This is a genomic window from Acidovorax sp. GW835-FHT14B10, from assembly GCF_058793725.1.
The window spans coordinates 1-56284 of the sequence record NZ_JBXAGC010000027.1 but is presented as its reverse complement, the minus strand read 5'-3'; the positions used below and the strand labels follow the sequence as shown (position 1 = coordinate 56284).

Annotated in this window: 51 protein-coding genes (1 of these 51 cut by a window edge); 27 read left to right on the top strand and 24 right to left on the bottom strand. The window is 62.6% G+C overall.

The window, feature by feature from the left end; translation table 11 throughout:
- Window positions 1-503, top strand: partial view of a molybdenum ABC transporter ATP-binding protein gene (gene modC / locus AC1Q5S_RS17935; RefSeq protein ID WP_303837280.1) — the final stretch only. 565 nt of this gene lie to the left of the window's left edge; only the last 503 of its 1068 coding nucleotides appear in the window; the start codon falls outside the window, past its left edge; the stop codon is at window positions 501-503.
- An 86-nt stretch (window positions 504-589) separates the two neighbouring features.
- On the opposite strand, the gene AC1Q5S_RS17930 is transcribed toward modC, so the two are convergent.
- Window positions 590-1555, bottom strand: coding sequence for a Bug family tripartite tricarboxylate transporter substrate binding protein (locus AC1Q5S_RS17930; RefSeq protein WP_303837296.1), 966 nt, complete (start codon window positions 1553-1555; stop codon window positions 590-592).
- A 232-nt stretch (window positions 1556-1787) separates the two neighbouring features.
- On the bottom strand, window positions 1788-2876 hold the full coding sequence (locus tag AC1Q5S_RS17925; RefSeq protein ID WP_492239138.1) for a tartrate dehydrogenase: 1089 nt from the start codon (window positions 2874-2876) through the stop codon (window positions 1788-1790).
- A 161-nt stretch (window positions 2877-3037) separates the two neighbouring features.
- Between AC1Q5S_RS17925 and AC1Q5S_RS17920 the strand changes: the two genes are divergently transcribed.
- The 4 genes from AC1Q5S_RS17920 to AC1Q5S_RS17905 all read left to right on the top strand — a co-directional run bounded on the left by AC1Q5S_RS17920 (window position 3038) and on the right by AC1Q5S_RS17905 (window position 7142).
- Window positions 3038-4069, top strand: coding sequence for a LysR family transcriptional regulator (locus AC1Q5S_RS17920; protein WP_303836103.1), 1032 nt, complete (start codon window positions 3038-3040; stop codon window positions 4067-4069).
- Window positions 4005-5090: a DUF6817 domain-containing protein gene (locus AC1Q5S_RS17915; RefSeq protein WP_303836105.1), complete on the top strand. Its 1086-nt coding sequence runs from the start codon at window positions 4005-4007 to the stop codon at window positions 5088-5090. Before AC1Q5S_RS17920 ends, AC1Q5S_RS17915 begins: the two co-directional genes overlap by 65 nt.
- Window positions 5091-5205: 115 nt before the next feature.
- On the top strand, window positions 5206-6003 hold the full coding sequence (locus tag AC1Q5S_RS17910; RefSeq protein WP_303836107.1) for a MetQ/NlpA family ABC transporter substrate-binding protein: 798 nt from the start codon (window positions 5206-5208) through the stop codon (window positions 6001-6003).
- A 365-nt stretch (window positions 6004-6368) separates the two neighbouring features.
- Window positions 6369-7142 (top strand): IclR family transcriptional regulator, encoded by a 774-nt coding sequence (locus AC1Q5S_RS17905; RefSeq protein WP_303836109.1) that lies wholly within the window; start codon window positions 6369-6371, stop codon window positions 7140-7142.
- 48 nt (window positions 7143-7190) lie between these two features.
- On the opposite strand, the gene AC1Q5S_RS17900 is transcribed toward AC1Q5S_RS17905, so the two are convergent.
- On the bottom strand, window positions 7191-8618 hold the full coding sequence (locus AC1Q5S_RS17900; RefSeq protein WP_303836111.1) for an FAD-binding oxidoreductase: 1428 nt from the start codon (window positions 8616-8618) through the stop codon (window positions 7191-7193).
- 148 nt (window positions 8619-8766) lie between these two features.
- Here AC1Q5S_RS17900 and AC1Q5S_RS17895 point away from each other — a divergent pair, with 148 nt between their 5' ends.
- The 6 genes from AC1Q5S_RS17895 to AC1Q5S_RS17870 all read left to right on the top strand — a co-directional run bounded on the left by AC1Q5S_RS17895 (window position 8767) and on the right by AC1Q5S_RS17870 (window position 14537).
- Window positions 8767-9783, top strand: a complete 1017-nt coding sequence (locus AC1Q5S_RS17895) for a TRAP transporter substrate-binding protein (RefSeq protein ID WP_303836113.1) — start codon at window positions 8767-8769, stop codon at window positions 9781-9783.
- A 42-nt stretch (window positions 9784-9825) separates the two neighbouring features.
- Entirely contained in the window at window positions 9826-10344 is a 519-nt protein-coding gene (locus tag AC1Q5S_RS17890; protein WP_303836115.1) for a TRAP transporter small permease, read from the top strand.
- Window positions 10341-11624 (top strand): TRAP transporter large permease, encoded by a 1284-nt coding sequence (locus AC1Q5S_RS17885; protein WP_303836117.1) that lies wholly within the window; start codon window positions 10341-10343, stop codon window positions 11622-11624. Before AC1Q5S_RS17890 ends, AC1Q5S_RS17885 begins: the two co-directional genes overlap by 4 nt.
- A 53-nt stretch (window positions 11625-11677) precedes the next feature.
- Window positions 11678-12592 (top strand): acetaldehyde dehydrogenase (acetylating), encoded by a 915-nt coding sequence (locus AC1Q5S_RS17880; protein WP_303836119.1) that lies wholly within the window; start codon window positions 11678-11680, stop codon window positions 12590-12592.
- A 20-nt stretch (window positions 12593-12612) separates the two neighbouring features.
- Window positions 12613-13656, top strand: coding sequence for a 4-hydroxy-2-oxovalerate aldolase (gene dmpG, locus AC1Q5S_RS17875; RefSeq protein WP_303836121.1), 1044 nt, complete (start codon window positions 12613-12615; stop codon window positions 13654-13656).
- A gap of 332 nt (window positions 13657-13988) precedes the next feature.
- Window positions 13989-14537, top strand: a complete 549-nt coding sequence (locus AC1Q5S_RS17870) for an NADPH-dependent FMN reductase (protein ID WP_492239137.1) — start codon at window positions 13989-13991, stop codon at window positions 14535-14537.
- A gap of 147 nt (window positions 14538-14684) precedes the next feature.
- Here AC1Q5S_RS17870 and AC1Q5S_RS17865 read toward each other — a convergent pair whose 3' ends face one another.
- Window positions 14685-15326, bottom strand: coding sequence for an FMN-dependent NADH-azoreductase (locus tag AC1Q5S_RS17865; protein ID WP_303836124.1), 642 nt, complete (start codon window positions 15324-15326; stop codon window positions 14685-14687).
- 128 nt (window positions 15327-15454) lie between these two features.
- Here AC1Q5S_RS17865 and AC1Q5S_RS17860 point away from each other — a divergent pair, with 128 nt between their 5' ends.
- From AC1Q5S_RS17860 to AC1Q5S_RS17825, 8 genes are all read left to right on the top strand, one after another.
- A complete protein-coding gene (locus AC1Q5S_RS17860) occupies window positions 15455-16402 on the top strand; it encodes a LysR family transcriptional regulator (RefSeq protein ID WP_303836126.1) in 948 nt (315 codons plus the stop codon).
- A gap of 89 nt (window positions 16403-16491) precedes the next feature.
- Window positions 16492-17085, top strand: coding sequence for an RBBP9/YdeN family alpha/beta hydrolase (locus AC1Q5S_RS17855; protein ID WP_492239136.1), 594 nt, complete (start codon window positions 16492-16494; stop codon window positions 17083-17085).
- A 210-nt stretch (window positions 17086-17295) separates the two neighbouring features.
- The gene (locus AC1Q5S_RS17850; RefSeq protein ID WP_303836128.1) at window positions 17296-18294 is read left to right on the top strand and encodes a sulfate ABC transporter substrate-binding protein; all 999 of its coding nucleotides are present in this window, start codon (window positions 17296-17298) and stop codon (window positions 18292-18294) included.
- A gap of 157 nt (window positions 18295-18451) precedes the next feature.
- Complete coding sequence (gene cysT, locus AC1Q5S_RS17845) at window positions 18452-19303, top strand: sulfate ABC transporter permease subunit CysT (RefSeq protein ID WP_303836129.1); 852 nt, start codon at window positions 18452-18454, stop codon at window positions 19301-19303.
- Entirely contained in the window at window positions 19300-20208 is a 909-nt protein-coding gene (gene cysW / locus AC1Q5S_RS17840) for a sulfate ABC transporter permease subunit CysW (protein ID WP_303836131.1), read from the top strand. The genes cysT and cysW overlap by 4 nt, the downstream gene beginning before the upstream one ends.
- Window positions 20209-20220: 12 nt before the next feature.
- A complete protein-coding gene (locus tag AC1Q5S_RS17835) occupies window positions 20221-21345 on the top strand; it encodes a sulfate/molybdate ABC transporter ATP-binding protein (RefSeq protein WP_303836133.1) in 1125 nt (374 codons plus the stop codon).
- 143 nt (window positions 21346-21488) lie between these two features.
- Window positions 21489-22019, top strand: coding sequence for a disulfide bond formation protein B (locus AC1Q5S_RS17830; RefSeq protein ID WP_422206092.1), 531 nt, complete (start codon window positions 21489-21491; stop codon window positions 22017-22019).
- Window positions 22020-22466: 447 nt separating this feature from the next.
- Window positions 22467-23225, top strand: a complete 759-nt coding sequence (locus tag AC1Q5S_RS17825) for a response regulator (protein ID WP_492239135.1) — start codon at window positions 22467-22469, stop codon at window positions 23223-23225.
- On the opposite strand, the gene AC1Q5S_RS17820 is transcribed toward AC1Q5S_RS17825, so the two are convergent.
- Window positions 23195-26188 carry an ATP-binding protein gene (locus tag AC1Q5S_RS17820; protein WP_492239134.1) on the bottom strand — a complete coding sequence of 998 codons (2994 nt, stop codon included), beginning with the start codon at window positions 26186-26188 and terminating at the stop codon, window positions 23195-23197. The two genes, AC1Q5S_RS17825 and AC1Q5S_RS17820, sit on opposite strands and share 31 nt — an antisense overlap.
- Window positions 26189-26334: 146 nt before the next feature.
- Between AC1Q5S_RS17820 and torT the strand changes: the two genes are divergently transcribed.
- From torT to AC1Q5S_RS17805, 3 genes are all read left to right on the top strand, one after another.
- Window positions 26335-27363, top strand: a complete 1029-nt coding sequence (torT, locus tag AC1Q5S_RS17815) for a TMAO reductase system periplasmic protein TorT (protein WP_492239133.1) — start codon at window positions 26335-26337, stop codon at window positions 27361-27363.
- A gap of 128 nt (window positions 27364-27491) precedes the next feature.
- On the top strand, window positions 27492-30152 hold the full coding sequence (locus AC1Q5S_RS17810) for a molybdopterin-dependent oxidoreductase (protein ID WP_492239132.1): 2661 nt from the start codon (window positions 27492-27494) through the stop codon (window positions 30150-30152).
- 81 nt (window positions 30153-30233) lie between these two features.
- Window positions 30234-30401 (top strand): molybdopterin-guanine dinucleotide biosynthesis protein B, encoded by a 168-nt coding sequence (locus AC1Q5S_RS17805; protein WP_422206085.1) that lies wholly within the window; start codon window positions 30234-30236, stop codon window positions 30399-30401.
- Between the two features lie 306 nt (window positions 30402-30707).
- Here the strand turns inward: AC1Q5S_RS17805 and AC1Q5S_RS17800 are convergent, their stop codons facing one another.
- The 3 genes from AC1Q5S_RS17800 to argA all read right to left on the bottom strand — a co-directional run bounded on the left by AC1Q5S_RS17800 (window position 30708) and on the right by argA (window position 33813).
- Window positions 30708-31397 carry a glutathione S-transferase gene (locus AC1Q5S_RS17800; RefSeq protein ID WP_422206083.1) on the bottom strand — a complete coding sequence of 230 codons (690 nt, stop codon included), beginning with the start codon at window positions 31395-31397 and terminating at the stop codon, window positions 30708-30710.
- Entirely contained in the window at window positions 31394-32395 is a 1002-nt protein-coding gene (gene trhO / locus AC1Q5S_RS17795; protein ID WP_422206081.1) for an oxygen-dependent tRNA uridine(34) hydroxylase TrhO, read from the bottom strand. The genes AC1Q5S_RS17800 and trhO overlap by 4 nt, the downstream gene beginning before the upstream one ends.
- 71 nt (window positions 32396-32466) lie before the next feature.
- Complete coding sequence (gene argA, locus AC1Q5S_RS17790) at window positions 32467-33813, bottom strand: amino-acid N-acetyltransferase (protein ID WP_303836816.1); 1347 nt, start codon at window positions 33811-33813, stop codon at window positions 32467-32469.
- A 154-nt stretch (window positions 33814-33967) separates the two neighbouring features.
- Between argA and hrpA the strand changes: the two genes are divergently transcribed.
- Complete coding sequence (gene hrpA, locus AC1Q5S_RS17785; protein ID WP_492239142.1) at window positions 33968-37933, top strand: ATP-dependent RNA helicase HrpA; 3966 nt, start codon at window positions 33968-33970, stop codon at window positions 37931-37933.
- A gap of 356 nt (window positions 37934-38289) precedes the next feature.
- Here hrpA and AC1Q5S_RS17780 read toward each other — a convergent pair whose 3' ends face one another.
- Window positions 38290-39345, bottom strand: a complete 1056-nt coding sequence (locus tag AC1Q5S_RS17780; protein WP_492239141.1) for a DMT family transporter — start codon at window positions 39343-39345, stop codon at window positions 38290-38292.
- A gap of 349 nt (window positions 39346-39694) precedes the next feature.
- Between AC1Q5S_RS17780 and AC1Q5S_RS17775 the strand changes: the two genes are divergently transcribed.
- From AC1Q5S_RS17775 to AC1Q5S_RS17760, 4 genes are all read left to right on the top strand, one after another.
- Complete coding sequence (locus tag AC1Q5S_RS17775) at window positions 39695-41401, top strand: long-chain fatty acid--CoA ligase (RefSeq protein WP_303836814.1); 1707 nt, start codon at window positions 39695-39697, stop codon at window positions 41399-41401.
- A gap of 464 nt (window positions 41402-41865) precedes the next feature.
- Window positions 41866-42345 (top strand): hypothetical protein, encoded by a 480-nt coding sequence (locus AC1Q5S_RS17770; RefSeq protein ID WP_422206077.1) that lies wholly within the window; start codon window positions 41866-41868, stop codon window positions 42343-42345.
- 29 nt (window positions 42346-42374) lie between these two features.
- Window positions 42375-43166 (top strand): 2OG-Fe dioxygenase family protein, encoded by a 792-nt coding sequence (locus AC1Q5S_RS17765; RefSeq protein WP_303836811.1) that lies wholly within the window; start codon window positions 42375-42377, stop codon window positions 43164-43166.
- A gap of 96 nt (window positions 43167-43262) precedes the next feature.
- Window positions 43263-43700, top strand: a complete 438-nt coding sequence (locus AC1Q5S_RS17760) for a universal stress protein (RefSeq protein WP_303836809.1) — start codon at window positions 43263-43265, stop codon at window positions 43698-43700.
- Between the two features lie 283 nt (window positions 43701-43983).
- Here the strand turns inward: AC1Q5S_RS17760 and AC1Q5S_RS17755 are convergent, their stop codons facing one another.
- The 15 genes from AC1Q5S_RS17755 to AC1Q5S_RS17685 all read right to left on the bottom strand — a co-directional run bounded on the left by AC1Q5S_RS17755 (window position 43984) and on the right by AC1Q5S_RS17685 (window position 56204).
- Window positions 43984-44967 (bottom strand): Bug family tripartite tricarboxylate transporter substrate binding protein, encoded by a 984-nt coding sequence (locus AC1Q5S_RS17755; RefSeq protein WP_492239131.1) that lies wholly within the window; start codon window positions 44965-44967, stop codon window positions 43984-43986.
- A 40-nt stretch (window positions 44968-45007) separates the two neighbouring features.
- A complete protein-coding gene (gene bktB / locus AC1Q5S_RS17750; protein ID WP_492239130.1) occupies window positions 45008-46192 on the bottom strand; it encodes a beta-ketothiolase BktB in 1185 nt (394 codons plus the stop codon).
- A gap of 201 nt (window positions 46193-46393) precedes the next feature.
- Window positions 46394-47155, bottom strand: a complete 762-nt coding sequence (locus AC1Q5S_RS17745; RefSeq protein ID WP_492239129.1) for an SDR family NAD(P)-dependent oxidoreductase — start codon at window positions 47153-47155, stop codon at window positions 46394-46396.
- A gap of 127 nt (window positions 47156-47282) precedes the next feature.
- Window positions 47283-47954: an RluA family pseudouridine synthase gene (locus tag AC1Q5S_RS17740; protein WP_492239128.1), complete on the bottom strand. Its 672-nt coding sequence runs from the start codon at window positions 47952-47954 to the stop codon at window positions 47283-47285.
- Window positions 47941-48120: a hypothetical protein gene (locus AC1Q5S_RS17735; protein ID WP_492239127.1), complete on the bottom strand. Its 180-nt coding sequence runs from the start codon at window positions 48118-48120 to the stop codon at window positions 47941-47943. Before AC1Q5S_RS17735 ends, AC1Q5S_RS17740 begins: the two co-directional genes overlap by 14 nt.
- A gap of 109 nt (window positions 48121-48229) precedes the next feature.
- The gene (locus AC1Q5S_RS17730) at window positions 48230-48631 is read right to left on the bottom strand and encodes an FKBP-type peptidyl-prolyl cis-trans isomerase (protein ID WP_492239126.1); all 402 of its coding nucleotides are present in this window, start codon (window positions 48629-48631) and stop codon (window positions 48230-48232) included.
- A 154-nt stretch (window positions 48632-48785) separates the two neighbouring features.
- On the bottom strand, window positions 48786-49409 hold the full coding sequence (locus AC1Q5S_RS17725) for an SEC-C metal-binding domain-containing protein (protein ID WP_492239125.1): 624 nt from the start codon (window positions 49407-49409) through the stop codon (window positions 48786-48788).
- 786 nt (window positions 49410-50195) lie between these two features.
- Window positions 50196-50492 (bottom strand): hypothetical protein, encoded by a 297-nt coding sequence (locus AC1Q5S_RS17720; protein WP_492239124.1) that lies wholly within the window; start codon window positions 50490-50492, stop codon window positions 50196-50198.
- A gap of 133 nt (window positions 50493-50625) precedes the next feature.
- Window positions 50626-51567: an SIR2 family protein gene (locus tag AC1Q5S_RS17715; RefSeq protein WP_492239123.1), complete on the bottom strand. Its 942-nt coding sequence runs from the start codon at window positions 51565-51567 to the stop codon at window positions 50626-50628.
- Between the two features lie 311 nt (window positions 51568-51878).
- The gene (locus AC1Q5S_RS17710) at window positions 51879-52769 is read right to left on the bottom strand and encodes a hypothetical protein (RefSeq protein ID WP_492239122.1); all 891 of its coding nucleotides are present in this window, start codon (window positions 52767-52769) and stop codon (window positions 51879-51881) included.
- A gap of 98 nt (window positions 52770-52867) precedes the next feature.
- Complete coding sequence (locus AC1Q5S_RS17705) at window positions 52868-53428, bottom strand: hypothetical protein (protein ID WP_492239121.1); 561 nt, start codon at window positions 53426-53428, stop codon at window positions 52868-52870.
- 532 nt (window positions 53429-53960) lie between these two features.
- Window positions 53961-54176, bottom strand: a complete 216-nt coding sequence (locus AC1Q5S_RS17700) for a hypothetical protein (RefSeq protein WP_492239120.1) — start codon at window positions 54174-54176, stop codon at window positions 53961-53963.
- Window positions 54177-54215: 39 nt separating this feature from the next.
- Window positions 54216-55142 carry a putative phage abortive infection protein gene (locus AC1Q5S_RS17695; protein ID WP_492239119.1) on the bottom strand — a complete coding sequence of 309 codons (927 nt, stop codon included), beginning with the start codon at window positions 55140-55142 and terminating at the stop codon, window positions 54216-54218.
- A 91-nt stretch (window positions 55143-55233) separates the two neighbouring features.
- Window positions 55234-55779 (bottom strand): hypothetical protein, encoded by a 546-nt coding sequence (locus AC1Q5S_RS17690; protein ID WP_492239118.1) that lies wholly within the window; start codon window positions 55777-55779, stop codon window positions 55234-55236.
- 89 nt (window positions 55780-55868) lie between these two features.
- On the bottom strand, window positions 55869-56204 hold the full coding sequence (locus tag AC1Q5S_RS17685) for a hypothetical protein (protein WP_492239117.1): 336 nt from the start codon (window positions 56202-56204) through the stop codon (window positions 55869-55871).
- Between the last annotated feature and the right edge of the window lie 80 nt (window positions 56205-56284).

The window sequence follows — 56284 nt, the reverse complement described above, 5'->3', positions numbered from 1 at the left end:
GCCACTCACCCCATGAAGTGGCGCGGCTGGCCGACACCCTGGTGGTGATGGACGGCGGCCGGGTCGTGGCCAGCGGGCCGCTGGCGCAAACGCTGGCCCGCATCGATCTGCCCATCACGCTGGGGGAAGACGCTGGCGCGGTGCTGGATGCCACGGTGGGCGAGCTCGATCATGAATGGCATCTGGCGCGCGTGGATTTTTCGGGGGGCAGCCTGTGGGTGCGCGACCAGGGTCTGCCCGTGGGGCGCCGCGTTCGGGTGCGGGTGCTGGCGCGGGACGTGAGCCTGGCGCAAGAGCCGGGAAGCAGCAGCATCCAGAACGTGCTGCGCGGCTGTGTCGACGCCGTGGGAGACGACCAGCACCCCGGCCTTGCGCTGGTGCGTGTGCGCGTGGGTGACGCCATGCTGCTGGCCCGGCTGACCAAGCGGTCGGCCGCGTCGCTGGGTGTCGCGCCGGGGCGCATGCTGTGGGTGCAGATGAAATCGGTGGCCTTGATGGAGTGATGCCGGCAGGTGCGGGCCCGCCCGAGGCCGACAACCGCAGTGGACTGCCTGGGTTCTCTGGAGAGGCCTCACCCCGTCGGGCGGGATCACTCGGTCGATATCTTGTTCTCTGCGACCAGTTTGGCAAAACGTGCGGTGTCGGCCGCTATCTGCTCGGCCATTTGTGCGGATGTGTTGCCGATGGGCTCGGCGCCGATGTCCTGCATGCGCTTCTTGAAGTCGGGCGACTGGATCACCTTGACCATCTCGGTGTTCAGCTTTGCCACGATGTCGGCAGGCGTGCGTGCGGGGGCCAGCACACCGAACCAGGTGCCGATGTCAAAGCCCGCAAAACCGCTTTCCTGCAGCGTGGGCACGTCGGGCAGCGAAGACGACTGCTTGGCCGTGGTCACGGCCAGCGCGCGCAGCTTTCCGGCCTTGATGTGCGGCAGCACGGGCGTCACGGTGTCGAACGACATCGACACCTGTCCGCCGAGCAGGTCGGTGGTCAGCGGGCCGCTGCCCTTGTAGGGCACATGCAGCAGCGGGTGGCCAATGGCGGTGGAGAACTGCGTGCCGATCAGGTGCTGCGCGGTGCCCGCGCCATTGGAGCCATACGAAAACCTGTCCGGCGTGGTCTTCACCAGGGCCACCAGTTCCTTCACATCCTTGGCAGGTGTGGTGGCGCTGACCGTCAGCACGTTGGGCACCAGGGCCACGGTGGTGATGGGTGCAAAGCTCTTTTGAAAGTCGTAGCCGAGCTTCTTGTACACGCTGGTGGCAATGGTGTGGTGCACCGCGCCCATCAGCAGCGTGTAGCCGTCGGCAGGGGCCTTGGCCACATAGTCGGCGCCAATGGTGGCGCCCGCGCCGCCCCGGTTTTCCACGATCACCGGCTGGCCCAGGGCGGTGGCCAATTTCTCGCCCAGCGCGCGGGCCAGTACATCCGTGGTGCCGCCGGCTGCAAATGGCACCACGATGGTGACCGGTTTGGCGGGCCAGGCCTGGGCGTGGGCGGCGGTGCCGGGCAGCAGGCAGACCGCTGCCGCTGCAGCAGCAACGGCCAGGGTCATCAGGTGGTGGCGGCGCACGGGCTGGGCGATGGCGCCGGGGCGCAGGGTGGTGTGGTTCATGTGTGTCTCCGAGGTGTGGGTGGCGGTGCGGACGGTCTTTGCGACCTTGTTGTTCTGTCTGCAGGCTCCGGTGGATTGGCCTTCCACCGTATAACGTCCTGGGTTTGCCTTGCCGTGCTGCAGCACTTTCGGCGGCTTCCCGTCTGGTTGTCCGGTGGAATGCAAACCCGTATCAGGCGGCCTGGCGCACGGGTGCGCTGCTGACCAGTGCACACACGGCGTCGGTCACCTGGGCCGTGGTGGCGGTGCCGCCCAGGTCGCGGGTGTGCAGGGCGGGGTTGGCGGTCACCTGTTCGATGGCCTGCATCACGGCGCGGGCCGCATCAGCCTCGCCCAGGTGCTCCAGCAGCATCACCACCGACCAGAAGGTGCCAATCGGGTTGGCCAGGCCCTTGCCCATGATGTCGAACGCCGAGCCGTGGATGGGCTCGAACATGCTGGGGTAGCGGCGCTCGGGGTCGATGTTGCCGGTGGGGGCAATGCCCAGGCTGCCGGCCAGCGCGGCGGCCAGGTCCGAGAGGATGTCGGCGTGCAGGTTGGTGGCGACGATGGTGTCCAGTGTGGCGGGGCGGTTGACCATGCGGGCCGTCGCGGCGTCCACCAGTTCCTTGTCCCACTTCACGCCGGGGAACTCGGCAGACACCTGCGCGGCAATCTCGTCCCACATCACCATCGCATGGCGTTGCGCGTTGCTCTTGGTGATGACGGTGAGCAGCTTGCGGGGGCGCGACTGCGCCAGGCGGAAGGCGTAGCGCAGGATGCGCTCCACGCCCACGCGGGTCATGATGGAGACATCGGTGGCCGCCTCGATGGGGTGGCCCTGGTGCACGCGGCCGCCCACGCCCGAGTATTCACCCTCGGAGTTTTCGCGCACGATGACCCAGTCCAGATCATGGGGGCCGCAGCGCTTCAGGGGCGCATCAATGCCCGGCAGGATGCGCGTGGGCCGCACGTTGGCGTACTGATCGAAGCCCTGGCAGATCTTCAGGCGCAGGCCCCACAGGGTGATGTGGTCGGGGATGTCGGGGTCGCCGGCCGAGCCGAACAGGATGGCGTCCTTGCCGCGCAGGGCGTCCAGCCCATCGGCCGACATCATCACGCCGTGGGCGCGGTACCAGTCGCCGCCCCAGCCGAAATTCTCGAAGTCAAAGCGCAGGTGCGGGTGGTTGGCCGACAGGGCCTGCAGCACGAGCTGGCCAGCGGGAATGACTTCCTTGCCGATGCCGTCTCCGGGGATGGTGGCGATTTGGTAGGTTTTCATGCGGATGTCTTGGGGGAAAGGTTGAGGAAAGCCGTGCTGGGCTGGCGGACCGTGGAAAAAAAGCGGTGAAGCCGAACAGTGAGAAGAACTTTAGGCATGGACGCGTCTTCGGAACGGCGCTAGAGTGAATCCATCGTTAACCTGAGGTTAAGAAAGATTCGATGAGCTCCACCATCCAGCCCGCAGAACTGGGTTTCTTTTCGGCGCTGGCCGCCAGTCCCAGCCTGAGTGCTGCGGGGCGCGAAATGGGCATCTCCACGGCGGCGGTCAGCAAACACCTGGCGCAGATGGAACGCCGCCTGGGCGTGGTGCTCATCAACCGCACCACCCGGCGCATGGGCCTCACACCCGAGGGCGAACTGCTGCTGGAGCACGCGCGCCGCATCCTGCGCGAGATCGATGCGCTGGACGAACTCATCGCCCAGTCCAAGGCCAGCCCCAAGGGCCTGCTGCGGGTGAATGCCACCCTGGGCTTTGGCCGCATGCATGTCGCTCCGGTGATTTCGGATTTTGTGCGCCAGTACCCCGAGGTGGATGTGCAGCTGCAGCTGTCGGTGCACCCGCCGCCCATCACCGACGATGCCTACGACCTGTGCGTGCGCTTTGGCGAGCCGCCCGACGGCCGCGTGATTGCCCGCCGCATCGCGCCCAACCGGCGCGTGTTGTGCGCCGCGCCTGTCTACCTGGACCGCCATGGCAGGCCCCGCGTGCCGCGCGATCTGATGGCGCACCAGTGCATCGGCATCCGCCAGGGCGACGAGGCCTACGGCCTGTGGCGCCTGACCACCGGGCGCGGCAGCAAGGCGCACACCGAATCGATCAAGATCACTGGCAACCTGACCACCAACGACGGCGAGATCGCCGTGCTGTGGGCCTTGCAGGGCCATGGCATCGTGATGCGTGCCGATTGGGATGTGAACCGCCACCTGGCGCAGGGCCTGCTGGAGCCCGTGCTGGCGCAGTACCACACCCCGGCGGCCGATATTTTTGCGGTTTATCCCCAGCGGCACCAGTTCTCTACCCGGGTGCAGACTTTTGTGGGCTTTCTGGCCGAGGCGCTGGCAGCGTCGGGGGCGCCAAGCACCGATACTGTGCGCTTCATCGACCGACCGACGGAGACAACACGCCATGACCCTGCGCTTGCACCCCCTGGACCCGCAGCTTTTGACCCGCGCCCAGGCGCTGCTGGATGACGGGTGGATTTCCCACGACCCCGACCTGGCCCCGGTGCTGCCCACCGTGCTGGCCCGCCATGTGGGGCAGGACTGGCACAAGGCGGGCACCTTCCGCCACCATCTGGTGGGCGTGGCGCGCTCGCTCACGCTGTGGCAGCAGCCGCGTGATGTGCGCCTGCTGGGGTTGCTGCACAGCGTGTACGGCAATGCCTTTGTGGACCTGGTCAAGTTCGACCCGGCCAGCGAGCGCGCCCGCCTGCGCGATCTGGTGGGCGAGCCGGCCGAGCACCTCGTGTACCTGTTTTGCACGCAGTCGCGCACGCAGTTCGTGCAGCGCGTGCTGGGCGGCGGGCTGCAGGCCGATGGCAGCCTGGCGCTCGACAAGGACGGGCAGCGCCATGTGCTCACGCCCTACGAGGTGGCCGCCTTCATTGTCGTGAGCATGGCCGACACCATCGAGCAATGGTTCAGCTGGCAGGACGATATCTACTCGCGCTTTCCCAACGTGCAGCACCGCCCGCAGGCCGTGCACTGGGCGGCATCGCTGTGGCCCGGGCCCATGCGGCCCACGGGGCGCATGCTGCACCAGATCGCAGCCCTGGGGCAGGCGCTGCAGCACCCGGGCCTCGTGGGGCTGCTGCCCGTGCCGCCGGTGTTTGCCGGTTGCACGCAGCACCTGTCGGTGGCGGCCGAGGCGGCGGCTGTGTCGTTGTATTGGTCGGTGATCCAGCAAGACCAGCCGCTGGTGGATGTGGACGTGGCCACCGCCGTGCTGGAGCAGGCCGTGCGCCACAACCCCTGGGTGGGCGAGCCGCAGATGGTGCTGGCGCAGCTGTATCTATCGGCGGGCCGGTGTGACGACGCCAAGCACGCCGCCCAGAGTGCGCTGCAGTGCTTCAGCGCCTGGGGCAATGCGTGGGACAAGCGCGTGCAGTGGGACGCCTGGGTGGCCTGGACGCGCATCCTGCTGCAGTCCGCCACCGATGCCACCTGGCCCGAGCGGCTGGACAAACTCAACAACGTGGCGCTGCGTGGGTGATGGGTGATGGGCTGCTCGTTATGCAGTATTGAGCTAATGAAATAAAGAAACGGTTGTTTGCGTTTTATAGGGTCAACCCTAAGATGCGAAGAATCTCTTAACGAAAGGTGTTTCCGTGAACAAGCGCTCCCTGCTGCAATCCACCCTCGCTCTGGCCCTGGCCGCCGGTTTCTCCACGGGCGCGCTGGCGCAGGACAAGCCGCTCAAGATCGGCGTGACGGCCGGCCCGCACGCCCAGATCTTCGAGCAGGTCAAGAAAGTGGCCGAGAAAGACGGCCTGAAAATCCAGGTGATCGAGTTCAGCGACTACGTGCAACCCAACGCCGCCCTGGCCGCGGGCGACCTGGACGCCAACGCCTACCAGCACAAGCCGTACCTCGATGCCCAGGTGAAAGACCGGGGCTACAAGATCGTCTCCGTGGGCTATACCGTCAACTTCCCCATGGGCCTGTACTCGAAGAAGGTCAAGGGCCTGAGCGAGCTGAAGGACGGTGCGCGTTTTGGCCTGCCCAACGACCCCACCAACGGCGGCCGTGCGCTCCTGCTGCTGCAGGACAAGGGCCTGATCAAGCTCAAGGAGGGTGCCGGCCTCAAGGCCACGCCGCTTGATGTGGTGAGCAACCCCCGAAAGCTCAAGTTTGTCGAACTGGACGCTGCCCAGCTGCCGCGCTCGCTGGACGATCTGGACGCATCGGCCGTCAACACCAACTTTGCGATCTCGGCCGGCCTGAACCCCAAGACCGACGCCATCGCCCTGGAAAGCGCCAAGAGTCCGTATGTGAACCTGATCGCCGTGCGCGAAGCCGACAAGAACAAACCCTGGGTGCCCAAGCTGCTCAAGGCCTACCAATCCGAGGAGATCCGCAAGTTCATCGAAGTGGAGTTCAAGGGGTCGGTGCTGCCCGGGTTCTGATTGTTGCTCCTCAAAAAAGCTGCTGGCGCTTTGCAATCAAGCGCCAGCAGCTTTTTTGCGATACCGTGGTTACCCGTGAGGGTGGGCCCCAGAGATGCCGGCTGCGACACCGCGCCAGGCCGTGCCTCCATGTGCTGCCTTGCAGGCTGTCACCCGGACGCTCCCGTATGCTGAAATTTTTGTCGGTTGATTCCCTCATGTACCAATGCGGGGCCGCCCTCTTGGCACAATGGCGCAGTTGCACAAGGACGCAAAAGTTCGGGAAAAAATAGAATCACCGGGACAGTGATTTGGATGCCTCCAAGGCCATGGGGATGACCCGGCCTGAGTCACGCCGAAGCCGGCCAATGCGGTCAGACAGATCAATGAACACCACAGAAAAAGAAGATGTCAAAAAAGCGCTGACCAGCCAGACCCTGGTACGGGGCTTGGATGTGATCGAGGCGGTGTCGGACGGCCCGTTGAGCATTTCCGATATCGCGCACAAAACGGGCATCACCTACGGCACGGCGCACCGGATTGTGTCGGTATTGGTCCAGCGCAGTTACCTCAAGCACGACAAGACCAAGGGCTACACCCTGGGCCGCAAGGTGCTGGAGCTGGGCTTTCAGGCTTTCCATCAGACGACGCTCATGCACGCCGCCCATCCGTTCCTGGAAAAACTGGCCCTTGACACACTGGATACTGTGCATCTCGCCCGTATCGAGGGCGACTCCGTGGTCTATCTTGACAAGATCTTCAGCCGGCGCTCCGTGGAAATCAGTTCGAGAATCGGCGGACGCAAACCGCTGATCAGCACAGGCGTGGGCAAGGCGCTGATCCTGGATTGGAGCGAGAGCGAGTGGGTGGCGTTGCACAACCGCAATGCGCACCTTTTGCGCAAAAAAATGGCGCAATCCGAATGGCTGGATTTGATGCGCGGCTATGCGCAAGGCGATTATTCCTTTGATTCTGGTGAGGACGAGCAGGCCATCCGGTGCGTCGCAGCCCCAGTGCGTGATGGCAGTCGAAAAATCGTGGCGGCCATCAGTGTCTCCAGTACCCTGGAATACATGGACCCTGAGCGCATGCAGATGCTGATTCCTGTTGTCAAACAGGTGGCCGCGCAAATCAGCGCCGAACTGGGAATGCATGCATGAAACGACCTGCGGTGGCGTGGCCGCAGGACGCGCCGCCGGGTCTCTGGCTTACAGGATTTTTCCTGGATTGAGGATGTTTCCTGGGTCCATGGCGTTTTTCAAGACTTTCATCAGCGCAATCTCTTGCGGACTACGGCTGTGGCCCAGCCACTTTTTCTTGTGCAGGCCAATGCCATGCTCGGCCGAAACGGATCCGCAGAAGTCGCGAACAATGGCATAGAACGCTTCTTCCACCTGGTGTTCGGTGGTGCCATCCGCAGGAATCGGACCCACCACTGCGTGGATGTTGCCGTCCCCCACATGTCCAAAAAAGACGACTTTCAGGTGGGGAAAACGCGTCGCCATGACCTCCATAAGTTGTTCAACGCAGTTTCCAATGGTGGAAATCGGCACCGACAGATCGAAATTGATGGTCGGGGCGTTGATTTTCAGCATCTCTGACACGGAATCGCGCAGCGCCCAGAAATCCTGGGTCTCGGCGTGCGATTGCGCAATGGCTGCATCCACGACCCACCCTTGCGCCATGGCTTCTTCCAGCATGGCCTGAAAACGCCCCGCCTCGCTTTCGGGAGTGGCCCCTTGCATGTCCAGCAGCACATACACCGGATGGTGGGTGGGCAGCGGTGTCCTGACGCCTGGAACGGACGTGGCGGTGCGGTAAAAATCAGGCCACATGACCTCAAAAGCGCTGACCTGGCCCGACAGCGCTTGCCGGGCATGGCGCAGGAATTGCACCACCGCATCAAAACCGGTCAGGGCAACCAAGGCCGTGTTGGCGCCGGAGACTCCCGGATGCAGCCGCAGCACAGCCTGGGTAATGACACCCAGAGTGCCCTCACTGCCGATGAACAGGTGCTTGAGGTCAGGACCCGCATTGTTCTTGACCATCTGGTTCAACATCGACAGCACCGTGCCATCTGCCAGCACGACCTCCAGGCCCAGCACCAGTTCCCGCGCCATGCCGTAGCGGATCACGCGATTGCCGCCGGCATTGGTGGAAAGATTGCCGCCAATCTGGCAAGAGCCGCGTGACCCCAGGTCCAGGGCGTAGAGAAAACCTGCTTGCTGTGCCGCCTCCTGAATGACTTGCAGCGGGGTTCCTGCCAGAACGGTCATGGTTGCCGAGCCGGTGTCGATGGCGGTAATGCCGCTCATTCGTTCCAGGGACAAGATCACGCTGCCGTGGCTGGGCACCGCGCCGCCGGCCAGGCCCGTGAGGCCGCCTTGGGGCGTCACGGCTTGGCCATGGGCGTGGCAGATACGCAAAACCTGCGCGACTTGCTGCGTATTGCGCGGTCGCACCAACGCCAGCGGCGTGCCACCGCTTTCATCGCTCCAGTCGTTCAGGTATTTCACGCCGATCTGGTCGCCGGTCAGGACATCGGCATCTCCCAGTTCCTGCCGCAAAGCGGCCACCACGGCGAGCGCGATGTCAGGGGGCGTCGGGTTGCAGGAGAGGGTCAGAGGGGAGGTCATGAATGCAGCTTTCTCGTTCTAAATTTGCACATGTTGAAAGTCAATTCTAAAAATTGACACAATTCTAAGCTGCCCCCTAGAATCCGCGGCTGCAGATCCCGAGTTGACGAGACTCCTCAACCCCTTACTTCCTCTGGAAAAAATCGACATGATTTTCAAAGCACCCCAACTGCTGTCACGCCGCGTTGCCATGATGCTCGGCCTTTGCGCCTTCTCTTTTGGAATCTCCAGCCCGGTGGTCGCGGCTGAAAATATTGTGCTCAAGGTGGGGCATGCAGCAACGGCCAGCAACACAGGCCATCTCGCTTTGGAGTTTCTGGGCAAGGAGCTGAAAGAAAAGACCAAGGGTCGCGTCAGCATGGAGATTTTTCCCAATGCGCAGTTGGGCAGCGAACGCGAACTGGTTGAAAGCATCCAGCTGGGCAACGTTGACATGGCGTTTGTTTCTTCTGCCTTGCTGGGCAATTTCAACAAGCAATTCTTTGCGCTGGACATTCCCTTCATGTTCAAGGATCGTCCCGGCGTTTATCGCGTGCTGGACGGTGCCATCGGCCAAGGCCTGCTCGACAGCTTGAACAAGGTCGGCATCCAGGGCGTCGGTTACTGGGAAAACGGCTTTCGCCAACTGACGAACAGTAAAAAATTGATCAAGAGCCCCGATGACCTGAAGGGCATGAAGATGCGCACCATGGAAAACGAGGTGCACATTGCCGCCTGGAAAGCCATCGGTTCGAACCCTGCACCACTGGCTTTTGGCGAGCTTTTCACTGCGTTGCAACAGGGGACCTTTGATGCACAAGAAGGCCCGATCAATCTGTTCTACGACATGAAGTTTCAGGAAGTCCAAAAGTTCATCACCAAAACAAATCACGTTTATTCGCCGTTTGTCGTGCTGATGAACCCCAATGTGTACAAACGCTTCAGCGAAGAAGACAAGAAAATTTTCGCCACGGCATTCAGCAATGCCAAGGTGTACCAGCGTGATCTGGCCCAGAAAGCCGATGCCAAGGCAGAAGCCGCCATGCCCAAGGTAACCTTCACCACCCTGACGCCGCAAGAGTTTGCGAAGTTCGCGGACAAGATGGGCCCTATCTACGACCAAGTGAAGAAGAAGGTGGGTCCTGAAATCGTTGACAAGATCCTCGCGGAAGTCAACAAGAAGTAATTGACTTTCCCCCTCTAAGTGGTCAGGTGGGTTGGTGCAGCAATGCTGCCGCAACCCACCGTGCGCCAAGGAAATCAGATGTTCAAAATAATTGACAAGAATCTTGAAGAGGTTCTTTTGGTGTTTCTGCTGTCACTCATGTCCGTGCTCATTGGTGTGCAGATCGTCATGCGGTATGTGGTGGGGGAGTCTCTGACATGGTCAGAGGAATTGGCCCGTTATTGCTTTATCTGGGCTACCTATATCGGCGTGAGTTACGCCGTTAAGGTGGGTGCCCATATTCGCGTCGATGCCGTCACGAACCTGTTGCCGGTATCGACCCGGCGCTACGTGAACCTTTTTTCATATTTCATGTTCATCGTCTTTGCGGCGCTGGTCATGAAAGAGGGCTACGCCCTGACTGAAAAAATCTTCAGTTTTGGCCAGGAGTCGTCTGCCTTGGGCCTGCCCATGGGTTATGTCTATATGGCACCTACGGTAGGTTTTGGTTTGGTGGTTTTTCGAATCCTTCAAAAGATGGTTGAAGAAGTGCAAATGATCCGCAAGGGAGATCCCGCATGATTTCCTTTTTGCTGTTTGGGCTTTTTCTTGCCTTGCTGCTGACAAGCGTACCCATCGCCATCTCCCTGGGACTGGCTGCTACCGGGGCACTGCTGTACAGCGGCAAGGTGAGCAGCAGCTACATCGCGCAAGGGCTGGTCACCTCGATCGACTCGTTTCCCCTGATGGCGGTGCCGTTCTTCATTCTGGCGGGTGATCTGATGGGCCATGGCGGTCTGTCCAAGCGCCTGCTCAATGTGGGCAATGTCTTTTTTGGCCGTTTCACGGGCGGCCTGGCCATCATTGCCGTCGTGACCTGCATGTTTTTTGCGGCCATTTCCGGCTCGGGACCCGCCACCGTGGCAGCTGTCGGCTCGATCTTGCTGCCCGCCATGGCGCGCGACGGTTATCCCAAAGGCTTCTCGATTGGCCTGGTGGCTTCGGCCGGCTGCATGGGCATCATTATCCCGCCCAGTATTCCGATGGTGATCTACGCGACGTCTTCCAACGTATCGATCAGCGCCATGTTTCTGGCCGGTGTCATTCCCGGTCTACTGATTGGTCTTGCTCTGATTGTGGTGGCGTACTACAAATCGAAAAAGAACCACTACCGCGGTGCCGACAGAAAATACTCGGCCAAGGAAATCATGGCAACCATCAATGATGCCAAGTGGGCGTTGCTGGTGCCGGTGATTATCCTGGGGGGTATTTACGGCGGTATTTTCACGCCGACCGAGGCTGCTGCCGTGGGTGTCATCTACGGTTTTATTGTGGGCGTCTTTGTTTACAAGGAACTCAAGTTCAAGGACTTGTACCGGATCATTGCCGGTTCGGCACTGACTTCGGCCTCCGTCATGATCATCGTGGGTACCGCCACCATCTTTGGCCGGGTGCTGGCCATCGAGCGCATTCCGGTCCTGATTGCCGAATTCATCGTGCAACTGACCAGCAGCCCCATGCTCATTTTGATGCTGATCAACGTGCTGTTGCTGTTTGTCGGCATGTTCATGGAAACCCTGGCTGCCATCATCATTTTGACGCCAATCCTGCTGCCGGTGGTAATGGCCGTGGGCGTGGATCCGGTGCACTTTGGCATTGTGATGATTGTGAATCTGGCCATTGGCTTGGTCACACCACCTGTCGGGGTCAATCTGTTTGTGGGGGCCAGAGTCGGTGGTTCGACGCTGGAAGCCGTATCCAAGGGAAGTATTCCATTCTTGATCGCGATGTTTATCGTGCTCATGCTGGTGACCTATATGCCGTCGCTGTCGCTGTTCCTTCCCAAACTCATGGGTATGTAATTCAGGCCGCTACTTCAAATTCGACGTGCAATTTTGTGAAAGCAAGCTCAATCATGACTACCAAAATCAAATGCGCCCTGATCGGGCCCGGTAACATTGGCACCGACCTGCTGGCCAAACTGCAACGCAGCCCGGTGCTGGAACCGGTCTGGATGGTCGGCATCGACCCTGAATCCGACGGCCTCAAACGCGCCCGCGAACTGGGCATCCAAACCACCGCCGAGGGCGTGGATGGCTTGGTGCCGCACATGCAGGCCGACGGTGTGCAGATCGTCTTTGACGCCACCAGCGCCTACGTGCACGCTGAAAACAGCCGCAAGGTGAATGCCCAGGGCGCTTTGATGATCGACCTGACACCCGCCGCCATCGGCCCTTTTTGCGTGCCACCGGTCAATCTGGCCGAGCATGTGGGCAAGGGCGAGATGAATGTCAACATGGTCACCTGCGGTGGCCAGGCCACCATTCCCATGGTGGCCGCCGTGTCACGCGTGCAGCCGGTGGCGTATGGCGAAATCGTGGCAACGGTGTCGAGCAAGTCAGCCGGCCCAGGCACGCGCAAGAACATCGATGAATTCACGCGCACCACAGCGACCGCGGTGGAAAAAGTGGGGGGTGCCAAAAAAGGCAAGGCCATCATCATTTTGAATCCGGCCGAGCCGCCACTCATCATGCGTGACACCGTGCACTGCCTGACCGAGACCGAACCCGACCAGGCCAAGATCACCGAGTCGATCCACGCGATGATCAAGGAAGTTCAAAAGTATGTGCCTGGCTACAAGCTGGTCAACGGGCCGGTGTTTGACGGCAACCGCGTCTCGGTGTTTCTGGAGGTCGAAGGCCTGGGTGACTACCTGCCCAAATACGCCGGCAACCTTGACATCATGACGGCCGCCGCCGCGCGCACCGCAGAGATGTTTGCCGAAGAAATCATTGCTGGGCGGCTCACGCTCAAAGCCACAGCAGCCTGAACCGATAGAAGAACCTCATCATGACAACACAAGGCAAAAAGATCACCCTGCATGACATGACCCTGCGTGATGGCATGCACCCCAAGCGCCACCTGATGTCGCTGGAGCAGATGAAAACCATCGCGTGCGGACTGGATGCGGCGGGCATCCCCCTGATTGAAGTCACGCACGGGGACGGCCTGGGCGGATCTTCCGTGAACTACGGTTTTCCTGCGCACACCGACGAGGAATACCTGGGTACGGTGATCCCGCTCATGAAACAGGCCAAGGTGTCCGCTCTGTTGCTGCCGGGCATTGGCACCGTCGACCACCTGTTGATGGCCAAAGACCTGGGTGTCAACACCATTCGTGTGGCCACCCATTGCACCGAAGCCGACGTGTCCGAACAGCACATCAGCAAGGCCCGCACACTGGGGATGGACACCGTGGGTTTCCTGATGATGGCGCACATGGCCAGCGCAGAAAAACTGGTGAGCCAGGCGCTGTTGATGCAGGGCTATGGCGCCAACTGCATCTACGTCACGGACTCCGCGGGCCACATGCTGCCCAAGGATGTGAAAGAAAAACTCACGGCCGTGCGGCAGGCGCTCAAGCCCGAGACCGAACTGGGTTTCCACGGCCATCACAACCTGGCGATGGGTGTGGCCAATTCCCTGGCCGCGATCGAAGTGGGTGCGAACCGCATTGACGCCGCTGCTGCCGGTCTGGGGGCAGGGGCGGGCAACACACCCATGGAGGTGCTGGTGTCGGTCATGGACCTGATGGGGCTTACCACCGGGGTGGATGTGTACAAGATTCAGGACGTGGCGGAAGACCTGGTGGTGCCGATCATGGATTTCCCGATCCGCATCGACCGCGACGCACTCACGCTGGGTTATGCCGGCGTCTATGGCTCATTCCTGCTGTTTGCCAAGCGCGCCGAGCAGAAATACGGTGTGCCCGCACGCGACATCCTGGTGGAAATGGGCCGCCGCGGCATGGTGGGTGGACAGGAAGACATGATTGAAGACACCGCCATGACGCTGGCCAAGGCACGCACTGCTTCTTCCATAGCGGGGGCCTGAGGGGGTAATCCTCCAGAGGAATACCTGCCGGGTTCACGCAAGGGCGTGAGGCCCCCCGCAGGCATTGCCGAAGTGATTCAGCCGCTGGGACCGGTGGGATTTTTCTCCCACGGCTCACTGCGATCTCGGTCGGCATGAACCCCGGGATTTGGCTACTCGAAAAATAGCTGCTGGCGCTTTGCAATCAAGCGCCAGCAGTTTTTTTCATGCTCCATCCCATTGGGTTGGCAGGCGGTGTGAATGTCATGGTTCGCCGCTGGCATGGGGTGCCCTGAAACGGTACCATGGCCTTCCGGTGCTTTGCCGGGTGTTTTCGCCCTCAGGAGGTTTTCATGAGCCAGTACAAAATTGCCGTCGTCGTCGGCAGTCTTCGCAAGGATTCATTCAACCGCAAGCTGGCCACGGCGCTGGCCCGACTGGCGCCCGCGGATTTCAGCTTCACGCAGCTGCGCCTGGATGATCTGCCGCTCTACAACCAGGACGACGATGGCCAGCAGGCTGCGTCGGTGCTGCGCTTCAAGGGCGAAATCAAGGCCGCGCAGGGCGTGCTGTTTGTCACGGCGGAATACAACCGCTCGATTCCAGGTGTCCTCAAGAACGCCATCGACAACGCTTCGCGCCCCTACGGGCAAAGCGCCTGGGTTGGCAAGCCGGCGGGGGTGATTGGTGCATCGGTGGGCGCCATTGGCACTTCGATGGCGCAGCAGCACCTGCGCAATGTGCTGGCCTACCTGGACATGCCCACGTTGGGCCAGCCCGAGGCCTTCATCCATGCCAAGGAAGGTCTGTTCGACGCCGATGGTGGCATCGGTGCGGGCAGCCGAGAGTTTCTGCAGGACTGGATGAACCAGTACGTGGCCTGGGTCAAAAAGCATGCTTGAATTTTTTGCTATTGAATAAATAGCTGCTCACGCTTATTGAACGAGCGCTAGAGCCGTATTTGAAAATCAAACGCAGAAAGCCCGGCGCAAGGCCGGGCTTCATGGAGGGTGAGACAGAAAAGCAGGGCGCCCGCGGCGCCCTGTGCCTCAGGCGGCTTGCGTTGCCTGGGCTTGGTTGGCGGCAGCCTGGCTGCGGATGGCCTGGGCGGCATCGGCCAACGCCTGGGCCTTGGCGTCATCGCCCATGGCCACGCCTTCAGCGCGCACAAAGCGCACATCGGTCACGCCGAAGAAGCCCAGCACAACCTTGAGATAGCTCTCCTGGTGTTCCATAGCCTGACCGCCTTCGCTGGTGGAATACACGCCGCCACGGGTGGAGGCAATGATCACGGTCTTGCCCTTGGCCAGGCCTTCGGGGCCGTTGGCGGTGTACTGGAACGTGCGGCCGGGCTGGGCAATGCGGTCAATCCAGGCCTTGAGCTGGGTGGGAATGCTGAAGTTGTAGAACGGGGCACCAATCACCACCACATCGGCCGCCAGGAATTGGCTCACCAGTTGCTCGGACACGGCGTTCTCGCGCTTTTGCACTTCGCTCAGGCCATCGGTCTGGCCGGTGCGGGGCGCCATGGCGTCCATGGTGAAGTGGGCCGGGGCGTTGGCCACCAGGTCGAGATAGCTCACCTGGGTGCCGGGGTGGTTGGCCTGGTAGGCTGCCACGATCTGTGCGGTCAACTGGCGCGAAACGGAGTTGGTACCGGTGATGGCGGAATCAATGTGAAGCAGTTGCATGAGGTTCTCCGGAGGTTTGTAGGGCAGCCATTTGGTGTGGCCTGGGTGTCAATTGTCGATGGATCTTGATTTGTTGATAAGTGGGTGAATTTGCGATAGATTGTCCCATTTGTAGAACAATCAGCGCCATGCAAGACCTCAACGACATGCTGTATTTCGCCGAAGTGGTGGAGCGCGGTGGCTTTGCCGCGGCGGGCCGGGCCCTGGGTATCCCCAAATCCCGGCTGTCGCGGCGGGTGTCGGAGTTGGAGACCCAGCTGGGCGTGCGCCTGCTGCAGCGCACCACACGCAAGCTCTCGCTGACCGAAGTGGGCGAGGCCTATCTGCGCCACTGCCAGGCCATGCGCGAGTCAGCCCAGGCCGCTGCCGACACGGTGGCCCAGGTGCAGACCACCCCGCGCGGCACCATCCGCGTGAGTTGTCCCGTCACGCTGGCGCAGACGGTGCTGGCCGAACTGATGCCGCAGTTTCTGGCCACCTATCCCGAAGTGCGGGTCGAAATGCTGGTAAGCAACCGCGCGGTGAATCTGGTGGAGGAGGGCATCGACGTGGCGCTGCGCGTGCGCTCCACGCTGGAGGACAGCGGCAGCATGGTCGTCAAGCGCCTCGACGATGCCCGGCAGATTCTGGTGGCCAGCCCCGACTTGCTGGCGCGCCAGGGCGTGCCGCGCACACTGGAAGACCTGGCCCGGCTGGACAGCATTGCCATGTCTGCCGTGGATGGGCGCTCCACGCTGCACCTCGTCGGCGAAGGCGGCCGTGAGCAGACGGTGCACCACCAGCCGCGCTATGTGGCCGATGACTTGCTCACCCTCCAGTTCGCCGCCCTGGCCGGCACCGGCATGTGCTGGCTGCCCGACTACATGTGCATCGAAGCGCTGCGCGCAGGCCGCCTGGTGCACCTGCTGCCCGACTGGGCGCCACCGCGCGGCATCGTGCATGCGGTGTTTCCTTCGCGCCGGGGGCTGTCGCCCGCTGTGCGGCGGTTTCTGGACTACCTGGGCGAAACCATGCCGGGGCGCAGCAGCCAGGCCACCCGGGTGGCCGGACAGGGGTTGGATGGCGCAGGCATCTAGCCCTTTACGGTTTTTAGATGCTTTGGCGATCAAATAACAAGAATCAAGTTGTTTGGGTTTTAAAGAGTGGGTCGCAGAATGCCAGCGCTGTGAGCACCGTTTCCATCACCATCGTTCCGGGCGGGCGTGATTCCGGCCTCGGCCACTGGCAAAGCCTGTGGGCCGAGCGCCTGCCCCATGCCCGCCGCGTGGTGCAGGACGAATGGATCACGCCCATGCGGCTGGCCTGGGTGGGCCCGCTTGAAAAGACCGTGCTGGCTGCGCCCCATCCCGTGGTCATCGTGGCGCACGGCCTGGGCTGCATTGCCACCACCTCCATGGGCGCGCAGGCCGCAGCCCGCGTGTGCAGCGCGCTGCTGGTGGCCCCGACCGACCCCGAGCGCCGCACCGTCCTGAACAACTGTGCCCTTGTCGCGCTGTCCGTCCGTTCCATCGTGGTGGCCAGCAGCAACGACCCGTATTGCCCCCTCCGCCTGGCGGGTGCCTGCGCGCGGGCCTGGGGCCGTGAATTCGTGCGCATGCAGAACGCCGGGCACCTCCATATCGACTCCGGCCATGGCGAATGGCCGCTGGACGGGGCGCTGCTGCGGTCGCTGCAGGGCGACCCCACCGCGAGCCGCGCCCCGGTGCCCGGCCATGCGCAGGCTTCGCCTGCAGCGCCGGTGTTGCAGGAGTACTCCTGAATAAGTAGCTACCTGTGCTTATGAATAAAGCGCTAGCGGCAGTTTTTGCTTGCTTTTTTTGATGAAGCACACCGCATTTTTCGCCTTCTGGTGTGCAATCTGAGTTTCTATATTATTAAATTCGATTAATTAACAAAAATATATTCTTTTGAGTTTTAAGCGTCACTCCGCACAATGGGCGATCCCCAGCTTTTCATCAGGCGACGCACCATGACGACTTCTCTGAAACTCAAGACCCTTCTGGCCGCACTGGCCCTGGCGAGCAGTGGTTTGGCTGCTGCGCAGAACCAGCTGCTCAATGTGTCGTACGACGTGGCCCGCGAGTTCTACAAGGACTACAACGCCGCTTTTGTCGCGCACTACAAGAAAACCACCGGCCAGGACGTGAAGATCGACCAGTCGCACGCGGGCTCCAGCGCCCAGGCGCGTGCCGTGAACGATGGCCTGGCCGCCGATGTGGTCACCATGAACACCACCACCGATGTGCAGTTCCTGGCCGACAACGGCGTGGTCGCCAAGGATTGGTCCAAGAAGTTCCCCAACGATGCATCGCCCACCACCTCGACCATGTTGTTCCTGGTGCGCAACGGCAACCCCAAGGGCATCAAGGACTGGGACGACCTCATCAAGCCCGGTGTGCAGGTGATCGTGGTCAATCCCAAGACCGGCGGCAACGGCCGCTATGCCTATCTGGCCGCCTGGGGCGCCGTGCGCGAAAAGGGCGGCACCGAGGCGCAGGCCGCCGAGTTCGTGGGCAAGCTCTACAAGAACGTGCCGGTGCTGGCCAAGGGCGGCCGCGACGCCACGGCCACGTTTTTGCAGCGCAACCAGGGCGACGTGCTGATCACGTTCGAGTCCGAAGTGGTGTCGATCGACCGGGAGTTTGGCACGGGCAAGGTCGATGCCATCTACCCGTCGGTGAGCGTGGTGGCCGAGAACCCCGTGGCGGTAGTGGAGCGCACCGTGGCCAAGAAGGGCACGGCGCAGTTGGCCAAGGCCTACCTCGATTACCTGTACTCCGACGAAGCGCAGGAAATCGCTGCCAGGCACGCCATTCGTCCGCGCTCGGAGAAAGTGCTCAAAAAGTATGAAGCCACCTTCAAGCCGCTCAAGCAGTTCACTGTGGCCAAGTATTTCGGCAGCCTGACCGAGGCGCAGAAGGTGCACTTCAACGACGGCGGCCAGTTCGACAAGCTGTATGCGAAGTGAGCACCCCCCTGAGGCGCTGCGCGCCTTCCCCCCGCTCTCGCATTGCTGCGCAACGCGGGCAGGGGGACGCAGCCAGCGCGGCGGGGCGGCCCTTGCGCGGCTGCCCTTGTAGGGGGCGCGCCAGTTTACGTCGGTGGTGTGCAATGGATAACTTGCTATGAATGACAACCAAGGCGCCCGCAAGAGTGCCAAGCGCGTGCTGCCCGGCTTTGGGCTCACGCTGGGCTACACGCTGTTTTACTTGAGCATCATTGTGCTGATCCCGCTGTCGGCGCTGATCTTCAAGACCTTCACCCTGACCTGGGAGCAGTTCTGGGCCGCGATCAGCGCGCCGCGCGTGCTGGCCTCGTACCGGCTGACCTTCGGCGCCTCGTTTCTGGCGGCGCTGGTCAATCTGGTGTTTGGCCTGCTGATCGCCTGGGTGTTGGTGCGCTACAAGTTTCCGGGCAAAAAAATTGTGGACGCGCTGGTGGATCTGCCATTCGCGCTGCCCACCGCCGTGGCGGGTATTTCGCTCACCGCCTTGCTGGCCGGCAACGGCTGGGTCGGGCAAATCCTGGAGCCCATGGGTATCCAGCTGGCGTTCAAGCCCGCCGGCATCGTGATCGCGCTGATTTTCATCGGCCTGCCGTTTGTGGTACGCACCGTGCAGCCTGTGCTCGAAGACGCCGAGAAAGAACTCGAAGAAGCCGCCACCTGCCTGGGCGCCACGCGCTTTCAGACCTTCACCAAGGTCATCCTGCCCTCCATCACGCCCGCGCTGCTCACCGGCTTTGCCATGGCGTTTGCGCGCGCCGTGGGTGAATATGGCTCGGTGATCTTCATCGCCGGCAACATGCCCATGGTGTCCGAGATCACACCGCTCATCATCATCGGCAAGCTGGAGCAGTACGACTACGCGGGCGCTACGGCCGTGGCGGTGGTGATGCTCGTGATTTCGTTCATCTTGCTATTGGTCATCAATGCATTGCAGGCCTGGCAGCGACGCCACGCGGGGGCTCCAGCATGAGCGGCAGCCACTCTCGAACCATTCGCCGCGCGCAAGCCGGTACAACGGAAGCACCCTGGGTCCGCTATGCGTTGATCGCCATCGCGCTGGCCTTCATGCTGCTGTTCCTGGTGCTGCCGCTGGCCGCCGTGTTTGCCGAGGCGCTGCGCAAGGGCTTTGGCGCCTATCTGGAAGGCCTGCGCGAGCCCGATGCCTGGTCGGCCATCAAGCTCACGCTGATCACCGCCGCCATTGCGGTGCCGCTGAACCTGGTGTTTGGCGTGGCGGCCGCCTGGTGCATTGCCAAGTACGAGTTCCGGGGCAAGGCGTTTCTGACCACGCTGGTGGACCTGCCGTTTTCGGTATCGCCCGTGGTGGCGGGGCTGGTTTACGTGCTGATGTTCGGCGCGCAGGGCTGGTTCGGCCCGTGGCTGCAAGCGCACGACATCAAGATCATTTTTGCCGTGCCCGGTATCGTGCTGGCCACCGTGTTCGTGACCTTTCCGTTCATCGCGCGCGAACTGATTCCGCTGATGCAGGCCCAGGGCAATGACGAGGAACAAGCCGCCATCGTGCTGGGTGCCACCGGCTGGCAGACCTTCTGGTATGTGACGCTGCCCAACATCAAGTGGGGCCTGCTCTATGGCGTGATTTTGTGCAATGCGCGCGCCATGGGCGAGTTTGGCGCCGTGTCGGTGGTGTCGGGCCACATCCGCGGGCAGACCAACACCATCCCGCTGCATGTGGAAATTCTCTACAACGAGTACCAGTCGGTCGCCGCGTTTGCCGCCGCCTCGCTGCTGGCCTTGCTGGCCCTGGTCACGCTGGTCATCAAGACCATTGCCGAACACCGCAACGAGCAGGCCCTCAAAGTCGCCGCCGAGTTGCCGCCCGAGCGACCCGCGCCTGCGGCTGTCGCCCGCTGAAGGAAGAACACCATGAGCATTGAAATCCGCAACGTCAGCAAGCAGTTCGGCGACTTCCAGGCCCTGCGCGATGTCAGCCTCGATATCGCATCGGGCGAACTCATCGCGCTGCTGGGCCCCTCGGGCTGCGGCAAGACCACCTTGCTGCGCATCATCGCGGGGCTGGAGACGCCCGACACCGGCAGCATCCACTTCAGCGGTGAAGACACCACCGACGTGCATGTGCGCGAGCGCAACGTGGGCTTTGTGTTCCAGCACTACGCGCTGTTCCGCCACATGACGGTGTTCGAGAACGTGGCCTTTGGCCTGCGCGTCAAGCCGCGCGGCCAGCGGCCCGGCGAAGCACAGATCAAGCAAAAGGTCATGGACCTGCTCAAGCTGGTGCAGCTTGACTGGCTGGCCGAGCGCTTCCCCTCGCAGCTCTCGGGCGGCCAGCGCCAGCGCATCGCCCTGGCCCGTGCGCTGGCCGTGGAGCCCAAGGTGCTGCTGCTCGACGAGCCCTTTGGCGCGCTCGACGCCAAGGTGCGCAAGGAACTGCGCCGCTGGCTGCGCCGCCTGCACGACGAGCTGCATGTGACCAGCATCTTCGTGACGCACGACCAGGAAGAAGCGCTGGAAGTGGCCGACCGTGTGGTCGTGATCAACCAGGGCCGCATCGAGCAAAGCGGCTCGCCCCAGCAGGTGTGGGACCAGCCGGCCAGCCCCTTCGTCTATGGCTTTCTGGGCGATGTGAACCTGTTCCACGGCCGCGCGCACGAGGGGCTGGTGCACCTCGAAGGCATCGAGCTGGATTCACCCGAGCACAGCCAGGCGCAGAACGCCAAGGCCTTCGCCTACGTGCGCCCGCATGACCTGGATGTGGAACGCTACGCGCCCGGTGCCGGGCTGGACGCCGCAGGCCGCCCACGCGGCATCGTCGCGCAACTGAGCCGCGCCATCGTGGTGGGCCCTATTGCGCGGCTGGAACTTATTCCCACCGACGGCCACAAACCAGCGGACAATGCGTCCCCGGACCCCTTGATCGAAGCGCAGATCCCTGCGCAGCAGTTCAGGGAAATGGGTTTCAAAGAGGGCGAAACGCTGGTGGTGACACCGCGCCGCGCCCGGGTTTTTCTGGACGAGGCCGCTGGAATTTGACCCCCTGAGCCGCTGCGCGTCTTCCCCCCAAGGGGATGGCGGCCGTTGCTGCGGGGCGGACCATGCTGGCCGTCCGCTGGCCTGGGCCGAGCCGGTTTCATGGGCAATGCCCTGGGCAGTGGCTATTGGACAAGGGAGAAAGAATGAATTGGTTGACTACGGCCCCGCGCCGTGTGCTCGCGCTCATCAGTGTGGCCTGCGTGGCCCTGCTGGCCTTTGGCATGTATCTGCAGCATGTGGTGGGCCTGGAGCCTTGCCCGATGTGCATCGTGCAACGCTATGCGCTCGTTGCTGTCGCAGTCTTCGCAGGCTTGGCAAGCGCAAGAGGCAACAAGGGCTGGTGGATGACATTCGCTGCGCTGGCCGTGGTCTCGGCCGGTTTTGGCGCCTTCGTGGCGGCCCGCCAGAGCTGGCTGCAATGGTATCCCCCCGAAGTCGCCACCTGCGGCCGGGATTTCTACGGAATGATCGAGAACTACCCCATCAGCCGTTCCATCCCCATGATCTTCCGGGGTTCGGGCGACTGCACGGCGATCGACTGGACGTTTCTGGGGGGCTCGATCGCCAACTGGTCGTTTGTCTGCTTTGTGGGGTTTGCCGTGGTGCTGCTGGTGCTGCTGGGGCGTGGACTCACGAAGGGTAACCGGGGGGGCTCTGGCTATTCGATGGCGTGATGCCTTGATGGCTCAGCATGACTCTCGCCAAAGGCGCTCTTCGGAGCGCCTTTTTTTCGAGTGGGGTGTGGTTGGGGTGTTTACCCGGCGGATCCGGTGGCTTGGAGCGGCAGCAATCAACCCGTTGCGGAAGCTCGCTGGCACACCGCAACTGAACGCTAAACAGCGGTCGGTTGATGCGATCGGCTGAAGTCACGGTATTGGCCGCATTGCGGTCATCCGCGCACGTCAACTCAAAGTCTCGTCCGAAGCGAGTGGCGGACATTCGAGAATCCATCGACAGCACCGAAATTTGACGCACTGCCGTGTGGAACGTGTTTCCACACAGCCTCGGCCATCTGCGGACGGCCCTCGTATTGCAGTAGCAGCCGTTGTGGGCAGCTCGGCTGCCGTTTCGCCGCCATTCACCTCCGGTCAAACTCCGGTTCCATATAATTTTCAGAACCGATGACGACCTCCGATCCGATCAAAACACGGGGAAACCCGAACATCTTGTCTGCCGCACACAGCCTCCTTGTCGTCGACGACGATCCTATGACCTGTACACGGGTCAAGGCCTACTTTGAGCGGGAAGGCTACTGCGTCCGAGTGGCTGCCAATGGCGATGAAATGTGGGACTGCCTGCGCCAGCACCCTGCCGATGTGGTACTGCTGGACATCGGTCTGCCTGGTCGTGACGGTCTCGAACTGGCGCGGGAGCTGCGCACTCACAACGCCAGCATCGGTCTCATCCTGGTGACCGGCCGCAACGATGACATCGACAAGATCGTGGGCCTGGAGTCCGGTGCCGATGATTACGTCACCAAACCCTTCAACGCGCGCGAACTGCTCGCGCGGGTCAAGATCGTCCTGCGGCGCCTGCGCCCGGTGTCGGCAGCAGGCGCGTCCGGGCTGCAACGCAAGCTGGGCACATGGACGCTGGACCTGGCGCAGCGCAAGCTCACCGCGGCGAATGGGCGCCAGGAGATACTGACCCGGGGCGAGTTTGATCTGCTTGCCGCACTGGCACGGCACCTTGGGACTGCGGTGGAGCGCGAGCGCTTGATGCAGCAGGTTTTCCACCGCTCGTGGGACCCGAGCGATCGCACCGTCGATGTGCTGGTGGCCCGCTTGCGCGAGAAGATGGAAAAAGACCCCCGACACCCGGAACTGATCGTTACCGTCCGGGGTGTAGGTTACCTGCTGGCCGACAACGCGGCATCCTGACCCCCTTCGTCGGGCGAGCCAAGCCAGCCTTCGAGCGCCTCGATCCCCTCGGGAATGCTCTCCAACAGCTGGCTGACCAGCAATACACGCTGCGCCGCCGTCAACATTCCTGCACGGACCGCGTCTTCCAGGCGCCGGCAGGCCTGCATGACGCGCAGAAGCCCCAGGTTGCTCGCTGCGCTGCGCAGCTGGTGGGTGGTCCGTCGGATCTGTTCGGCGTCGGCGGCCTGCGCTGCATCGTGCAGGGATGTTGCGGACGCATCGGAGACTTGGCGGAACAGGCTCAGCAACTGCCGCAGGACATCGAGTCCGAGGTCTTCGCGCTCCTGTGTGAGATAGGCCTCGTCCAGCGTTGGTGCATCGCCTGCCGCTGCCACGTCCTTGACCGGTGGGGTGGATGTTGAGGCACCCGTCGGGGGTGAGGAGGCCTGCAGCGCCCGAGCCAGTGCACGCGCAAGCTCGCCGCGCTGGAAAGGTTTGCTGAGAAAGCCCACCATGTTGGCAGCGGCCGGGTGTTCGAGGATGTCCGGCGTGACATGCGCGGACATGCCCAGGATGGGCAGTGCCCGCCACCGGCCGTCGTCGAGGGTGCGCAGCGTCTGGGCGACTTCCAGCCCCGAATCGCCGGGCAGGCTGATGTCCATCAGCACGCAGTCCGTGTGCCCCCCATGGCGCAGCAAATCGATGGCGGTGGGGCCGCTGTCGGCCAGCCGCACCCGATGGCCCAGTGCTTCCAGGTAACGCTGGCAGACGATGCGGTTGATGTCGTCGTCCTCGACCACCAGCACATCCAGCGATGGGATCGGGTCGGCGATATCGGGCAGTGGAGCCGGTGATGTTCCTGCCGCAGCAGGCTCGAACGGCAGTTCGAAGCCGACCTCCGTGCCTTCCCCGACCGTGCTCTTGAGCCACAGGCGCCCCGCCATCAGTTCCACCAAGCGTTGGCAGATGGCCAGGCCAAGTCCGGTCCCGCCATGCCGACGATGCGCCGTGTCCTCCACCTGGACAAACGGTTTGAAAACAGCCTCCTGCTGGTCGGTCGGAATGCCCATACCGGTGTCGAGCACCTGAAACTGCAGACGCACCACGCCCGTCGGGTGGTCCGCTGCACGTACCACCTTCACCGTGACTTCGCCTTCGTCGGTGAACTTGATGGCATTGCCGATGGTGTTGAGCAGGATTTGGTTGAGCTTGCGGCGATCGCCCACGAGCCACTCTGGCACGTCATCGGCGATATCGCGCACAAGTGCCAAGCCCTTGCTGCGCACCGCGACGGACTGCAGTGCCAGCATGTCGTCGATGACATCCCGTACCGCGAAGGGCTCCCGCGTGACTTCCAGCTTGCCGGCCTCCAGGCGGGAAAAACCCAGCATGTCCTCCAGGGTTTCCAGCAGGGTGCCGTTGGCGTACTCGATCATCCGCAGGTACTCGCGTTGACGATCGTCCAGTGCGGTGTCGCGCAGCAGGTGCACGCTGCCGCTGACTCCGCTGAGCGGCGTGCGCAGCTCGTGGCTGAGGCTGCCGAGAAACTCGTTCTTCGCACGGTTGGCCTCCTCGGCCTCGCTCCGTGCCTGCGCGTGCAGCGCGACTTCGCGCTCCAGAAGTTCGTTGCTGCGGCTGAGTGCCGCGGTGCGGTCCTGCACCTGCTGCTCCAGTTGCTGCTGGTGCACGCGCAGCGACTGCTCCAGGCGTTGCCGTTCGATCGCGTGCTCCCGGAACTGCTCCAGCGCCTGCACCAGCGGCGCCAGCGGATCGTGGCGGGCCACCGGATGGGTGATCGCCACGCTGTGATCGCCGGCCATGAGTGCCCGCATGGCGTTTTCCATGCCCTTGAGTCGACCCAGCAACTCGTAACGCAGGATCAACCAGAACGTGGCCAGCAAGGCCAGCAAGAGGACACCGGCGACGGCCAGAAAGCCCACGGCTCCGCGGGCGATCGCGGTACGCGAGCCTGTGCCCACCTGCGCCATGGCCTGTTGACTGGCCTGGAGCAGTGCGGCCCCTTGTTCGTTCAGGTGCAGTGCCAGGGCAGCCCCCGTATCTCGCGCAGCGGCCAGCTGTCCGTCGAGCGCCACGCGCTGAGCCTGCAAGGCAAACAGGCCCTGCGGCGTCAATGCCGCCTTCAGTATGTCGGCATGCCGCTGCGCTGTGGCCTTGCGGGTCGGGTCCCGGAAGTCCTGCAGCCGATGCGACAGGATGGCAAGATCGGCTGAAAAATCTTTGCCCAGATCCCGCAAGGCCGGCGATGTGGGGGCACCCTCCACGCGATCGAGCGTGGTCTTGATCCGGAAGCAAACGAGCTGCAATTCGGACATGCGCTCCATGCGATCGATGTCCACCTCGATCAGGCGGTCCAGTGACTCGAGAATCTCGTCCCGGCTGGCGCCGCGCTCCACCATGGGGTAAAGGCTGGACACGGTGGCCGTGGAATAGGTCGAGGCATTCGCCGCCAGCGCCTCCGCCAGCAGCATCAGCTCGGCCACGGCCCGGTGCAGGGCCTCCTGGGCCTGGCGAATCTCGGCTTGCACCTGCTGTGACTGCCGCGCCTTGCTGGCCTGCAACCCGAGATTGGTGTGCATCTCCTGGACCGTCACCGCCAGGGCCTGTTCCAGCTGGGGCTCGAAGTCCTGCTGTTCCAGACGCCCCAGCAGGTTGCGCACCTGGGCCAGTTGCGCGTCGCCCTGGCGTTGAAAGGCATCGACCTCATCGACGGTTTGCGCGAGCCGCAGCTGATCGACGAGCGCCAGGGTGCGGTTGTTGAGCTGAATAACCGCACCGACCGCTTCCAGTGCCGGCACTGTGTTGTCGATGATGCGGCGCTGCAGCCCGACCACCTGGTTGAAGCTGAGCCAAGCCGTGGCCGCCACCGCCGCCGTCAACAGCGCGCCCACGGTCAACGCCAGCCCGATCTTGCCGATCAAGCCCAGCCGGCGGTCGAGCCGCTTGATCCAGGGGAGCATCATTTCCAGTCCAACGTTCGCGTGCCGACCAAAGTCATCTGTCTTACTATTCTGACCCGGAAACCGGCTTACAGTCCGCGGGCATGACGTCCGCCTTTCTTTCCCTTCACCCGTTGCGACGAGCCGCCGCTTCCTTGTGGGGCCTGTGCATGGCCTGGTCCGTGGTGGTCGCACCCGCTGCAGCCCAACCCATCCTGAGCTGGGAACCGCCATTCAAGGCGGCCGCGCCCGTGCGGGCCAAATACACGCCGGCTGCGCCCGCCCGCCAGCCGTGGGTGCTGTGCGTGGTGGTGCCACACATCAAGGATGCGTATTGGCTGGGCGTCAACTACGGCATGGTGGAGGAAGCGCGCCGCCTGCGCGTAGAGGTGCGATTTGCCGAGGCCGGCGGATATGCCCAGTTGGCGGTCCAGCGTGCCCAGATACAGGCCTGTGCCTCAGACCGCCGCGTGCACGCCCTGATCATCGGTGCCGTCACCCATGATGTCATGACCCCGTACCTGCGCCAGCTGACAACGCGCATGCCCGTCATTGGCACCGTCAATGCCATTGACGACGTCGGCATTTCGGGCAAGGTGGGCGTGGACTGGGACGACATGGGCCGGGCTGCTGGCCGCTTTCTGGTTCGCCAGGCGCGGGGCGACGGCCCTCCAGTGCAGGTGGCCTGGTTCCCGGGGCCGCACAGTGTCAGCGAAGGCGTGGACCGCGCCTTTCGCCAGGCCATCGCCGGCAGTCGCGTCGTCATCCGCACGACCGCATGGGGCGACACCGGCAAGGCCGTGCAGCGCAATCTGCTACAGCAGGTGCTCGACGATCACAAGGACCTGGACTTTGTGGTCGGCAATGCCCTGATGGCGGAGGCCGCCATCAGCGTGCTGCGCGAACGTGGCCTGCAGGACCGGGTAGGCACCATATCGACCTACTTCACGCCGGCGGTGCACCGGGGCATCCTGCGAGGCCGCATTCTCGCCGCCCCTACCGATGCCCCCGTGCTCCAGGGCCGGATGTCGATCGGCCTGGCGGTCGATCTGCTGGAGCGGCGGCCGACCCGTCGGCACATCGGTCCGGTGATTCGCACTGTGGAGCAAGGCAATCTGGGCGAGATCAATATCGACGAATCGCTGCCACCACCCCTGCTGATGCCCCAGTTCCACCACCGGCCCGACATGGCGAACTGACGCACCGCCCGTTAATGCGGTTAACAAAGGCACGGCACAGCACAACAAATCCGAGCGCGCCATTGATCTGTGATTCCTAGCATCAGGACATACCCCATCGGTCTGTTTTATTTGCAAGGAGATCCACCATGACCATGACCCGACGCGGCCTTTTGAAGGCATCGGTTGCCTCGGCAGTGACTGCCAACGGCCTGACCTGGTTCGCAGCTGACGAAGTGTTTGCCGCCGACACCCAGGTGATTCCCAGTGCCAGCCACTGGGGCCCGTTCAAGGCAGTGGTGAAGAATGGCGTTCTGGTCGGCATCCAGCCGCTCAAGGACGTGGACGCCACACCGACCACCATGCTCACGGAGGGCCTGATCGGCCGTGTCTATCACAAGACCCGTGTGAAGTACCCGATGGTGCGCAAGTCCTATTTGGCCAACCCCACGGGTGACACCAAGCCTCACCTGCGCGGCAAGGAACCCTTTGTGCGCGTCAGCTGGGAGCAGGCGCTGGCGCTCACGGCCGATGCCATCGTGCGCACGGCTGAGAAACATGGCAACGAGGCGCTGTTCAGCGCTTCCTACGGCGGCTGGTCGCACGCCGGTCTGCTGCGTCCGCAGGTGCTGCAGGGCCGCCTGTTCGGCCTGATCGGTGGTCATTCGGTCACCACCGGCGACTATTCCGGCGGCGCTTCGCAGGTCAGCCTGCCGCACATCATTGGCGACATGGAGGTCTACTCGCCCCAGACTTCATGGGAAGTGATGGCCGAGCGCACCGAGGTCATGGTCTGGATCGGCTGCGACCCGTTCAAAAACAACCGTATCGAGTTCACGGTCGCCGACCACCAGATGTTCCCGCGCTGGATGAAGATCAAGGAGCGCGGTGTCAAGTTCATCTCCATCAACCCGCAGTACACGCCGACCGACGATGCAGTCGGCTCCGAGTGGATCAAGATCGTTCCGAACACGGACGTGGCGTTGTTCTCGGCCATGGCCTACCATGTCTACACCACCGGCAAGCATGACAAGGCCTATCTGGCCAAGTACACCGTTGGGTTCGACAAGTACCTGGCCTACCTGCTGGGCAAGGACGGTGACGGCACGCCGCCCAAGACCCCTGAGTGGGCCGCCAAGATCACCGGCATTCCAGCCGCCAAGATCGTCGAGCTCGCCGAGCTGTTTGCCTCCAAGCGCACCCAGTTCGCTGGCGCCTGGTCGCTGCAGCGCGCACACCACGGCGAGATGACACACTGGGCGATCATCAACTTCGCAGCCATGCTTGGCAAGATCGGCAAGCCGGGCGAAGGCGTGGGCTTCAGCTGGCATTACGGTGGTGGTGGCATGGCGCAGTCCAACGCCATCATGCCGGTTGGCTTGTCGCAGGGGCGCAACCCGATCAAGGCGCGGTGCCCGGCCTCGCGCATCAGCGAAATGCTGATGAATCCCGGCAAGGAATACACCCGCGACGGCGCGACGCACAAGTATCCGCTGGTCAAGCTGATCTACACCGCTGGCAACAACTTCATGTCGCACCAGCAAAACACCAACGAGTTGCTGCGTGCGATGAATCAGCAGGTCGAAACGGTGATTTGCCAAGACCCCTGGTGGTGTGCCTCCTCGCGCTTTGCCGACATCGTGCTGCCCGCCACCTCGGCCCTCGAGCGCGACGACATGAGCACCGGCGGAACCTACAGCAACGACAAGATCTACGCGATGCGTCAGGTCATCAAGCCTTATGGCGAGAGCCTGGACGATTTTGAGATCTTCCGCCGCCTGGCTGCACTGATGGGCGTCGAGTACGGCTTCACCGAAGGCAAGTCGGTCATGGACATCCTCAAGGCCTCGTACGCAGCGACCGGCCAGAAGGTACCGTTCGACCAGTTCTGGAAAGACGGTATCGTGCGCATTGACGTGCCCGAGAAGATGCGCAAGTGGGTGCGCCACGGCGACTTCTATACCGACCCGGTGAAGAACCCGCTGCACACCAAGTCCGGCAAGATCGAGCTGTTCTGCTCCGAGATTGCGCGATTCAACGTGCCCGACTGCCCGCCGGTTCCGAAGTATCTGGAACCGGTGGAGTTCCTGGGCAATGCCAAGCCCGGACAGGTGCATGTGGTCAGTCCGCACCCCTACAACCGGGTGCACTCGCAGATGGCCAACGCCGACGTGCGCCTGGAGCAGAACGTGAAAGGGCGCCAGCATGTGCTCATCAGTGTCGAAGATGCCGCCGCCAAGGGCATCAAGAGCGGTGACCTGGTCGAGTTGTTCAACGATCGTGGCGCGCTGATTGCCGGTGCGGTGGTCACCAACAAGATCATGAAGGGCGTGGTCAGCCTGGAAGAGGGCAACTGGATCCAGCTCGATTCCAAGGGCCGCTGCAACAGCGGTGCGATCAACATCATCACGACCAGTGTGGCGTCGAGCGGCCTGAGCCAGGCCACCAGCGCCAACACCTGTATTGCCAACCTCAAGCGTTGCGATGATGCCGAGTCGGTCAACCGCGCATACGAGCCGCCAGCGATCGAACGGGTGGCGCAAAGCAAGCTGGATGTCGATGCCCTCAAGCTGAGCGAGCGTGCCACCATCGTCAAGGGCGCGACCATGGGCGCTATGCTGCCGGGCGAGAAGTTGTTCTACGAGCGCTGCACAGTGTGTCACGTGCCGCGCGAGCCGGGTGACTTCACCAAGAGCCAGTGGCACGGCATCACGCAGAGCATGTTCCCGCGGGCAGGACTGGATGATCTCCAGCGCAAGGTGGTGCTGGACTTCCTGGAGAAGAACGCCAAGGACGCCATCGTGCCCTGACGCACCGCGGCGCGTTGCATCGGGAGTGACGGCACTGCGCCGGCACTTCCGTTTCACGAAGCACGAAGCGAGCACAAGGCCATGAAAATCTTCGGCATCACAGGCCACTCGGGCATGGGCAAAACCACCCTGCTCGAAAAGCTGATTCCCGAGCTTCGCTCCCGCGGGCTCACGGTCTCCCTGATCAAGCACCGCCACAAGGACATCGAGGTGGATCGTCCCGGCAAAGATCCGATACCAAAGCGATAGCGGACCTGGTGTTGAGGAAAGGGCGGCCCGCGGCTGAATTCTTGGAGACAAAATTTGCAACCGCAATCTCCGTACCGGAAGCGCGTGTGATCTGCGACACAGAGGACGTTTGAGTTGAAGGATTCAACCTCCGTTGCGGGTCGTTACAACCGCTCACTTCGGGCGCGACGAGTCGTTCTTAAGCGCAACCAGCCTGGAACGGTCAAATTGCCAAATCCATCGAAGGACTGGTCCTGGCCGATAACGCCCGCTGAACCCTGGGCCCCGCTCCGTACTGCGCCCCAACGGAAATCCCTCGGGCCAGCGCTATCTTCCGGCACCGCCAATTGGCACCAACATTCCCTGCGGGTGTGGAAACCGCACCCCCTCCGTTCCATCCACCCACGCGGGCAGCTTGTGCATCACGCTGGCAAAAAGATCGCTGGCTTGCCACTGCGCCAGCCAGGCCTGCAGATGCGGCCAGGGCTGGGCGGCCCACCAGCCTGCATCGATGCCGGCGAATTGGCGCACAAAGGGCGCAATGGCCATGTCTGCCAGGGCAGCGTGGGTGCCGAACAGGTGGGGCTGGGTGGACAGGCGGGCATCCAGTGCGCTCAGCCAGGCCACGGCCTGCGCGCGCGCTGCGTCGATGGGAGCATCGGGGTAGCGGCTGGGGTATTTGCAGCGGTCCAGCGCCCGCTTGAACGGGCCATCGCATTCCGCGATCAGGGCCCGCATGTCTTCCAAGCTGCCGTGGCTTGGCGTGCGCCAGCCGCCGGGGTCGTGCTGCGCCAGCGCCCACAGCATGATGTGCAGGCTTTGGTCCAGCACCTGGCCGCCTGGCAGCACCAGCACTGGTACGGTGGCCTTGGGCGACGCCTGCAGCAGACCCTGGGGTTTGTTCTTGAGCACCACCTCGCGCAGTTCGCAGGTCTGGCCGCTCACCGCCAGCGCCAGCCGGGCGCGCATGGCGTAGGGACAGCGGCGAAAGGAATAGAGGACGGGCAGGGCGTTCAAGCGGGCTCGTCCTCGCTGGCGCCACCCTTGTCCCTGGCGAGGGCCCGCGCCGGGTTGCCTGGCTGCAGTGCACCAATGTGGGCCTGCCCGCGCTGGGCGGCCAGCCGCATCTGTCGCTCGCGTTCGGCCAGTGCGCGCTCCTGCCCGGGGGTGCGGGTGCCGTGGCAATAGGGGCAGCTTACGCCGGCCACGTAGTGGGGTGATGCCAGCTCGCCGGTGCCCAGCGGCATGCGGCACGAGCGGCACAGCTGGTGGTGGCCGGGCGCGAGGCCGTGGCCTACGGACACGCGCTCGTCGAACACAAAACAGTCGCCGTGCCAGCGGCTGGCTTCTTCGGGCACGGTTTCGAGGTATTTGAGGATGCCGCCTTCGAGGTGGTACACCTCGTCGAAGCCCTGCGACTTGAGGAAGGCCGTGGACTTTTCGCAGCGGATGCCGCCCGTGCAGAACATGGCCACGCGCGGCTTGCCGGCCAGCACGCCGCCGGGTTGCGATTGCGTCGCCACCCAGGCCGGAAACTCGGCAAAGCTTCTGGTGTGCGGGTTGATGGCGCGCTCGAACGTGCCGATGCCCACCTCGTAATCGTTGCGCGTGTCCACGACCACCACGGCGGGGTCGCCGATCAGTGCGTTCCAGTCCTCGGGCTTCACATAGGTGCCCGCGTTGCGCGCGGGGTTCAGGCCGGGCACGCCCAGGGTGACGATCTCGCGCTTGAGGCGCACGCGCATGCGGTAGAACGGCTGGCGGTCCGTGGGCGCCTCCTTGTGCTGCAGGGCGGCAAAGCGGGCATCGCTGCGCAGCCAGGCCAGCACGGCCTGCACACCGGTCGGTTCACCCGCAATGGTGCCGTTGATTCCCTCGGGCGCCAGCAGCAGCATGCCGCGCACGCCGCGCTCGTCGCACAGGGCCTGCAGCGGCGCGCGCAAGGCGGCGCAGTCGGGCAGATCGACAAACTGGTACAGGGCGACGGTGAGGAGGCGGGGGGTGACCGGGTGCACGAAAGGGGCGCCGTGAAGTTGCAGGTAAGGTGATGCAGACGCGCTGGCCTGTGGTCAGCGCCTGGGTGTTTTCACAGCTTTTTGACCAGCACCTGGCTGCGCCGGTCCCAGTTGTATTTGCGCTTGCGTGCGTCGGGCAGCCAGTCGGGGTCCACCACCACGAAGCCGCGCTTGATGAACCAGTGCATGGTGCGCGTGGTCAGCACGAAGATGCTGTCCAGCCCCATGGCGCGTGCGCGCTGCTCGATGCGCTTGAGCAGCTTTTCGCCATCGCCCGTGCCCTGGCTTTGCGGCGACACGGTGACGGCGGCCATCTCGGCGGTCTTGGCCTCGGGGTAGGGGTAGAGCGCCGCGCAGCCAAAGATCACGCCATCGTGCTCGATGATGGTGTAGGTGGCGATGTCGCGCTCGATCTCGGTGCGGTCGCGCTTGACCAGCGTGCCGTCCTTCTCGAACGGCTCGATCAGTTGCAGGATGCCGCCCACGTCGTCAATCGTGGCTTCGCGCAGTTCTTCGAGCTTTTCGTCGATGACCATGGTGCCGATACCGTCGTGCACATACACCTCCAGCAGCAGCGAGCCGTCGAGCGCGAAGGGAATGATGTGGCTGCGCTCCACGCCGGCCTTGCAGGCCTTCACGCAGTGCTGCAGGTAAAAACCCGTGTCGGTGGGCTGCTGCGCCGTGGGCAGCGTGGCCAGCAGGGCCTGGGCGGCGGCCAGCGGCAGCTCGGTGTCGATGGGGTTGTCGTCGCTGGCGGGTTCGCCCGGCTGCATGCGGATGCCCGAAACCTCGGTCAGAAAGATCAGCTTGTCGGCGCGCAGCTCGATGGCCACGCTGGTGGCCACTTCTTCCATGGCCAGATTGAAGGCCTCGCCGGTGGGTGAAAAGCCAAACGGCGACAGCAGCACCAGCGCACCCATGTCCAGCGTGCGCTGGATGCCCCCTGCGTCCACCTTGCGCACTACGCCCGAGTGCTGGAAGTCCACGCCATCCACAATGCCCACCGGCCGCGCCGTGAGGAAGTTGCCCGAGATCACGCGCACCGTGGCGCCGGCCATGGGTGTGTTGGGCAAGCCCTGGCTGAAGGCGGCCTCGATCTCGTAGCGCAGCTGGCCGGCGGCCTCCTGTGCGCAGTCGAGCGCCACCGAATCGGTGATGCGGATGCCGTGCGAGTATTTGGCGGCGTGCCCCTTGGCCGCCAGCTGCTCGTTCACCTGGGGGCGAAAGCCATGTACCAGCACGATCTTCACGCCCATGGCTTGGATCATCGCCAGATCCTGCGCAATGTTGTGCAGCTTACCTGCCGCAATGGCTTCACCCGTGAGGCCAATCACAAACGTCTGGTGGCGAAATTTGTGGATGTAGGGCGCCACCGAGCGGAACCAGGGCACGAAGGTGAAGTTGAAGACGGCGGACATGGGCGGCAGTGCGGAGGTCGGAGGGTGAAGCCAAGGGCTGGGATAATTCGCGATTCTCTACGAAGTTTCTGCCTTGACTGCGTCCACCGCCTCCAACTCCCTGCACATCGAGTTTCCCGAATCCCTGCCCGTGTCGGGCAAGCGCGAAGAGATCATGGCCGCCATCAAGAAGCACCAGGTCATCATCGTGTGCGGTGAGACGGGCTCGGGCAAGACCACGCAGCTGCCCAAGATTGCGCTGGCGCTGGGCCGTGGCAAGTGCAACGCCAGGCCCGGTACCAAGGGCCAGCTCATCGGCCACACCCAGCCGCGCCGCATTGCGGCCAGCAGCGTGGCCAAGCGCATTGCCGAGGAGCTGAAGACCCCGCTGGGCGACGTGGTCGGCTTCAAGGTGCGGTTCCAGGACCGGCTCTCGCGTGATGCCTCCGTCAAGCTGATGACCGACGGCATCCTGCTGGCCGAGACGCAGACCGATCCGTTGCTCAAGGCCTACGACACGATCATCATCGACGAGGCGCACGAGCGCAGCCTGAACATCGACTTTCTGCTGGGTTACATCCGGCAAATCCTGCCGCGCCGGCCCGATCTGAAAGTCATCGTCACTTCGGCCACCATTGACGCCGACCGGTTTGCCAGGCATTTCGAATCGGCCAAGGGTCCGGCGCCGGTCATCATGGTGTCGGGCCGCACCTTCCCGGTCGAGCAGCGCTACCGCCCGTTTGAGGACAGCCGCGACTATGGCCTGAACGAAGCGATTGCCGATGGCGTGGACGAGCTGTGGCAGGGCAATGTGGCGGGCGACATCCTGGTTTTTCTGCCCGGCGAGCGCGAGATCCGCGAAGCGGCAGACCACCTGCGCAAGCACCTGGCGCACCAGCCCGTGATGCGCAATGCCGAGGTGCTGCCGTTGTTCGCGCGCCTCTCGCAGGCCGAGCAGGACCGCATCTTTGACGGCCACACGGGCCGGCGCATCGTGCTGGCCACCAATGTGGCCGAGACCTCGCTCACGGTGCCAGGTGTCCGGTATGTCATAGACGCAGGCACAGCGCGCGTCAAGCGCTACAGTTTCAGAAGCAAGGTGGAGCAGTTGCTGGTCGAGCCCATCAGCCAGGCAGCGGCCAACCAGCGCGCAGGCCGCTGCGGGCGCGTGGCCAACGGCATCTGCATCCGCCTGTACGACGAGGCCGGCTTCAACAGCCGCCCGCGCTTCACCGACCCCGAAATCCTGCGCAGCTCGCTGGCCGGCGTCATCCTGCGCATGAAGTCGCTGCACCTGGGTGATGTGGCGCAGTTTCCGTTCATCGAAGCGCCTTCTGGCCGCGCGATTGCCGACGGCTACCAGCTGCTGGGCGAACTGGGCGCGGTGGACGACGCCAACGAACTCACGCCCATGGGTGCTGAGCTGTCGCGCCTGCCGCTGGACCCGCGCGTGGGCCGCATGATCATCGAGGCGCGCGACCGCAAGGCGCTCGATGAAGTGCTGGTGATTGCCAGCGCATTGAGCGTGCAGGACGTGCGCGACCGCCCCCTGGAAGCGCAGCAGCAGGCCGACCAGGCGCATGCCAAGTTCGACGACGACAAGAGCGAATTCAGCGGCTACCTCAAGCTGTGGAAATGGATCAACGAGGCCCGGGGCGGGGCGCCCAGCCTGCCCTCGGCCCGCGCCCAGAAGGCCATGGCGGCGCAGAAGGCGCCTTCGCAGGCCTACTTGCCGGTGGCGCAGCGCAGCGGCGGTGCTCGTCCTGCGGCAGCGCCTGCCGCACCTACTGCCGCCCCAGCCGCCACCCACAAGCTCAGCAACCGCCAATACGAGCAACTGCTGCGCCAGAACTTCATCAGCATCCGCCGCCTGCGCGAGTGGCGTGACATCCACACCCAGCTGCTCACGGTGGTGACCGAGCACAAGTGGCAGATCAACACCCAACCCGCCAGCTACGAGCAGCTGCACCTGTCCATGCTGGCCGGGCTGCTGGGCAACGTGGGCGCCAAGAGCGACGAGGAAGACTGGTACCTTGGCGCGCGAGGCATCAAGTTCTACAAGCACCCCGGCGCGCACCTGAACAAGAAGCCCGGCCGCTGGATCATTGCATCGGAGCTGGTGGAAACCACGCGCCTGTTTGGGCGCGGTATTGCCGCCATCGAGCCGCAGTGGCTGGAGCAGATGGGCGGGCATCTCTTGCGCAAGCAATTGCTCGACCCGCACTGGGAAAAAAAATCCGCCGAGGTGGTGGCGCTGGAGCGCGCCACGCTCTACGGCATCGTGGTCTACAACAACCGCCGCGTGAACTTCGGCAAGGTGGACCCGCACGCCGCGCGCGAGATCTTCATCCGCGAGGCGCTGGTGGGCGGCAACTGGGAAACCAAGCTGCCGTTCCTGGCAGCCAACCAGAAGCTGATTGCCAAGGTGGAGGAGCTGGAACACAAATCCCGCCGCCAGGACGTGCTGGTGGATGACGAACTCATCTACGCCTTCTACGACCAGCAACTGCCGCCCGAGGTGTGCAGCGGCCACAACTTCGAGGCCTGGTACCGTGAGGAATCGAAAAAGCAGCCCGATCTGCTCAAGCTCACCCGCGACGAGCTGATGCGCCACGAGGCCGCAGGGATCACCACCAACGCCTTCCCCAAGACCGTGCGGCTGGGTGGCGTGGACTGCGCCGCCAGCTACCTGCACGAGCCCGGCGACGCGCGCGACGGCATCACCGTGACCATCCCGCTGTTTGTGCTCAACCAGGTGAGCGACGAGCGCTGCGAATGGCTGGTGCCCGGCATGCTCAAGGACAAGATCCAGGCGCTGTTGAAAAGCCTGCCGCAGCGCCCGCGCAGCCGCTTTGTGCCGCTGCCCGACAGCGCCACGCGCCTGGCCGAACTGCTGGGCGCGCCCGAGCGTTTTGGCACGGGAAGCCTGACCGATGTGCTGCTCAAGCAGGTGCGCGACGAGACCTCGCTCGACGTGAAGCGCGCCGACTTCAAGCTCGACATGCTCAGCCCCCACCTGTTCATGAACTTCCGCGTGGTGGACGAACACGGCCGCCAGCTGGGCCACGGCCGCAACCTGGGCGCACTCAAGGCCGAATGGGGCGCCAAGGCACGCGGGGCGTTCCAGGCGCTGGCGGGGCTCAAGCTGGGTGGTGCAGCGGCACAGGGTGCAGGCTCAGGGTCGAAAGTGCCTGCACCGCTTGATGGTAAATCGCAAGCAGCTATCAAATCAGGATTTAAAGGAGGGGCGCAACCTGCCAAGCCGGCGAGTACCACGCCCTCGGCCCCCGCAGGCCAGCGCTACACCACCTGGACGTTTGGCGAGCTGCCTGAACTCATGGAGATCAAAAAGGCCGGCCAGACGCTGATCGGCTTCCCGGCCCTTATCGACGGTGGCGACGCCGTGACCATCGAGGTCTTCGACGAGCCCGAAGTGGCCGCCGCCAAACACCGCGCGGGCCTGCTCCGCCTGTTTGCGCTGCAGATCAAGGACGCGCTCAAGTATCTGGAAAAGAACATTCCCGACCTGCAGAAGATGGCCGTGGCCTACATGCCGCTCGGAACGCAGGAAGAACTGCGCACCCAGATCATCGACGTGGCGCTGGACCGTGCCTTCCTGCTCGACCCACTGCCCACCGATGCGTTCGCCTTCAAGCGCCGCGTGGAAGAGGGCCGTGGCCGCCTCACGCTGATCGCCAACGAGGTGGCGCGCCTGGCCGCCACCATCTTGGTCGAATACGCCGCCGCCGCCCGCAAGATCAAGGACACCAAGAACGCCCCCGAGGCCACGCAGGATGCGCAGCAGCAGCTGCAGCGCCTCATGCCCAAGAACTTCGTGGCGGCAGCGCCCTGGGCGCAACTGGCGCACTACGCCCGCTACCTCAAGGCCATCACCCTGCGCCTCGACAAATACCGCGCCGACCCCGTCCGCGACGCCGCCAGACTGGCCGAGCTGCGCCCGCAGGAGCAGCGCTACTGGCGCCTGGTGGCCGAGCGCAAGGGCGCGGTCGATGCCCGCATGCAGGAGCTGCGCTGGCTGCTGGAGGAACTGCGCGTGAGCTTCTTCGCGCAAGAACTGCGCACGCCGCAGCCGGTGAGCGTGAAGCGGCTGGACAAGCTGTGGGTGCAGGTCAATAGCTGATGGCGGCTGTGCGGCAGACTGGGCTGAGGGGTGAGGGTGGCTTTGCAGCGGTTGCTGTCTGCCGATGCACACCCGACTGAACTCACGGTCATCGCCAGATTGCGGTCATCCACAAGCCGTGGCCACTACGCCCAGTTGGGAGTTCGACTTGAATTCGTCCCCTTCGATTCCCTCTGCGGAACAGGCCACGGCCTTGTCAAGCTACACGCTGTGGCCACTGGTGCGCTACATGCTGCACTTGAGCACACCCGGCCTTGGTGGGCGAACTGCAGTACCGCGATGCAGGGAGCGTGGTGTATGCCGGCACGGTCAAAAAGCGCACCACGGTTGCAGCCTGCCCACCGCGAGAGGTGCCGTTAGTGCCTGTGCTGATGATGCGCGTCAGGCACATGCGGGTGGGCATGGGTCATCGGTTCATGCACATGCGGATGGCTATGGCTTCCGTTGGGCATCACATCGTGAATGTGTAAATGGTGCCCATCGTCGTGCCTGTGGGCATGTTCATGCTCCAAGGCTTCGTGTACGTGTTCGTGCCCGTGGCTCTCAGCCAAATGCAGCACAACTCCGGCGAGCATGAGAGCACTACCCAACAGCATGAACCATCCCGCCGAGCGCTCTCCAAGGCCGAAGGCCACGGCAGCACCGATGAAGGGCGCGAAAGCGAACACCGACCCAGTGCGCGCAGCACCAAACGCACGTTGGGCCAAAAGATAAAAGCGCAGGCTCAGGCCGTAGCCTGTGGCTCCAACGGCCAGAAGTCCCAATGTGGCGGAGAACGAAGGCAGGGGTTCCCCCGTCCCTACTGCCAATGCAGCCGTTGCTGCAGAGCCCAAGATGGCCTTGGTCATCACCACTTGGCTGGGGTCGCGCTCAGCCAGCCCACGGGACAGGGTGTTGTCCACCCCCCAAGCGGCGGTGGCCAGCAGCACAGCCAGCAGCCCCAGCATTTGCATGCCTCCTTGCACGCCCTGGTCCAGAACGAGCGCCACTCCTCCTGCGAGCAGCAAGAGCATGGCGGTCCACACGCGGCGGTCCATGGTTTCGCTGTACATCCACCACGCCAGCGTGGCGGTGAACAAGGCCTCCAAGGTGAGCATGAGCGATGCGCTGGCACCGTTCGTGTGTTGCAGGCCCCACGCCAGGGCTGCCGGCCCCAGCGCAGCCCCAAAGCCAGCCATCGCCAAGAGGCGCGGAATGTCGGATCTCTTCAGCCGCGCTTCGTGCGCAGCAGTCCGCGTCGACAGGGCCCCCACCAGAGCCGCTCCCGTATACAGCAGCGCTGCCGTAGTGAATGCACCGAGTCCAGCCCCCAGTCTCTGTACCACAGGGGTACTGATGCCAAACAGCATCGCCGCCAGCAGGGCGAGCAAGCCACCGCGCAAGGCGGGGAGGTGCGAAGGGTCATGCGTCATAGTGCGCGTGATTTCACCATGATCCATCAGGAGCCATATCCTTTGGCGTGATGCATCCCGGATCCCGCCAAACCCATAGGCGCCAAGACCTGCTAGCGCTCACCCGGGAGTCGCTGGAGGTCCGTTTCCGGAAAGAGATGTCATCGACCTTTACCTCATATCCCTCTTCGCAGCGCGTTCTGGCGCCCATCCCGCTCCATTCCATCCCGCTCCATTCCATCCCGCTCCATTCCATGCCGCTCCATTCCATGCCGCTCCAGGTCACTTTGGCGACGTCAACGCGGGCCAGCCCCATTGCCCGCCTTTCGCGTGGCAACTAGGCTGGAGGGCAAAGGAGACTGTCTGCACCATGCGCCCCCACTTCAAGTTCTGGCCCCGCCGCTTGCCCCATTCCATCACCTTGCCCGCCACCTCGCTGTGGGACAACCTGGCCATCAGCGCACGCCGTTATCCCGACAAGGCGGCGCTGGTCTTTTTTGGGACCACGACCAGCTACCGGCAGCTGATGGAAGGGGCCGAGCGCCTGGCCGCGCGGCTCGTGCAGCTGGGCGTGCAGCGGGGCGACCGCGTGGTGCTGTGCATGCAGAATTGCCCCCAACTGGTGATGGCGCATTTCGCCATCCTGCGGGCCAATGCTGTGGTGGTGCCGGTCAACCCCATGAACCGGGCCGAGGAGCTCAAGCACTACATCACCGATCCTGACACCAAGGTCGCTATCACCACGGCCGATCTGGCCCCCGAGCTCGCCAAGGCCAGCAACGCGCTGGCGCTCGGCGAGCGCCTCGCCCATCTGGTGGTGACCCAGTTCACCGATGCTTTTGATCCCGGTGTGCAGGGCGCCGATGCCCCGCCCGAGGCATGGATGGAATGGCTGAGCACCCGGCATCCCTTGCCTGCATTGGAGGGGGGGCGCACCTACGCCTGGACGGATGCCGTAGCCTGCTCCGACATGTCCCCCGCATTGGCTGTGGGGCCCGACGACCTGGCGCTGCTGCCCTACACCAGTGGCACCACGGGGCTGCCCAAGGGCTGCATGCACCTGCACAAAAGCATCATGCACAACGCGGTGGCGGGCGCCCTGTGGGGCAATGGGTCTGCCGACAACGTGACGCTGGCGGTGGTGCCCATGTTCCACATCACCGGCATGGTGAGCGTGATGCACACGGCCATCTACTGTGGTGCCACGCTGGTGATCATGCCCCGGTGGGACCGCGACCTGGCGGGACGCCTGATATCGCGCTACCAGGTCACCACCTGGACCAATATCCCCACCATGGTCATCGACCTGCTGGGCAGCCCGAACTTTGCCAGCTACGACCTCTCCAGCCTGGCCTACATCGGCGGCGGCGGCGCGGCCATGCCGCAGGCCGTGGCCCAGCGCCTGCTGGAGCAATACGGCCTGCGTTATGCCGAAGGCTATGGCCTGACCGAGACGGCGGCGCCATCGCATTCCAATCCGCCTGACCACCCCAAGCAGCAGTGCCTGGGCATTCCGTTCATGGGCACCGATGCGCGCGTGATCGATCCCGACACCCTGCAGGAAATGCCCGTGGGCGAGCAGGGCGAGATCATCATCCACGGCCCCGAGGTGTTCCAGGGTTACTGGAAGCGGCCCGACGCCACGGCGGCGGCGTTCATCGAGTTCGAGGGCAAACGCTTCTTCCGATCGGGCGACCTGGGGCGCATGGACGAAGAGGGCTACTTCTTCCTGACCGACCGTCTCAAGCGCATGATCAACGCCAGCGGCTTCAAGGTGTGGCCCGCCGAGGTCGAGGCGTTGATGTTCCGCCACCCGGCCATCCAGGAGGCCTGCATCATTGCCGCCAAGGACAGCTACCGGGGCGAGACCGTGAAGGCCGTGGTGGTGGTGCGCCCCACGCACCAGGACACCACCGAGCGGCAGATCATCGACTGGTGCCGCGAGAACATGGCGGTGTACAAGGTGCCGCGCATCGTGCAGTTTGTGACGGCGCTGCCCAAGAGCGGGAGTGGCAAGGTGATGTGGCGGCTGCTGCAGGAAAAAGAGCCGATCGACGCTACCGCTTCAGGAGGCTGATGGCCCGGCGCCCGCCGGCGCAAGCCCGAGAGGGCGCCGGCCGAAAACCCATGGCATGGACCACCTTGCGGTGGACATCGCAATGTGGTTGCCGGTTTCCGGGAGCGACAGGTCCTGCACACGCACGCTGAAGGTGCCAGTGGGGATGGCCAGCAGGCCGGGGCATCAAAACTGGCACGGCCGAAGTGGCGGCGTTCGCAGGGCAACGCGGTCTCCCGGGCCGGGCGGGGGATGGCTTCATGCCACTGCACGCAGCTGCAGGAGGCATTGCTGCAGATGTGTGGTTTGCCAAGCGCTCTTAAATGCATAGCTGCAGGCGCTTTTAAATAGTGCAATGAAGCCGAAATTCATGGATGTTATTGCACGGCAATTGACTATTTGCTTACATTTTTTGCGCAGCCTTTGCCAGAAACCCCCACCGATCTTGTTACAAAGGGGTGATTCCGATCCACAGAGACTCAACCATGAACCTCACCTTTCGTCACCTGATTTCCGGGGCCGCCACGGCGGTGCTGCTGGTTGCAGCCATCGGCGCCCATGCCCAGGCCTATGTCAATGCCACCGTGGGAGGGCAGGTGGTCCCCGGCGTGTATGGACGCATCGACATTGGCAATGCGCCGCCGCCACCGCTGATCTACGCCGAGCCCATGATCATCCACCGGCCGGCCGTGATGGTGCAGCGCTCGCCGATCTACATGCATGTGCCGCCCGGCCATGCCAAGAACTGGGGCAAGCACTGCGCCCGCTACAACGCCTGCGGCCAGCCGGTGTACTTCGTGAAAGAGCCTGTGCGCGGCCAGTACTACGGCGGCCAGCCTGGCAACAAAGGTCGGGATGACCGCCACTGGGATGATGATCGCCGGGGTGGCGGCAAGCACGACCGCGGCGACCGCCGGGACGGGCGTGGCGATGGCCGTGGCAAGGGCCACGGAAACCGCGACTGAGCTGCCAGCGTTGCCTTAAGCTCGGCTGCATGGCCGAAGTCACTTTTTCTCCTCCTTTCACCGGTCCCGATGGCGTGGCCAACCAGCTGCGCAAGACCGGCTACGCCGTGCTGTCGCCACCCGATGTGGCTGCGTGGTCCGGTTGCCGCCTCGATGATCTGCAGGCCCTGGCTGCTGACTGGGCCGCGTTGCCCCCCGATGATTTTCTGAAGGACGGTGGCCGCTACCGTCGCCGTCGCCATGCCTGTTTTGAAGTGGTGCACGGCGAGGTGGTGCAGGTGGCGCACCGGGCCCACTGGCAGCCGCTCGAATACAACGCACTGCATGGCGGCATGGAGCGCTGGTTTGCCCCGATGGCGGTCGAGACGGTGGCACGGCCTGTGTGGAGGCAGCTGCTGGCGGCGCTGGCCGCGCTGTCCGACACGGTGTTTGCCGCACCCGACGCGCCCGCGCGCTGGTTTGTCGAGGCGCACCAGTTTCGGATCGACACCACCGATGGCATTGGCCGCCCCACGCCCGAAGGTGCGCACCGGGATGGTGTGGACCTGGTGGCGGTTTTTCTGGTGGCCCGCGAGGGGGTGAAGGGCGGTGAAACGCGGGTGTTCGAAGCTGCGGGCCCGGCGGGCCAGCGCTTTACCCTGAGCGCGCCCTGGTCGCTGATGCTGCTGGACGACGCCCGCATGATCCACGAGACCACGCCTATCCAGCCCCTGGTGCCCGGTGGTTACCGCGACACGCTGGTGGTAACCTGCCGGCGCGGAAGTTTTCAGGGGGCGGATGTGGTGGCCCCGGGTGCCGGCCGGATTGCCACGGCGCCATGATTTGATGCGAATCAAGATACAAGCCAGAATGGGCCGCCACACTGACTCCCTATTTCCCGGCCTTTGCCTGGCCCCATCAACTTGAGGAGAAGCACCATGTTCAAGCACATTCTGGTTCCTGTGGACGGCTCCAAGACCTCCATGCTCGCGGTGTCCAAGGCAGCAGCCTTGGCCAAGACGTTTGGCAGTGCCGTCACGGCGCTGTATGTGATCGATCCCTACCCGTTCACGGGCGTGGGGGCCGATTTTGCCTATGGCCAGGCGCAATACCTGAGCGCCGCCACGGCCGAGGCCAGCAGTGCGCTTGACGCCACCAAGCAGGCCATGGCCGATGCGGGCGTGCAGGTTACTGCCGTGGTGGGCGAAGGCCATGCGGTGCATGACGCCATCGTGCGGGCCGTCGAAAGCACGGGCGCCGATCTCATCGTGATGGGCTCGCACGGTCGCCGCGGCCTGGAAAAACTGGTGCTGGGCAGCGTCACGCAGCGTGTGCTGGGCGTGGTGCACATTCCAGTGCTGGTGGTGCGGGACTGAGCGCCATCCCCCCATGAAAAACGGCTCCGAAAGGAGCCGTTTTTCATTTCAGTTTTCGATGATGCCGCGCATCACCCGCAGCCTTCTGATCGTGGAATGGGCACGCCCCAGACCAGTGCACCCGTGGAACTGGCTTCGCCAGGCCACCGGGTGCGTCCCCCTCCCGCGCAGCGAGAGAGGGGCTGAGAGGCGCGGCTCCAAGCCTACCTGCGCAGGCTTGGACGTCCTCGAAGAGCAGTCGCCTCTGGCGGCTGCACGGAGGCGCCAAAAGCGCCTCAGGGGGTTATTCAATTTTTGCGCCCGAGGCTTCCACGATGCCCTTCCACTTGGCGTAGTCGGTCTTGAGCAGGGTGCTGAACTGCGCTGCCGACATGGCTTCGGGTTCTGCGCCCTGGGCCTGGATGGCGGCCTTCATGTCGGCCGTGGCCAGCAGCTTGTTGATTTCGGCGTTGAGGGTTTTCACCACGGCGGCAGGCGTGCCGGCCGGGGCGAGTACGCCATACCAGGTGCTCACGTCAAAGTCCTTGAAGCCCGATTCGGCCACGGTGGCCACGTCGGGCAGCGAGGAGCTGCGCTTGGCCGAGGTCACGGCCAGGGGGCGCAGCTTGCCCGATTTGATCTGGCCCATGGCCGAGGGCACCGAAGACACCAGCAGGTCCACATTGCCCGCCAGGGCATCCATCAGCGCGGGGTTGGAGCCCTTGTAGGGAATGTGGCTGAGCTTGATGCCTGCGGCTTTCTCGAACAGGTCGCCGGCCAGGTGGATGGAGGTGCCGTTGCCGGGTGAGCCATAGGTGATGGTGCCGGGCGCGGCCTTGGCGGCGGCCACCACGTCGGCCAGGGTCTTGTACTTGCTGTTGACGCTGGTGGCGATGATCACGGGCGTCCAGGCCACATGGGCCACGGCGGTCAGGTCCTTGGTGGGGTCCCAGGGCAGGTTCTTGTAGAGCCAGGGGCCGATCACCAGGTTGTCCTTCTGGCCCATCACGATGTCGTAGCCCGTGGGCGCGGCCTTCACGGCCTCGCCGATGCCGATGGTGCCGCCGGCGCCGGCCTTGTTGTCGGCCACCACGGTCCATTTGGCGCTTTCGGTGAGCCGGGTGGCCACCAGGCGCGACAGGATGTCGGTGCCGCCTCCGGGCGGGAAGGGCACGATCAGGCGGATGGGCTTGGTGGGGTAGCTGGCTACCGGTGCGGGGGCCTGGGCATACGCCGATGCGCCCACGGCCAGGGCCAGGGCGGTGAAGGTAATCAGTTTGCGCATCATTCTTGGAAGTATTGAAGGATTCAGAAAACAGTGCGTGCTATTACACGCGCTCAAAAATGGCGGCAATGCCCTGGCCGCCGCCAATGCACATCGTGACCAGCGCGTAGCGGCCCTGGATGCGCTGCAGCTCGTGCAGCGCCTTCACGGTGATCAGCGCGCCGGTGGCGCCAATCGGGTGGCCCAGCGAAATGCCCGAGCCATTGGGGTTGACCTTGGCCGGGTCCAGGCCCAGGTCGCGGGTCACGGCGCAGGCTTGGGCTGCAAAGGCCTCGTTGGCCTCGATCACATCGAGGTCGTTCACCGTGAGGCCGGCTTTCTTGAGCGCCAGCTGTGTGGCGGGCACGGGGCCAATGCCCATGTACTTGGGGTCCACACCGGCGTGGGCATAGGCCACCAGGCGGGCCAGTGGCTTGGCGCCACGCGCCTTGGCGACACCGGCTTCCATCAGCACCACGGCCGCGGCGGCGTCGTTGATGCCCGAGGCGTTGCCAGCCGTCACCGTGCCGTTTTCCTTGGTGAAAACGGGCTTGAGCTTGGCCAGGTCGTCCATCGTGGCACCGGGGCGGAAATGCTCGTCGGTGGCGTATTGCACGTCGCCCTTCTTGCTCTTCAAGGTGACGGGCACGATCTGGTCCTTGAACACGCCGTTTTGCGTGGCGCGCTCGGCACGGTTGTGGCTTTCGACCGCCAGGCGGTCCTGGTCTTCGCGGCTGATGCCCCACTTGGCGGCGATGTTCTCGGCCGTCACGCCCATGTGGATGTTGTGGAAGGGGTCGTGCAGAGCGCCGATCATCATGTCCACCATCTTGGTGTCGCCCATACGGGCGCCCCAGCGCGTGGCCAGGCTGGCAAAGGGCACGCGGCTCATGTTCTCGGCGCCGGCGCCAATGGCCACGTCGGCATCGCCCAGCAAAATGGACTGGCTGGCGTTCACGATGGCCTGCAGGCCCGAGCCGCACAGGCGGTTGACGTTGAAGGCGGGCGTGCCCTCGCCGCAGCCGCCGTTGATGGCCGCCACGCGCGACAGGTACATGTCCTTGGGCTCGGTGTTGACCACATGGCCGAACACGACATGGCCCACGTCCTTGCCCTCCACGTTGGCACGTGCGAGCGATTCGCGCACGACCAGCGCGCCCAGTTCGGTGGGCGGCACATCTTTCAGGCTGCCGCCAAAGGTGCCAATGGCGGTGCGCACGGCGCTGACGACGACGACTTCACGGGTCATGGGGAATCTCCTCAGTGAATAAAAATCAAGATGAAATGGGCCTCTGGCGCTTGCCTGTGAAGCGCTGAAAGCTATGAATCAATGAACTAATGGCCGGTGGAGCCGGCACGCACCAAGCCCGTGCCACCGTGGAACCGGCTTTGCCGGGCCACGGGTGGCATCCCCCCGAGGGGGAAGGCGCGAAGCGGCTCAGGGGGGCGTTCATGTGTCGCGCACATCGGCCACCGGGTGGGTCCCGAAGTCTGCGCGCTCCAGCCAGGCCAGCACGCGGGTAGCGGCGTCGGCAGGCGATGTGAGCTGGCCACCCGTCTTGAGGTGGGCAAAATTGGGAGCGTCCGGAAATGCGGCCGCGTCGGTGCCGCGCAACTGCCGCTGCATGTCGGTGTCGATGACGCCCGGCGCCAGCGAACACGCCCTGGCGCCATGGGGCTTGAGGGCTTCATCCAGCGCCACGCAGCGCGTGAAATGGTCCATGCCCGCCTTGGCCGCGCAGTAGGCCGCCTGCGAGGCCATGGCACGGCGGCCCAGGCCCGATGAAATATTGAGCACCTTGCGCGGCATGGCCCAGCCTTCGGTGGCGCCCAGGAAAGCGGCCGTGAGCAGCATGGGCGCCTCCAGCCCCACGCGCAGTGCGTTGGCGAGGTCGGCCGGGTCGCTGGCGGACAGGGGCGCGATGCGCGGGATCACGCCAGCGTTGTTGATCAGCGTGGCGCTGGCAAAGGCCGCGGGACCCTGGGCTGCGAGCCACCCGCGCAACCGGTGCGCGACCTGCTCGCCTTGCGACAGGTCTTGCTGCCACTGCTCCAGCGTGGCACCGGCCTGGCTTGCCGCCTGGGCGAGCTCTGTACTGGCATGGCGCGAGATGCAGACCAGCGTGTGGTCCGGGCGCAGCAGCTGGTGCGCCATGGCCAGACCCATGCCGCGCGAAGCGCCGGTAAGAAGAACAAGGTGGTTCAAAGGCATGTTGCCATGGTACTGCGGTAAGCCTGCGGCGGGCTTTCAGCCGAGGATTTCTGGGGGTGAACCATCAGGATGCTATTGAGTTGATAGCTTTTATCGAGTGCTACACAAGCGCAAGATGCCTATTTGGCTAAAACTCTGCAGGCCAATGCAGCGTGATGCCTGCATTCGTCACGGGGTGCGTGAAAGCCAGGTGGCTGGCATGCAGCAGCAGGCGGGGAGCCTGGGCCTGCGTGGCGGCATCGGCATAAAGCGCGTCGCCCACAATGGCATGGCCGATGGCCGCAAGGTGCACGCGCAGCTGGTGGGTGCGGCCGGTGACGGGTGCCAGCTCGACCCGCGTGGTTTCGGCCTGCGCGTCATACGCCAGCGCACGCCAGCGCGTGAGGCTGGGTTTGCCCAGGTGGTGGTCGATCACGCGCAGCGGGCGGCGTGCCCAGTCGGCCGCAATCGGCAGGTCGATGTCATGCCAGGCGCTGTCTTCACCGCCCAGCTGCCCCTGCACCACCGCCTGGTAGCGCTTGTGCACCTGGCGTTCGGCAAACGCGTGGCTCAGGCGCTGCTGTGCATAGTGATGGCGGGCCATGAGCACGAGGCCCGAGGTGGCCTGGTCCAGCCGGTGCACGATGAGCGCGCCGGGCCAGCGCTGCTGTGCACGGGCGCTCAGGCAATCCTGTTTGTCGGGCCCCCGGCCGGGTACGCACAGCAGCCCCGACGGCTTGTGCAGCACGAGCAGGTCGGCATCGACATGGACCGCCTGCACACCGGTGTCGTCGGTACCCACGGTTTCAGGTGGCGCCATGGCCGGCCACCCGCCGCTTTTCGCTGGCGTGCAGTTGCGCGTTGCCCTGCTGCAGGGGCGAGCAGCGCTGGGCTGTGTGGAGGGGCGGGGATGGCAAGGGCGCTGCCTGCCCCTGGTCGTAGGGCGCCTGGGCTTGGTGCAGAAAGGACAGGTCGGAAAGGCTCATGGGTAGCGGGCACCGGCAAATGCCGCGCCCCTGCGAAGCAAGGCCTTTGCCTGTTTCAAGGAGTGTACGCCCGCGCGCACGCTGCGCTGCAGCGATCTCAGAACAGGTTTTAACGGCGCACAGACACCAGTTCCACCTCGAAGTTCAGCGTGGCGTTGGGGGGAATCACGCCGCCCGCGCCGCGTTCGCCGTAAGCGATGCCGGGCGGGCAGGTCAGCCGGGCCTTGCCACCGGGTTTCATGCGTTGCACGCCTTCGGTCCAGCAGGGGATCACGCGGTTGAGCGGGAACTCGGTGGGCTCGCCGCGCTTGTAGGAGCTGTCGAATTCCTTGCCATCGAGGAACATGCCCTTGTAATGCACTTTGACGGTGTCGGTGGCCTTGGGCGCATCGCCGGTGCCTTCCTTGAGCGATTCATAGACCAGGCCGCTGGCGGTGGTGACGGGCTTGGACTGGGCCATGGCGGCGGGGGCGAGGGCGAGCGAGGCGAGCAGGGCGAAAAGAATGCGCATGGGAGTCTGATGGAGTGGTGAAAAAAGAGAAACCCAAATCGTAGGGCCTTGCTGGGCGCAGCGTCGCGCAATGACTCTCGGGCCGTGCAACGTTCAAGGTAACCGGCCTTGCGCGGCTTTATGCGCAAGGTCCGGTTGACCGCAGGGTTGGGCGTCATTTGCCATGGCACTTTTTGAATTTCTTTCCGCTACTGCAAGGGCAACGATCATTAGGCTTTACGCCGCGAAATGGGTCGTGCTCGTTGAAATAGTTGTTGATGACTACCGAGGGGCTGTGTTTAGCGGGCTTCCGAGACTGGAGCCAGGCGAGAAATCCAACGACAAAAGCGAGAAGACCGTAAAAATCGCCGGGAGTCCTTGGAACAAGAAGTTCCTTCACCAGGGAAAGATCCGGTAGTTGCTGTTCGATAAGTGCAATTACATCGGTAGGCGACGATTGCTTGTGCGTTGCTTCTTCCAGTATAGATTTGAGCTTCGGAAGTTGATCTACTGCCGTCGGCACAGCCTGTAAATGGCCGACAAACGACTCAAGTGCGGGGATCGAGACAATGACATTGTGCGATTTACAGGCAGGGCACTGAAGCACCAGATTTTCAATTTGCCCTGGGTGCAGCTGCTGGACGAGACGATGCAAGCACATTCCGCAGAGAAGATCGATGGGGCCGCCGCCTTTCAGGAACGGCCCCATGAATCCGTCGCCAGCCACGAACACCGCAGCGGTGCCTTGTGGCGGTGGTGGTATTACGGGCAGGCGGAGGGCCACTCGACGATAGCTCATTCAGAACGATTCCATGCGAAGCGGGATCATGACGCCCAACGTCGGAGTTGACCGGCGCACAGCGGCATTTCGCCGCGAGGCCTACGCTTACCAGCAGGCTTCGCGGCGCAATGCCGCTGCGTGTCCGCGTCGAACGACCTGTTAGCCTGCGCTACCGAAACAAAGCAGACCATGGCCTTACGCGCTCCCAAGTTTGTGAAGGTGTTTCGATCCGGACTCGCAGCAGCTTGAACAAATGAGCCGCGTTCTTCGGGAGTCTATTCTCCATGGTCAAGAACGTATCACATTCAAACAGAACCGCATCTCGAATTAGGGCCCGGTCACCTTCTCCCAAGTACCCCAAACTGGATGATTCGAGGGCGGCCACAGCCTGCGGGTCCGGCTGCGGAGGGCCGGACTCCCACAGGCAGATGTTCCAGTGGTCGAGGACGTCATATGCCCAGCGAAGATAGGAAGAGTCTCTCGCGTCGTTAACCTCGGCGAAGCTGTTGTTCGAGAGAGCGAACTGGAACGGAGCTCGTTGCGCAATTTCCATGATGGTACGGAGGTCCTCGAGCTTCTTGACGCCCGCTGGATCACGGTAGATCCGATCACCCTCGGAAATTCCCTCGCCATCGTAAAGGTACCCGCCGTATCGGAGCAGGGTCTGGAGTGTCGACGAATCCAAGAAGATTCGCTGCGGAAAATCGGGCCGCTCCTGGCACATAGCAGGCTAACGACGGCCTTCAGCCGACGGCAAAATGCGCAGTATTTTGACGGTCGGCTGCAAGCATTTGTTGGGCTGATTCATGTTGTTGTGGCACCCCAAGCCCAATCCCCGCCGACCACGATAAAAATTTCCGACTTGAATCCGCGCGCTTTAAATGCGTTTGCCACTCTATCTCGTATGTCGTCTCGAACGGAGCCCACGCTGCTTCCGTTGAATGTGCCCATGACCGAGGTCGTAGGAATTACTACATCGTTACCATTGTCAGCCTTCTGGACCTTTCTCAGACCAAGTTTCTCTAGATCTGCGTAGGCGGTTTGATAATTTTGACTTGTCGCGTTCTTAAGATCGAAGGTGCAAAACACGAGATAGCTCATAATTTCCCCTTTGGTTCTTTAAGCAGCCCAACGTTGGAGTTGACCGGCACGCACCGGCCAAGCGGCGCAAGACGTATGCTCCCGCGAACGGCTTGCGGCGCCTGGCCGGTGCGTGTCCGCGTCGAACGATCTGTTAGGCCTCGCGGCGCTGGCGGAAGAGAAAATCGATTGCATCTGGTCCAAACCCGTCATAGTGGAACTTTGAACGCTGAGGTTCCGCGAACCGGTATCGATCCCGGTATTCGGCCTGCAGATCAGGCGTAGGTCGGTAGTCCACAAACCGGGCGTAGTCCTTCAGCACACCGAGCATCTGCGAGTCCCACCAGGAGCCGTAGTTCGAGAGCATCTGGTACAGGCCAATCCGGATGTAGTCGTCGTGGGGCGGCAGCGAAAAGCCAATCACGGAGAGTCCCAGATTCCACCCACCACTGCGTCCCATGCCGTGCCAGAAGCTTAGGATCGGCTCCGCATAGACGAACTTCACGTGCGACGGCGAAAGGAGAAACGGAGCGTTGAATCCACCATCGCGCGCGTAGAAGTCGTCCACGCGAGTAATCCAATGAAGATGTTTAAGAGGGTCACCTTCGGGCAACAAACCTTCAACGAGGGGCTTCGCGCCATAGCGACTCGGATCGTCAAAAACGCTGTGCAACGGAATGCGGCCGCCGCCTTTCCCATCGATAGACTTCTTGAGCTCCAGGAATTGCCGATCATCGAACCAATCCACGGAGCCGTGAAGCTTGAGAAGTACGACCTCTTCAATCTTGCTATCGACGGTGCCGCCGAACTCGCTGACGGTCTCGAAGCGGTTTGGATAGCGTCGAAAAGGCTTGCCCACCTTCTCAAACGCACGTTCGAGCACAAGGTCGTAATTCAGCGTCAGAACGACATCGTGCACTGACAGTGCATCAGCGAACTGATAGTAGACCTCAGGCAAGGCGTCCACTTGAGGCGTTCGGCTCTGAATCACGTGCCCTATCGCCTTGCGGATCATCAGCTGGGACTCGTTCCCTTCTTGGCTCCAGGTCTTGCTGCCACGGAAGCCAAGGTAGTGCTCTATGTCCAGGTAAGACATGAAGAGCTCTAGATCGAGGTTCTCTTCGCTCTGGCCTGACTGCCCACACGCCGAGCAATAGTCAAGGTACTCCCTGACATCCCGGTCGAACTTGGTATCCGTACCGTGAGTCTCCAGAATATTCCGTCGGACCAGTGGGTAGAGTTCAGACGCGATAGGAAGTCCGGCCGGACGTGAGAAGCCCGCGCCGACCACAAAGATCCTGAACCCTGGATGTTCCGCTGAGCTCATTGGCGAGGTCTAACGTTTGACATGAGAGGCGTCGCAAGGGCGCAGCCCTTGTGACGTCCTCTCGATGGAAGGGTTAGGTGTCACTGGAGGCCTTCTGAAAGCCCGAAGAGCACCCCTTCAAGCTCAGGCTTTGTGGGCACGCGACCTTGATCAATCATCTTCCGCAGTACTTCTCCCAGTAGATTGAACGATTCGAGTAGGTCGTCGTTCTCATGGGTCGACTTTCCGTGTGCGGCGGATGAGCGCTTGTCGTAGAGCTTGCTGATCTCCTTAGCTCGCGATTGACGGCGTTCCCCGGGAGGCTCCAGATAGGACGCGATCAGTGCGGAAACTCGAAACCTCAACTCGGAAGTTGAAGGAGAGAAAAGCGCTTCAAGCGCAGCCCAGATTGCAACCATGACCAACGAGGTCCGGTGCACATATTGACCGATCGCCAAAGCATCTGCCGCAAGAGCAAATTCTGGACTTTGGCGAGTCAGACGGGCAGCTGTTGGCCACCTTTCGGTGAGCCAAGCAGCTTTGTCTGCAGTCACTTTTCCATCGTCAACCGCGAGCGCAAACCTTCTCAGCTCGGTCTCTTCCGGCTGAACCCATGCATCAGGATCTGACGCTTGAATCTGGGCGTAGAAAGGCTTGTTGGAAATCGCCGAGAGATAGGTAGCCGGGTTGATGCCGAGCCGTACAACGAGAACGATCGCGCGCGCCACCTCATGAAACGTACCAGCTCCTGATACTCCATCGGCTGGAATGGAGAGTTCGGCGGTGATGTCGTGCCAATTGCCGCCTCTCGTCGCCTTCCACGGCCCCGGGCTTGGCTTGCCTGGCTCTGCTGGCGTGTACGCGAGCATGTGATTCGCAAACATATGCGCGTATGCGATTCGGACCTTCACTTCGTGGCCCAAATCGAATGACTGCTCAGCCATGAACAACTCGGACAGAGCTGCATAGTGTTTGACGGCATCGGCGCTCATACAGATCTTTGGTGACACCTAACGTGAAGCTTCTGCAGACGGGAAAATGCCCTGCATTTTCACGGTCTGCTGCAAGCGCCTGTTAGCTATTTGACGTCTCAGCGTGACACCATATCGAGAATTTCCTCCTCCAACTTTCCCTTGGAGAAGCAAGTAACATATTCCCCCCCGCCGGCCTCCAGCTTCCCTGGTCGATTGGTGTTAAATGTATATGTAAAAGTTTCATCCTGTAGTCGCCCTCGCGGATGAACGGCACCGGAGATATGTTCAGCAAAAGCCTCACCTTTGACCTTCTGAGTCAGGATGTACCGCGTATTTACAGTTACGACGGTGTTTGAAGAGTTCTTGTCGTCGGGTGCGACATAGATATTCGCCCGCCCCTCAAGTGAAGGCTCGCGACGAATAACCGCATAGTTAGCAAAGGCGGGATGCTCTTGTTGCGAGGCGGCGACCTTGAAACTCGCGGAACCTGCTACGTCATACTCCCACGACTCTTTCTTGCTGCCCTGCGTATAAAAACGTTTCGTCTTGCCGCAGTCCACATATTCGACAGGACTGTTTGAAGAAAAGGAAAGGTTAATGATTCGAGATTCTTTGTCGATGTTATTTATGACATAAAAGCTTTTGGATAACTCGCGTACCACTCCATCCCAGACCATGGAATACGGCTTGTTAACGGAAAGTTCGTTCTTGATAGTAACTGGCTGCTTGTCTTGGTAGTTATATGTACTAACTCCTTGAGTAGCACAACCTACAAAGAAAAGACTGACTATGGACAGTGCGCAATAATTTCTCATTAGTACCCCCTACAAATTTAACTTAGCCAGACTGAAAATCTTACTTGTGCCTCTCAATAGGCAGCACCCTATTGCTATAGCTAACGTTGCGATAACCGGGCGGCAAAAGCGCAGCTTTTGACGATCCGGTTGATTGCAGGGTTAGAACTCATGGCTTCAGAACTGCGCATGTTGAGAACTACCTTACGTGCGGAACTGCTTGTGTTGGTTCGGAGCTTTTTGACGCGGGCAGCGAGCCTTCTGTCGTGCCTTCGCTGGTTCCGAGCATTCGGAGTTGCGACGGATTCTGAAAGAAGCGTTGCTGAACTTGAGGGAGCGTAAACACAGCCACCACAATCGCCACGAGAGAAAGAACAACCGAAGTGACAAGCAGCCAAAATGATGGAACGGCGCTCTAATGCGGCTTTCCCGCCCTTTCAATGCTTCTTGCCTGCAACTCGGATGTTATCAGTGTCGCGAATTGCAAAGTCATCATGCCCTTGCGCCCGTCTTCCCCATTTAGCGCCGCAAGGAGCTCCGCATCTGACATTGCCTTTAATTTGGCAACGCTGATCTGCATGGGGATCATATGCGACATATCAGGAACTTCGACTTGGAAGGGCTCGCGCATGAGGAGTTCTAGCGTTTGAGGTAACCGGCCGCGCGCGCTTTATGCGCGAGGTCCGGTTGACCGAGAGGTTAGAGGTCGCGGCTTACGCCGCAGCAGAATAAATGACCACGTGCCAATCGCAACTCGGTCAATCTTCACGACTTCATTTCCGGCGCTTTCCCACTCGAAGTTGATGTACGGAAACCGTTCTTTTAGTAGGAAGGTGCGATCAAACGTAAGGAACAGTTTTGGCACGTTCTTAATGGGTTGATACTTCTCCACAAGACCTGTGCGTTCCCACTCCTGCCCGAGGTGGGACATGATATTTAGCGCCAAGACTGCCTGTTCATGATTGGAGAGCTTGGAACGAAGCACCTTAGCGAGAGCGAGTTTTTCGTCGGAGCCGAGTTTGGTTCCTTCGATAAAGCTATAGGCGGAATACAGGTTACGGAAGTAATGCGACAAGCGCAGTTGGTGCCCGCCATAGGCGCGACGCCCGTTCCCATTGGCCTGGCGCTCTGTATGAATAGCCCCGAATAGTCTTGTAATGCTTTCGCCGCCGTAATGCCGGAGAACCTCTTCGGTGCTCAAATGAGGCCCGAAAAAAGTACACGTGTAGGCGATGTCGATTCTGTCCGGGATGGACCAAGTCGCGTCGTCAGGGACAACTTGACGTGTCAGTTTGTAGATGACATAGAACTCGCTAAGGACTGACGCAAATGTCTCGCGGCCCTTGCGAGTGTTGACCTGCATTGAGGCAACGATTTCCTCGTGGGTACGCATCATTTCAGTAAATATCTGGAATGTCTTTGCGCGATAGTCAACGCGCCGCGACATCCACCACGTAGCCAACACCGCAGTAAGTGTGAGGGTGGCAATGACCGTTCCCCACGCTCCACCGATGTAGTCACCCAATAGCCCGTAGTACTGCATCGACGTAGCGGTCTGGGTGTCAATATCGGGCGGAATGAAGCGAGATAGATCCATTCGGAGCGACCTCTAACGTAGAGGTGACCGGCCCGAGCCGGCTTGCCGGCGAAGGGTCCAGCGACCGAAGGGAGCGAGGTCAACCGCCATGTTAGGGGTTGGTTTCAATGACACGCTCCCACTCGCCAGTGCGAATCTTTCGATCTACCTGGCGATGGATTTTTTGCACGAGATAGTCTTTGTCGCCCTCATGATGAAGAAGATCGCGAGCGCAGGTTTCGCAAGTAAGAACCGTCTTTCGGTCCGGATCGTAAAAGCCCCCGACTTCGGAATACACGAGCATGGTGTCGCAGTTCGGGCAGAAAGCCCAAGCGTTTGCGGGGTGCCCGCATATGTATGACCAACGCCACTTGAGACCCAAAAAAGTGTCGTGGTTGTACGCGGCGACATTCGGGCCTTTTGGCTTCATGACGCGAGCCGTCCAGTACACGACGGTATGGATACCCATCAAAGCCAAAAGATACAAGCTCCAATTAGGGAATCCCGAGGTTCCTCGCAGGTGGCTCCAGAAATCAGTTGCGACTTGCGAGACCCACTTAAAGGCACCCGGGACAAATGAGATTGCACCAAGAACGGCAGCGACGATTAAGCCGGCAATTACCTGCGAGGACAGCGAGGAGTGCTTATCGTTAGCCACGGGATCAAACCCCTAACGCCAAGCATCAGCCGCGGATTTGCCGCAGCGAAGCGAAGGCAAATACGTCGGCTGGATGCACTGGTTGGGCATCATCCTCTGCGAACCTCTTCTTCGAGGACCTGCCGAATGCCGTCTGCTGTGATTTCGGTTACGACGCGTCGGTTGATGATGATCCGCTCTACCTCTTTGCTTTTCACCTTGTCGTACAGCCACGCCCCGAAAAGACCAAGATCGGTGCTGATGGAAGCATCGACGATGAACTGAAGCACCTCCGGGATTCCAACCGACTTGCGTACAAGTGACCCCTCGTACTGCAGCGAAACACCGCCCGGAGCTTGAATTCTCATTCCGGATTTGAGGCTAGAACTCTCGGCTATTTCAAAGCCGAGATGCCTGTCATGCGTTTCAATGTGGAGCAATGTCATATTCCCCGATGGCCACCCAAATTCCCCCGCCTATGGCCACCTCAAACTCCCCCACCTGAACTGATCGGGGATAGGGGTTA

Bases quoted from the DNA above. Each gene is read 5' to 3' on its own strand.
- AC1Q5S_RS17725 (WP_492239125.1), bottom strand. From the start codon at position 49,409: ATGAGCTATCGTCGAGTGGCCCTCCGCCTGCCCGTAATACCACCACCG.
- AC1Q5S_RS17685 (WP_492239117.1), bottom strand. From the start codon at position 56,204: ATGACATTGCTCCACATTGAAACGCATGACAGGCATCTCGGCTTTGAA.
- hrpA (WP_492239142.1), top strand. From the start codon at position 33,968: ATGGCCGCCATCAAGAAGCACCAGGTCATCATCGTGTGCGGTGAGACG.
- AC1Q5S_RS17755 (WP_492239131.1), bottom strand. From the start codon at position 44,967: ATGATGCGCAAACTGATTACCTTCACCGCCCTGGCCCTGGCCGTGGGC.
- AC1Q5S_RS17695 (WP_492239119.1), bottom strand. From the start codon at position 55,142: ATGGATCTATCTCGCTTCATTCCGCCCGATATTGACACCCAGACCGCT.
- AC1Q5S_RS17905 (WP_303836109.1), top strand. From the start codon at position 6,369: ATGAACACCACAGAAAAAGAAGATGTCAAAAAAGCGCTGACCAGCCAG.
- AC1Q5S_RS17835 (WP_303836133.1), top strand. From the start codon at position 20,221: ATGAGCATTGAAATCCGCAACGTCAGCAAGCAGTTCGGCGACTTCCAG.
- AC1Q5S_RS17810 (WP_492239132.1), top strand. From the start codon at position 27,492: ATGACCATGACCCGACGCGGCCTTTTGAAGGCATCGGTTGCCTCGGCA.
- bktB (WP_492239130.1), bottom strand. From the start codon at position 46,192: ATGACCCGTGAAGTCGTCGTCGTCAGCGCCGTGCGCACCGCCATTGGC.
- AC1Q5S_RS17850 (WP_303836128.1), top strand. From the start codon at position 17,296: ATGACGACTTCTCTGAAACTCAAGACCCTTCTGGCCGCACTGGCCCTG.
- AC1Q5S_RS17860 (WP_303836126.1), top strand. From the start codon at position 15,455: ATGCAAGACCTCAACGACATGCTGTATTTCGCCGAAGTGGTGGAGCGC.
- dmpG (WP_303836121.1), top strand. From the start codon at position 12,613: ATGACAACACAAGGCAAAAAGATCACCCTGCATGACATGACCCTGCGT.
- AC1Q5S_RS17900 (WP_303836111.1), bottom strand. From the start codon at position 8,618: ATGACCTCCCCTCTGACCCTCTCCTGCAACCCGACGCCCCCTGACATC.
- AC1Q5S_RS17715 (WP_492239123.1), bottom strand. From the start codon at position 51,567: ATGTCTTACCTGGACATAGAGCACTACCTTGGCTTCCGTGGCAGCAAG.
- AC1Q5S_RS17700 (WP_492239120.1), bottom strand. From the start codon at position 54,176: ATGCGCGAGCCCTTCCAAGTCGAAGTTCCTGATATGTCGCATATGATC.
- AC1Q5S_RS17825 (WP_492239135.1), top strand. From the start codon at position 22,467: ATGACGACCTCCGATCCGATCAAAACACGGGGAAACCCGAACATCTTG.
- AC1Q5S_RS17705 (WP_492239121.1), bottom strand. From the start codon at position 53,428: ATGGTCTGGGATGGAGTGGTACGCGAGTTATCCAAAAGCTTTTATGTC.
- AC1Q5S_RS17885 (WP_303836117.1), top strand. From the start codon at position 10,341: ATGATTTCCTTTTTGCTGTTTGGGCTTTTTCTTGCCTTGCTGCTGACA.
- AC1Q5S_RS17880 (WP_303836119.1), top strand. From the start codon at position 11,678: ATGACTACCAAAATCAAATGCGCCCTGATCGGGCCCGGTAACATTGGC.
- cysT (WP_303836129.1), top strand. From the start codon at position 18,452: ATGAATGACAACCAAGGCGCCCGCAAGAGTGCCAAGCGCGTGCTGCCC.
- AC1Q5S_RS17805 (WP_422206085.1), top strand. From the start codon at position 30,234: ATGAAAATCTTCGGCATCACAGGCCACTCGGGCATGGGCAAAACCACC.
- AC1Q5S_RS17780 (WP_492239141.1), bottom strand. From the start codon at position 39,345: ATGACGCATGACCCTTCGCACCTCCCCGCCTTGCGCGGTGGCTTGCTC.
- AC1Q5S_RS17930 (WP_303837296.1), bottom strand. From the start codon at position 1,555: ATGACCCTGGCCGTTGCTGCTGCAGCGGCAGCGGTCTGCCTGCTGCCC.
- AC1Q5S_RS17920 (WP_303836103.1), top strand. From the start codon at position 3,038: ATGAGCTCCACCATCCAGCCCGCAGAACTGGGTTTCTTTTCGGCGCTG.
- AC1Q5S_RS17915 (WP_303836105.1), top strand. From the start codon at position 4,005: ATGACCCTGCGCTTGCACCCCCTGGACCCGCAGCTTTTGACCCGCGCC.
- AC1Q5S_RS17740 (WP_492239128.1), bottom strand. From the start codon at position 47,954: ATGGCGCCACCTGAAACCGTGGGTACCGACGACACCGGTGTGCAGGCG.
- AC1Q5S_RS17925 (WP_492239138.1), bottom strand. From the start codon at position 2,876: ATGAAAACCTACCAAATCGCCACCATCCCCGGAGACGGCATCGGCAAG.
- AC1Q5S_RS17770 (WP_422206077.1), top strand. From the start codon at position 41,866: ATGAACCTCACCTTTCGTCACCTGATTTCCGGGGCCGCCACGGCGGTG.
- AC1Q5S_RS17775 (WP_303836814.1), top strand. From the start codon at position 39,695: ATGCGCCCCCACTTCAAGTTCTGGCCCCGCCGCTTGCCCCATTCCATC.
- cysW (WP_303836131.1), top strand. From the start codon at position 19,300: ATGAGCGGCAGCCACTCTCGAACCATTCGCCGCGCGCAAGCCGGTACA.
- AC1Q5S_RS17760 (WP_303836809.1), top strand. From the start codon at position 43,263: ATGTTCAAGCACATTCTGGTTCCTGTGGACGGCTCCAAGACCTCCATG.
- AC1Q5S_RS17870 (WP_492239137.1), top strand. From the start codon at position 13,989: ATGAGCCAGTACAAAATTGCCGTCGTCGTCGGCAGTCTTCGCAAGGAT.
- AC1Q5S_RS17765 (WP_303836811.1), top strand. From the start codon at position 42,375: ATGGCCGAAGTCACTTTTTCTCCTCCTTTCACCGGTCCCGATGGCGTG.
- argA (WP_303836816.1), bottom strand. From the start codon at position 33,813: ATGTCCGCCGTCTTCAACTTCACCTTCGTGCCCTGGTTCCGCTCGGTG.
- AC1Q5S_RS17865 (WP_303836124.1), bottom strand. From the start codon at position 15,326: ATGCAACTGCTTCACATTGATTCCGCCATCACCGGTACCAACTCCGTT.
- AC1Q5S_RS17745 (WP_492239129.1), bottom strand. From the start codon at position 47,155: ATGCCTTTGAACCACCTTGTTCTTCTTACCGGCGCTTCGCGCGGCATG.
- AC1Q5S_RS17720 (WP_492239124.1), bottom strand. From the start codon at position 50,492: ATGAGCTATCTCGTGTTTTGCACCTTCGATCTTAAGAACGCGACAAGT.
- torT (WP_492239133.1), top strand. From the start codon at position 26,335: ATGGCCTGGTCCGTGGTGGTCGCACCCGCTGCAGCCCAACCCATCCTG.
- AC1Q5S_RS17895 (WP_303836113.1), top strand. From the start codon at position 8,767: ATGATTTTCAAAGCACCCCAACTGCTGTCACGCCGCGTTGCCATGATG.
- AC1Q5S_RS17820 (WP_492239134.1), bottom strand. From the start codon at position 26,188: ATGATGCTCCCCTGGATCAAGCGGCTCGACCGCCGGCTGGGCTTGATC.
- AC1Q5S_RS17890 (WP_303836115.1), top strand. From the start codon at position 9,826: ATGCTGCCGCAACCCACCGTGCGCCAAGGAAATCAGATGTTCAAAATA.
- AC1Q5S_RS17730 (WP_492239126.1), bottom strand. From the start codon at position 48,631: ATGCGCATTCTTTTCGCCCTGCTCGCCTCGCTCGCCCTCGCCCCCGCC.
- AC1Q5S_RS17735 (WP_492239127.1), bottom strand. From the start codon at position 48,120: ATGAGCCTTTCCGACCTGTCCTTTCTGCACCAAGCCCAGGCGCCCTAC.
- AC1Q5S_RS17830 (WP_422206092.1), top strand. From the start codon at position 21,489: ATGAATTGGTTGACTACGGCCCCGCGCCGTGTGCTCGCGCTCATCAGT.
- AC1Q5S_RS17710 (WP_492239122.1), bottom strand. From the start codon at position 52,769: ATGAGCGCCGATGCCGTCAAACACTATGCAGCTCTGTCCGAGTTGTTC.